This window comes from Pantoea sp. At-9b (assembly GCF_000175935.2).
Lineage (GTDB): Bacteria > Pseudomonadota > Gammaproteobacteria > Enterobacterales > Enterobacteriaceae > Pantoea.
Genome location: NC_014837.1, coordinates 1,557,131 through 1,614,801, shown reverse-complemented (window position 1 = coordinate 1,614,801; position 57,671 = coordinate 1,557,131). Strand labels below are relative to the sequence as shown.

General features: G+C 52.2%; 49 protein-coding genes, 3 tRNA genes and 5 pseudogenes (2 of these 57 running past the window's edge). 23 read left to right on the top strand and 34 right to left on the bottom strand.

Annotation, left to right across the window (positions count from 1 at the left end):
• A protein-coding gene (mdoC, locus tag PAT9B_RS07310) for a glucans biosynthesis protein MdoC (RefSeq protein WP_013508616.1) crosses the window boundary here: on the top strand, positions 1 to 853 show its 3' portion. 272 nt of this gene lie to the left of the window's left edge; the window shows 853 of its 1,125 coding nt (coding positions 273-1,125); its start codon lies off the left edge, out of view; its stop codon occupies positions 851 to 853.
• Positions 854 to 884: 31 nt separating this feature from the next.
• Here mdoC and PAT9B_RS07305 read toward each other — a convergent pair whose 3' ends face one another.
• A complete protein-coding gene (locus PAT9B_RS07305; protein ID WP_013508615.1) occupies positions 885 to 2,345 on the bottom strand; it encodes a phospholipase D family protein in 1,461 nt (486 codons plus the stop codon).
• A gap of 154 nt (positions 2,346 to 2,499) precedes the next feature.
• On the opposite strand from PAT9B_RS07305, the gene PAT9B_RS07300 reads away from it, so the two are divergent.
• The gene (locus tag PAT9B_RS07300; protein WP_013508614.1) at positions 2,500 to 3,660 is read left to right on the top strand and encodes a hypothetical protein; all 1,161 of its coding nucleotides are present in this window, start codon (positions 2,500 to 2,502) and stop codon (positions 3,658 to 3,660) included.
• On the opposite strand, the gene PAT9B_RS30900 is transcribed toward PAT9B_RS07300, so the two are convergent.
• The 7 genes from PAT9B_RS30900 to PAT9B_RS07275 form a co-directional block, all read right to left on the bottom strand.
• A complete protein-coding gene (locus tag PAT9B_RS30900; RefSeq protein WP_013508613.1) occupies positions 3,657 to 3,830 on the bottom strand; it encodes a hypothetical protein in 174 nt (57 codons plus the stop codon). The two genes, PAT9B_RS07300 and PAT9B_RS30900, sit on opposite strands and share 4 nt — an antisense overlap.
• Positions 3,831 to 3,872: 42 nt before the next feature.
• Positions 3,873 to 4,016, bottom strand: coding sequence for a hypothetical protein (locus PAT9B_RS30895; RefSeq protein WP_013508612.1), 144 nt, complete (start codon positions 4,014 to 4,016; stop codon positions 3,873 to 3,875).
• A 106-nt stretch (positions 4,017 to 4,122) separates the two neighbouring features.
• Positions 4,123 to 6,321 (bottom strand): TonB-dependent siderophore receptor, encoded by a 2,199-nt coding sequence (locus PAT9B_RS07295; protein ID WP_013508611.1) that lies wholly within the window; start codon positions 6,319 to 6,321, stop codon positions 4,123 to 4,125.
• Between the two features lie 190 nt (positions 6,322 to 6,511).
• Positions 6,512 to 7,882 carry an efflux transporter outer membrane subunit gene (locus PAT9B_RS07290; protein WP_013508609.1) on the bottom strand — a complete coding sequence of 457 codons (1,371 nt, stop codon included), beginning with the start codon at positions 7,880 to 7,882 and terminating at the stop codon, positions 6,512 to 6,514.
• Positions 7,879 to 8,967: an HlyD family secretion protein gene (locus PAT9B_RS07285; RefSeq protein WP_013508608.1), complete on the bottom strand. Its 1,089-nt coding sequence runs from the start codon at positions 8,965 to 8,967 to the stop codon at positions 7,879 to 7,881. The genes PAT9B_RS07290 and PAT9B_RS07285 overlap by 4 nt, the downstream gene beginning before the upstream one ends.
• Positions 8,964 to 10,649: an MFS transporter gene (locus PAT9B_RS07280; protein ID WP_013508607.1), complete on the bottom strand. Its 1,686-nt coding sequence runs from the start codon at positions 10,647 to 10,649 to the stop codon at positions 8,964 to 8,966. The genes PAT9B_RS07285 and PAT9B_RS07280 overlap by 4 nt, the downstream gene beginning before the upstream one ends.
• A 2-nt stretch (positions 10,650 to 10,651) precedes the next feature.
• A complete protein-coding gene (locus tag PAT9B_RS07275; protein ID WP_013508606.1) occupies positions 10,652 to 11,083 on the bottom strand; it encodes a MarR family winged helix-turn-helix transcriptional regulator in 432 nt (143 codons plus the stop codon).
• Positions 11,084 to 11,516: 433 nt separating this feature from the next.
• On the opposite strand from PAT9B_RS07275, the gene PAT9B_RS07270 reads away from it, so the two are divergent.
• The gene (locus PAT9B_RS07270; protein ID WP_013508605.1) at positions 11,517 to 11,759 is read left to right on the top strand and encodes a biofilm/acid-resistance regulator YmgB/AriR; all 243 of its coding nucleotides are present in this window, start codon (positions 11,517 to 11,519) and stop codon (positions 11,757 to 11,759) included.
• A 155-nt stretch (positions 11,760 to 11,914) separates the two neighbouring features.
• A complete protein-coding gene (locus tag PAT9B_RS07265) occupies positions 11,915 to 13,393 on the top strand; it encodes a SulP family inorganic anion transporter (protein WP_013508604.1) in 1,479 nt (492 codons plus the stop codon).
• A 56-nt stretch (positions 13,394 to 13,449) separates the two neighbouring features.
• Here the strand turns inward: PAT9B_RS07265 and PAT9B_RS07260 are convergent, their stop codons facing one another.
• Positions 13,450 to 20,493: an Ig-like domain-containing protein gene (locus PAT9B_RS07260; protein ID WP_013508603.1), complete on the bottom strand. Its 7,044-nt coding sequence runs from the start codon at positions 20,491 to 20,493 to the stop codon at positions 13,450 to 13,452.
• Between the two features lie 570 nt (positions 20,494 to 21,063).
• On the opposite strand from PAT9B_RS07260, the gene PAT9B_RS07255 reads away from it, so the two are divergent.
• From PAT9B_RS07255 to PAT9B_RS07240, 4 genes are all read left to right on the top strand, one after another.
• A complete protein-coding gene (locus PAT9B_RS07255) occupies positions 21,064 to 23,265 on the top strand; it encodes a type I secretion system permease/ATPase (RefSeq protein WP_013508602.1) in 2,202 nt (733 codons plus the stop codon).
• The gene (locus PAT9B_RS07250; RefSeq protein ID WP_013508601.1) at positions 23,258 to 24,490 is read left to right on the top strand and encodes an HlyD family efflux transporter periplasmic adaptor subunit; all 1,233 of its coding nucleotides are present in this window, start codon (positions 23,258 to 23,260) and stop codon (positions 24,488 to 24,490) included. Before PAT9B_RS07255 ends, PAT9B_RS07250 begins: the two co-directional genes overlap by 8 nt.
• A gap of 4 nt (positions 24,491 to 24,494) precedes the next feature.
• Entirely contained in the window at positions 24,495 to 25,814 is a 1,320-nt protein-coding gene (locus tag PAT9B_RS07245) for a TolC family protein (protein WP_013508600.1), read from the top strand.
• A gap of 274 nt (positions 25,815 to 26,088) precedes the next feature.
• Positions 26,089 to 26,274 (top strand): hypothetical protein, encoded by a 186-nt coding sequence (locus PAT9B_RS07240; protein WP_013508599.1) that lies wholly within the window; start codon positions 26,089 to 26,091, stop codon positions 26,272 to 26,274.
• A 106-nt stretch (positions 26,275 to 26,380) separates the two neighbouring features.
• Here PAT9B_RS07240 and PAT9B_RS07235 read toward each other — a convergent pair whose 3' ends face one another.
• On the bottom strand, positions 26,381 to 26,647 hold the full coding sequence (locus tag PAT9B_RS07235; protein WP_013508598.1) for a hypothetical protein: 267 nt from the start codon (positions 26,645 to 26,647) through the stop codon (positions 26,381 to 26,383).
• A gap of 623 nt (positions 26,648 to 27,270) precedes the next feature.
• Here PAT9B_RS07235 and PAT9B_RS29625 point away from each other — a divergent pair.
• Together PAT9B_RS29625 and PAT9B_RS07230 are read left to right on the top strand one after the other, a co-directional pair.
• Positions 27,271 to 27,429, top strand: a complete 159-nt coding sequence (locus tag PAT9B_RS29625) for a type II toxin-antitoxin system HicA family toxin (protein ID WP_223300464.1) — start codon at positions 27,271 to 27,273, stop codon at positions 27,427 to 27,429.
• 104 nt (positions 27,430 to 27,533) lie between these two features.
• Positions 27,534 to 27,938 carry a type II toxin-antitoxin system HicB family antitoxin gene (locus PAT9B_RS07230; protein WP_013508596.1) on the top strand — a complete coding sequence of 135 codons (405 nt, stop codon included), beginning with the start codon at positions 27,534 to 27,536 and terminating at the stop codon, positions 27,936 to 27,938.
• Positions 27,939 to 28,458: 520 nt separating this feature from the next.
• Here PAT9B_RS07230 and PAT9B_RS07225 read toward each other — a convergent pair.
• The 10 genes and pseudogenes from PAT9B_RS07225 to PAT9B_RS07175 form a co-directional block, all read right to left on the bottom strand.
• Positions 28,459 to 29,281 (bottom strand): annotated as a pseudogene (locus tag PAT9B_RS07225) (terminase large subunit domain-containing protein); the annotation flags it as partial.
• A 3-nt stretch (positions 29,282 to 29,284) separates the two neighbouring features.
• Positions 29,285 to 29,758, bottom strand: a complete 474-nt coding sequence (locus tag PAT9B_RS07220; RefSeq protein WP_013508594.1) for a phage terminase small subunit P27 family — start codon at positions 29,756 to 29,758, stop codon at positions 29,285 to 29,287.
• Between the two features lie 160 nt (positions 29,759 to 29,918).
• Positions 29,919 to 30,270: pseudogene (locus PAT9B_RS07215) on the bottom strand (HNH endonuclease).
• A 648-nt stretch (positions 30,271 to 30,918) separates the two neighbouring features.
• Entirely contained in the window at positions 30,919 to 31,239 is a 321-nt protein-coding gene (locus tag PAT9B_RS07205; protein ID WP_013508593.1) for a GrlR family regulatory protein, read from the bottom strand.
• Between the two features lie 132 nt (positions 31,240 to 31,371).
• Complete coding sequence (locus PAT9B_RS07200) at positions 31,372 to 31,851, bottom strand: hypothetical protein (protein WP_013508592.1); 480 nt, start codon at positions 31,849 to 31,851, stop codon at positions 31,372 to 31,374.
• Positions 31,852 to 32,422: 571 nt separating this feature from the next.
• Complete coding sequence (locus tag PAT9B_RS07195) at positions 32,423 to 34,090, bottom strand: M48 family metalloprotease (protein WP_190274644.1); 1,668 nt, start codon at positions 34,088 to 34,090, stop codon at positions 32,423 to 32,425.
• 45 nt (positions 34,091 to 34,135) lie between these two features.
• Positions 34,136 to 34,585, bottom strand: a complete 450-nt coding sequence (locus tag PAT9B_RS07190) for a hypothetical protein (RefSeq protein WP_013508590.1) — start codon at positions 34,583 to 34,585, stop codon at positions 34,136 to 34,138.
• Positions 34,586 to 34,874: 289 nt separating this feature from the next.
• A pseudogene (locus PAT9B_RS07185) lies at positions 34,875 to 35,488 on the bottom strand (ParB/RepB/Spo0J family partition protein); the annotation flags it as partial.
• A gap of 90 nt (positions 35,489 to 35,578) precedes the next feature.
• Complete coding sequence (locus PAT9B_RS07180) at positions 35,579 to 35,767, bottom strand: hypothetical protein (RefSeq protein WP_013508589.1); 189 nt, start codon at positions 35,765 to 35,767, stop codon at positions 35,579 to 35,581.
• Positions 35,768 to 35,831: 64 nt separating this feature from the next.
• Positions 35,832 to 36,132 (bottom strand): annotated as a pseudogene (locus PAT9B_RS07175) (YmfL family putative regulatory protein); the annotation flags it as partial.
• 19 nt (positions 36,133 to 36,151) lie between these two features.
• On the opposite strand from PAT9B_RS07175, the pseudogene PAT9B_RS07170 reads away from it, so the two are divergent.
• A pseudogene (locus tag PAT9B_RS07170) lies at positions 36,152 to 36,463 on the top strand (integrase); the annotation flags it as partial.
• A 123-nt stretch (positions 36,464 to 36,586) separates the two neighbouring features.
• Here PAT9B_RS07170 and PAT9B_RS07165 read toward each other — a convergent pair.
• The 6 genes from PAT9B_RS07165 to uvrY all read right to left on the bottom strand — a co-directional run bounded on the left by PAT9B_RS07165 (position 36,587) and on the right by uvrY (position 40,127).
• Positions 36,587 to 36,673 (bottom strand) — tRNA-Leu (locus PAT9B_RS07165).
• 11 nt (positions 36,674 to 36,684) lie between these two features.
• Positions 36,685 to 36,758, bottom strand: a tRNA-Cys gene (locus tag PAT9B_RS07160).
• A gap of 44 nt (positions 36,759 to 36,802) precedes the next feature.
• Positions 36,803 to 36,878: transfer RNA gene (locus PAT9B_RS07155), tRNA-Gly, on the bottom strand.
• Between the two features lie 147 nt (positions 36,879 to 37,025).
• Positions 37,026 to 37,574 (bottom strand): CDP-diacylglycerol--glycerol-3-phosphate 3-phosphatidyltransferase, encoded by a 549-nt coding sequence (gene pgsA / locus PAT9B_RS07150; RefSeq protein ID WP_013508588.1) that lies wholly within the window; start codon positions 37,572 to 37,574, stop codon positions 37,026 to 37,028.
• A 68-nt stretch (positions 37,575 to 37,642) separates the two neighbouring features.
• Positions 37,643 to 39,475, bottom strand: coding sequence for an excinuclease ABC subunit UvrC (gene uvrC / locus PAT9B_RS07145; RefSeq protein WP_013508587.1), 1,833 nt, complete (start codon positions 39,473 to 39,475; stop codon positions 37,643 to 37,645).
• Positions 39,468 to 40,127: a UvrY/SirA/GacA family response regulator transcription factor gene (gene uvrY / locus PAT9B_RS07140; protein ID WP_013508586.1), complete on the bottom strand. Its 660-nt coding sequence runs from the start codon at positions 40,125 to 40,127 to the stop codon at positions 39,468 to 39,470. The genes uvrC and uvrY overlap by 8 nt, the downstream gene beginning before the upstream one ends.
• A gap of 428 nt (positions 40,128 to 40,555) precedes the next feature.
• Here uvrY and PAT9B_RS07135 point away from each other — a divergent pair, with 428 nt between their 5' ends.
• Positions 40,556 to 40,780 carry a DUF2594 family protein gene (locus tag PAT9B_RS07135; RefSeq protein ID WP_013508585.1) on the top strand — a complete coding sequence of 75 codons (225 nt, stop codon included), beginning with the start codon at positions 40,556 to 40,558 and terminating at the stop codon, positions 40,778 to 40,780.
• Between the two features lie 33 nt (positions 40,781 to 40,813).
• On the opposite strand, the gene PAT9B_RS07130 is transcribed toward PAT9B_RS07135, so the two are convergent.
• Positions 40,814 to 41,425 (bottom strand): acyl-homoserine-lactone synthase, encoded by a 612-nt coding sequence (locus PAT9B_RS07130; protein ID WP_041525755.1) that lies wholly within the window; start codon positions 41,423 to 41,425, stop codon positions 40,814 to 40,816.
• Positions 41,426 to 41,549: 124 nt separating this feature from the next.
• Positions 41,550 to 42,272 carry a transcriptional regulator SdiA gene (sdiA, locus tag PAT9B_RS07125; protein WP_013508583.1) on the bottom strand — a complete coding sequence of 241 codons (723 nt, stop codon included), beginning with the start codon at positions 42,270 to 42,272 and terminating at the stop codon, positions 41,550 to 41,552.
• Between the two features lie 562 nt (positions 42,273 to 42,834).
• Here sdiA and PAT9B_RS07120 point away from each other — a divergent pair.
• Positions 42,835 to 43,509: a DUF4396 domain-containing protein gene (locus tag PAT9B_RS07120; RefSeq protein WP_013508582.1), complete on the top strand. Its 675-nt coding sequence runs from the start codon at positions 42,835 to 42,837 to the stop codon at positions 43,507 to 43,509.
• A gap of 2 nt (positions 43,510 to 43,511) precedes the next feature.
• On the opposite strand, the gene PAT9B_RS07115 is transcribed toward PAT9B_RS07120, so the two are convergent.
• Positions 43,512 to 44,210 (bottom strand): extensin family protein, encoded by a 699-nt coding sequence (locus PAT9B_RS07115; RefSeq protein WP_013508581.1) that lies wholly within the window; start codon positions 44,208 to 44,210, stop codon positions 43,512 to 43,514.
• Between the two features lie 285 nt (positions 44,211 to 44,495).
• Here PAT9B_RS07115 and cycA point away from each other — a divergent pair, with 285 nt between their 5' ends.
• The gene (cycA, locus tag PAT9B_RS07110) at positions 44,496 to 45,887 is read left to right on the top strand and encodes a D-serine/D-alanine/glycine transporter (RefSeq protein WP_013508580.1); all 1,392 of its coding nucleotides are present in this window, start codon (positions 44,496 to 44,498) and stop codon (positions 45,885 to 45,887) included.
• A gap of 41 nt (positions 45,888 to 45,928) precedes the next feature.
• Here the strand turns inward: cycA and PAT9B_RS07105 are convergent, their stop codons facing one another.
• Positions 45,929 to 46,903 (bottom strand): metal-dependent hydrolase, encoded by a 975-nt coding sequence (locus PAT9B_RS07105; RefSeq protein ID WP_013508579.1) that lies wholly within the window; start codon positions 46,901 to 46,903, stop codon positions 45,929 to 45,931.
• Between the two features lie 12 nt (positions 46,904 to 46,915).
• Entirely contained in the window at positions 46,916 to 47,551 is a 636-nt protein-coding gene (rutR, locus tag PAT9B_RS07100; protein WP_013508578.1) for an HTH-type transcriptional regulator RutR, read from the bottom strand.
• A gap of 306 nt (positions 47,552 to 47,857) precedes the next feature.
• On the opposite strand from rutR, the gene rutA reads away from it, so the two are divergent.
• From rutA to rutG, 6 genes are read left to right on the top strand one after another with little or no spacing between them, the layout of a single operon-like run.
• Positions 47,858 to 48,949, top strand: a complete 1,092-nt coding sequence (rutA, locus tag PAT9B_RS07095) for a pyrimidine utilization protein A (protein ID WP_013508577.1) — start codon at positions 47,858 to 47,860, stop codon at positions 48,947 to 48,949.
• Positions 48,949 to 49,659 carry a pyrimidine utilization protein B gene (gene rutB, locus PAT9B_RS07090; protein WP_013508576.1) on the top strand — a complete coding sequence of 237 codons (711 nt, stop codon included), beginning with the start codon at positions 48,949 to 48,951 and terminating at the stop codon, positions 49,657 to 49,659. Before rutA ends, rutB begins: the two co-directional genes overlap by 1 nt.
• Positions 49,660 to 49,709: 50 nt before the next feature.
• The gene (rutC, locus tag PAT9B_RS07085) at positions 49,710 to 50,105 is read left to right on the top strand and encodes a pyrimidine utilization protein C (RefSeq protein WP_013508575.1); all 396 of its coding nucleotides are present in this window, start codon (positions 49,710 to 49,712) and stop codon (positions 50,103 to 50,105) included.
• Complete coding sequence (rutD, locus tag PAT9B_RS07080) at positions 50,105 to 50,914, top strand: pyrimidine utilization protein D (protein ID WP_013508574.1); 810 nt, start codon at positions 50,105 to 50,107, stop codon at positions 50,912 to 50,914. The genes rutC and rutD overlap by 1 nt, the downstream gene beginning before the upstream one ends.
• Positions 50,901 to 51,425 carry an NADH-dependent FMN reductase RutF gene (rutF, locus tag PAT9B_RS07075; protein ID WP_013508573.1) on the top strand — a complete coding sequence of 175 codons (525 nt, stop codon included), beginning with the start codon at positions 50,901 to 50,903 and terminating at the stop codon, positions 51,423 to 51,425. The genes rutD and rutF overlap by 14 nt, the downstream gene beginning before the upstream one ends.
• Positions 51,426 to 51,470: 45 nt before the next feature.
• Positions 51,471 to 52,799, top strand: a complete 1,329-nt coding sequence (gene rutG, locus PAT9B_RS07070; protein WP_013508572.1) for a pyrimidine utilization transport protein G — start codon at positions 51,471 to 51,473, stop codon at positions 52,797 to 52,799.
• On the opposite strand, the gene PAT9B_RS07065 is transcribed toward rutG, so the two are convergent.
• Positions 52,796 to 53,719 carry a DMT family transporter gene (locus tag PAT9B_RS07065; RefSeq protein ID WP_013508571.1) on the bottom strand — a complete coding sequence of 308 codons (924 nt, stop codon included), beginning with the start codon at positions 53,717 to 53,719 and terminating at the stop codon, positions 52,796 to 52,798. The genes rutG and PAT9B_RS07065 overlap by 4 nt on opposite strands.
• 110 nt (positions 53,720 to 53,829) lie before the next feature.
• Positions 53,830 to 53,994 carry a general stress protein gene (locus PAT9B_RS07060; RefSeq protein WP_013508570.1) on the bottom strand — a complete coding sequence of 55 codons (165 nt, stop codon included), beginning with the start codon at positions 53,992 to 53,994 and terminating at the stop codon, positions 53,830 to 53,832.
• A 313-nt stretch (positions 53,995 to 54,307) separates the two neighbouring features.
• On the opposite strand from PAT9B_RS07060, the gene wrbA reads away from it, so the two are divergent.
• Genes wrbA through PAT9B_RS07045 form a run of 3 tightly spaced genes read left to right on the top strand, consistent with a single transcriptional unit; the run spans position 54,308 to position 56,586 of the window.
• Positions 54,308 to 54,907: an NAD(P)H:quinone oxidoreductase gene (gene wrbA / locus PAT9B_RS07055; protein WP_013508569.1), complete on the top strand. Its 600-nt coding sequence runs from the start codon at positions 54,308 to 54,310 to the stop codon at positions 54,905 to 54,907.
• A gap of 20 nt (positions 54,908 to 54,927) precedes the next feature.
• Positions 54,928 to 55,158: a YccJ family protein gene (locus PAT9B_RS07050; RefSeq protein WP_013508568.1), complete on the top strand. Its 231-nt coding sequence runs from the start codon at positions 54,928 to 54,930 to the stop codon at positions 55,156 to 55,158.
• Positions 55,159 to 55,212: 54 nt separating this feature from the next.
• Complete coding sequence (locus PAT9B_RS07045) at positions 55,213 to 56,586, top strand: NAD-dependent succinate-semialdehyde dehydrogenase (RefSeq protein ID WP_013508567.1); 1,374 nt, start codon at positions 55,213 to 55,215, stop codon at positions 56,584 to 56,586.
• A gap of 70 nt (positions 56,587 to 56,656) precedes the next feature.
• Here the strand turns inward: PAT9B_RS07045 and agp are convergent, their stop codons facing one another.
• Positions 56,657 to 57,671, bottom strand: the 3' portion of a protein-coding gene (agp, locus tag PAT9B_RS07040; RefSeq protein WP_013508566.1) for a bifunctional glucose-1-phosphatase/inositol phosphatase. Its footprint extends 593 nt past the window's final position; the window shows 1,015 of its 1,608 coding nt (coding positions 594-1,608); its start codon lies off the right edge, out of view — the gene reads right to left on this strand; it ends in the stop codon at positions 56,657 to 56,659.

Genomic DNA, 57,671 nt, shown 5'->3' with positions numbered 1-57,671 from the left:
GGGGATACCGCTGCTGACCGCCGTCCCCCTCATCACTCTGCCGCAGTTTTTTCTGCTAAAAAATCTGACGGATAAAGTAGGAGATTGGGACAGCTTCTCCCTGTATCAAAAGTACAACGCGCTGATGTGGGACCTGATTTCCCACCTGTGGTTTTTGGTGGTGCTGGTGATCCTGACATCGCTGGGCATGCTTACCTTCCGTTGGCTACGTACCCAACATCGGCAGATCGATTATACCCGCGTCGGTTGGGGTAAACTGACTCTGGCGCTGCTGGCGTGGTCGCTGATTTGGTGTGTGTTCCGGCGCGCGATCTTTTATTTCCAGCCCGCATGGCTGATGGATGGCCTGTTCAGCACCGCCGTGATGCAAAGCCTGTTCTTCCTGCCCTTCTTTATGCTGGGCGCTCTGAGCTGGAAGCATCAGGCGTTGAAGGCGTTATTTGTGCGTTTTAATCCGGTGATGTGTTTCGGTGCCATTGCGGTGTTTGTGGCCTACAGCCTGAACCAGCGCTTCAGCAGCGGGGATGGCTGGCTGTATGAGATCGACAACGTGATTTCCACCCTGATGGGCCTGTGCATGCTGAATGTCTGCTTCTGCTTCGGGCATAAACTGCTGAACAGCCACTCCCCTCGCATCATGTATCTGGTGAATGCCTCGCTGTTTATTTACCTGGTGCACCATCCACTCACCCTGTTGTACGGCATTTTTATCACCCCGCTGATCAGCAACGATACGTTGGGCTTTTTCGTCGGCCTGATGATGGTGTTTGGTGTGTCATTTACCCTGTATGAAATCCATCTGCGCATTCCATTGCTGCGCTTCCTGTTCTCCGGGAAACCGCAACGCGCATAAACAAGGGGCCAGCTAAGCTGGCCCCTGGCTTTTACAGTAACCACTCCACCGGCAAATGCCACACCAGCCGCACCAGCAGACGTTGGACCCAGCTGCATTGCGGCTCATGGATATGGACCACTTCCTGCGGCTCGTCGGGGTATTCGACCCAATTCACGCGCCCCCAACCATCCAGGCGCAGGGTCCAGGCACGATCGCGCATCCCCTGAATAAAACGCTGGTGCGTGCGCTGCGCCAGGCTGTCGCTCTCAATCACCAGTCCCATTTCCGTGTTCAGCACTGCCGAGCGTGGATCGAAATTGAACGACCCAATAAACACTTTGCGATTATCCACGGTAAAGGTTTTGGCATGCAGGCTGGAACCGGAATTACCGGTCAACCCACGATCGTGCGGGGCTTCGCTGGCGTTGGCCTGCGGTTTCAGTTCGTATAAGGCAATGCCGTGGCGCAGCAATTTCTTGCGCCAGCGCGCATAACCCGCGTGCACCACACTAACGTCATTGGCGGCCAGCGAATTGGTCAGCACCGCGATTTTAACCCCACGTCGTTTCAGCGCCAGCAGCTGCGCCACACCGGCACGTGTCGGGACAAAGTAGGCCGAGATAATATCGAACTGCTGCTGTGGCGTGCCAATCACTTCCAGCATCCGCTGTGGCAATAAGGAAGACCGCTTCGCTTTACCCAGCCCCTTGCGCGGATCATCACTTAACAAACGCGTGCTGGCCCAGGTCATACTCAACGAACCTTCCGCCATTTGGCTAACAAACGAGGAGTGCTCGAGGCGTGCCAGGTAACGTTGTACCGCCTCGCTATCTTGCCAGTCTTCTGGCAGCCGCACGGCAGGATGTGGTTCGCTACTGACCTCCACCACCTTACGTAACGATGACACCGCCTTGCTGTGCCAGTAGCGTTCAAAATCCTGCGCCACTTCCGCCACCACCGGTCCAATAGCCATCACATCGAGGTCGGTAAACAGCGGCTCATCGCCGGTGCCAAAATATTCGTCGCCGATATTGCGCCCTCCTACCAGCGTCGCGGCACCGTCCACCGTCAGGCTTTTGTTATGCATACGACGGTTGAGGCGGGCGAAATCCGTCAGATAACCGAGCATGCGTAAGGTGCGAAACGAGAAAGGGTTAAACAACCGCACGGCGATATTAGGATGACGATCCAGCGCCGCGAGGGTGTCATCCAGGCCGGGCGTGTTGTTGTCATCCAGCAGCAAGCGCACTTTGACGCCCCGCTCTGCCGCCTCCAGCAGCGCGCTGAACAGCAAGCGACCTGACATATCGTTTTGCCAGATGTAGTACTGCACATCGATGGTGTTTTGCGCCATCCCCATCAATAAATACCGTGCCGCGAAAGCATCCAGTCCATCGTTGAGAGCGTGGATGCCGCTCAACCCCGGATGCTGCGCACAGCGCGCATCCACAATCTCATTGAGCCCATTTTGGTGTTTTTCCTCAGAATGGTGTGGTGCGACTTGGCTCATACCGGTTCCCTGTAACTCATCATCTTCTTATTGTTGGTGGTCGTACACGGCGTCGCAATCAGAGCCTTCCGGTTGCGTCTGCTGGCCTGCGCTTAATTTAGTCTAGACTTAGCGGAACGTTCTGCATTCGGCGTTCCCCGTGAGGAGAGGAAAAATGGCGCAGCACCCCCTTGATCCCCCGTCCCCGCGCTATCAGCCCCGGCTGTTTCGCAGTTTTTTCCAGGGCAGCTTCCCCTGCTCCACGTCCCGTCGTGCCGGTGGGCGGCGACTGGATATGGTGATCAGCAGCGGCCATGACATGTTGTTGGAGAAAGATTACGCCGCACTGGCCCAGGAAGGGTTACGCACTGCGCGTGATGGGGCGCGTTGGTATCTGATCGAAGCGACGCCGGGTGAATATGACTGGCGATCGTTTCTGCCGATGGTGCACGCGGCGGCGCGCCACGATCTGCAAATCATCTGGGAACTGGCGCATTTTGGCTATCCCGACCATCTCGATATCTGGAGTGCCGCCTTCGTTCAGCATTTTGAACGCTTTGCCCGTGCGATGGCGCAACTGATGCGTGACGAAGGGGTGGAGCAGCCGTTTTTTACCCCGATTAATCAGATTTCTTTCTGGTCGTGGGCTGGCGCGGATGTTGCCTGGCTCGACCCCTACTCCAGCCAGCGCGGTAAAGAACTGAAACGCCAGCTGGTACGCGCTTCACTGGCGGCAATGCATGCGATTCGTGAAATTTACCCGCAGGCACGTTTTGTGCTGACTGACCCACTGGTGCAGGTTGCCACCAATCCCGACAACCCGGACAGCAAACCCTATGCCGATGCACAACATCAGGCACAATTTGAAGCTTGGGACTGGCTGGCCGGACGCGATGCCCCGGAGTTGGGCGGCAGTGAGGATTTTCTCGATATCCTCGGACTCAATTACTATCCTGACAATCACTGGTTTTTCCCCGGCGAACCTTTACCGGTGGATCATCCCGTGCGCCTGCCGCTGCACCGTTTGTTATTACAATGCTGGCAACGTTACCAGCGTCCTATGTTGCTGGCAGAAACCGGTGCCGAAGGTGATGCCCGGGCTGCATGGCTGCATCAGGTCAGTGAAGAAGCGATGCTGGCGCTGGATGACGGGGTGGCGCTGGAAGGGATTTCGCTCTATCCGGTGGTGGAATATCCGGCATGGGCCGATGATCGGCGTTCGCCCGGGGCGCTCTTTGGTTTGGGTGATCCGAATGGCAATCGCACGTTACATGAAGGGCTGGCGCTGGAACTGCGTAGTCAGCAGATTAAGTGGCATAACCGCCAGCAGGATTAAGATTGCTGAGAATTGGGATGTTTAGGACCGCAGGTTTGTACATCAAGGGATTGATCGGCGGGATGGCGCACATCGGTCAGCCAGGTCATGGTAAACAGGAACACCACACCAATCAGACAGGCAGAAAGCAGGCCAATTATGGCGATCAATTTGTCATCGCGGGATTCCATCGACATCTCCTTACAGGCTTCCGATACCCGTTGCAGCAAGCCTTAGCTCATCCATAACGTCATCATCAGGACAAAGATTATAAGGGTAACCGAGGTCACTGCAAGGACCACAATGGCAAACTGCGCATCGTCGAGCGGCTGCCGCAGAGGTTCGTCATGATCGTCAGGTGGTGCAGGTGAACTCATGTTAACTCAGCAAAGATAAAGGGATCGACCAGCAAGATTACCGCATCGAGTGTAATGCAAAGCCAACAAAATGAAAACGGGGCGCCTATGCGCCCCGTTGATGGGATTAGAAGTCGTAAGTCATGCTGACTTTTAAGGTGCGCGGATCGCCCTGCGTCAGGTAAGTCCCTGAGTAGTCGATATTCGCCCAATACTTCTCGTTGGTGACGTTTTCCACCGCCACACGCCACACCACATCATTCTGATTGATCTTCGTGCGATAGCGCAGGCCCAGATCCAGGGTGGTGTAAGAATCAATGCGTTTGGTGTTCGCCGAATCCGCCCACTGTGAACCCGTATGGTTGAGCAACGCCGTCGCCGTCAGACCATCGATCGGTTTGATGTCATATTCGGCACCCAGCGCATAGTTGTAACGCGGCACACCGATTGCCTGTTTACCGTCGTACTGCCCCTGCGCCGTTTTCACCATCTCCGGGTTGATCCAGGTGGCGCTGGCGTTCAGGCGGAAACCGAGCACGGGTTCACCGAACACGTTAAGCTCAGCACCACGATGGCGCTGCTCGCCATTCATGGCAAAAACGCCATTGCTGTCGAGAATCCCTGACGGTTGCTTAATCTCAAACAACGCCAGCGTACCGCCGACACGGCCAAAATCACCTTTGACACCAACTTCATTCTGCTTCGAGTGCGCAATCCCGGTCACTGCACCATAGTTGGTGGCACTTTTCGGTGCTACCGCACCCGGCTGCAACGCTTCGGTATGGTTGGCATACAGGGAAATTGACTGCCACGGCTTGTACACGATGCCGTATGTCGGCATCCAGCGGCTCTGCGTATAACGCGAGCTGACGTCTTCAGCCTGGGTGTTGTAATCGTAGTTACGCACCCACACTTTCTGATAACGCGCACCGACGGTGAACAACAGCGTATCGTTAAACGCACCCAGCGTATCGCTCAGCAGATAGCCCTGAGTACGGGTACGCGCGGTGGTTTTCGGATCATAGAATTCGCCACCCGCATAAGTTGGCGTTGGACGCGCCACCTGCACCGGATCGTAGATATTGTAATTGTTGCCGGCGAACGACATGCGGTAGGCGTTTTTCGCATTGGTGGTCAACGCGGAATAGCCGACATTAACTTTGTGCGAAATCGGTCCGGTAGCGAAGTCGCCACGCACGCCCACCATGCCGCTCATGTTGTCCTGGCGACGGTTGGTGTCGAAGGTATTGATGGACACGTCACCGTTAGTATTCAACAGTTTTGGCGTGGCGTAGTTACCAATTTCATGGGCATGCTGCGCACCCAGTGCGGCATACGCGGTCCAGCTGTCGGTGAGGTCATACTCGGCTTTTGCCATGCCCCATTCATTTTCAATGTTGCTGAATACCCAAGGCTGGCTGTAATTGGTGGAGTTGGACGGCACCGCCGGCAGCTTATCCACGCCGCTGATGTTGACGCCCATACGACCATCATGGAAGGTCTTTTTCTGGTAGCCAATATCCAAAGAAGTACGCAGACGTTCACCACGGTAGTCAAGACCGATAGACGCCGCAGTGGTGCGTTTCTTCTCGCCATTCACACCGGTTTCGCCTTCGCGGTTAACGGCATTGAAGCGCACGCCAAACTGATTGTTATCACCAAACCGGCGGCCAATGTCGAGACTCCCACCTACCTGCGAGGAGGAGGTGTAATCGACGCCCACACGGGTTAATGGCGCGTCGTCAGCATGTTTCGGTTCCAGGTTGATCAGGCCACCCACACCGGTGCTGGCAGCACCGTTAAGCAGGCCATTCGCCCCTTTGAAAATTTCGACGCGATCGATCAGCGACGCATCCATCACCTGGCGCGGCACAACGCCAGGCAGGCCACTAAACGTCATGTCATCGCCATCAAGGCGGAAACCACGAATACGGTAGCTTTCGGCGAAGTTACCGTAACCCTTGACGTTTTGCACGGTGGCATCATTGCGAATCACATCGGCAATGGTTTTTGCCTGCTGATCCTGAATCGCTTTGGCGGTGAAGCCAATCACGTTGAATGGCACATCCATGGCATTCTGTTCGCCCAGCATGCCGAGGCGGCCGCCGTGCGCCACCTGACCGTCCAGATAGGCTGGCACCAAATCGTTACCACCAGGCTTGAAGTCAGCCTGCGGTGTTGCTGTCACAGTCAGCGTCTGTTGTTCTTTTTTTACCGCATCTGCGGTGGTGGTGTTGGTAGCAGCCATCACTGGCAAACAACCGGCGCTGACCATTACGGCCAACAGCGTCGGTTTCAGTCCGGGATTGAAAGGCGTAGTGCGCATGGATATCCCCTAATGCAAATTCAATTGATAATCATTTTTATTGCGGTTTGCGATTATGCTGAGGACGGCGCTGAATGCAAGAGAAATCCAGGCATTTTCTTAACGAATTCCAGACAGGTATGACAAAAATCGAGGGATACGTTGACGTTAGCGTGGATCAGCGCGACCTGGCGCGCTGATGTTGCGTAGTTTAACCCTGCCAGCCACCTCCCAGTGCCCGATAGAGTTCGATTTGCGCCAGCAATAGGGTGTTTTTCACACTCACCACGCTGAGTTGGGTGCTGAACAGGGTGCGCTGGGCATCCAGCTCATCCAGGTAGGAAGCATAACCATTTTGATAGCGGTTACGCGCGATACGCAGCGCTTCGCTAACATCGCTCTGCTGCTTTTCCAGTTCGACCAGTTGTTCCTGATTGCGCTGTATCGCATCCAGTGCCGTGTCCACTTCAGCAAAGGCATTTCTCACCACTTTTTCATAGCCATACAATGCCTGATTGCGTGTCGCCATCGCCACATCAACCTGGGCCGTCAGGGCTTCGCGGTTGAGAATCGGTGCCAGCACGCTGCCGCCAATGCTCCACAGGCGGAACGGATTCGCCAGCAATTCATGCAGATGATAGCTTTCGAAGCCACCGCTGGCGGTGAGGTTCAGGGTGGGCAGCAGCTGTGCTTGTGCGGCAGCCAGCGACGCGTCAGAGGCCAGCAACTGGCGCTGTGCCTGGACAATATCCGGACGACGATTAAGTAACTGCGATGGCAACAGGTTCGGCAAGGTCTGCGGCATCACCTGGTTGAAATCGTCAGCGCGGGCGATCTCGCGTGGGTTCATCCCTACCAGCACGCTCAGGGCGTTTTCCTGCTGGGTAATCTGATGCTGCAATTGTGGCACCTGCGCTTTGGCCGTCTGATACTCCGACGATGCCTGCATCCATTCCAGCCGGGATGAATAGCCGGTCTCAAACTGACGTTGTGCCAGTTTGAGTGAATTGGCACGCGACGCCAGGGTGGCTTCGGTGACGCGCAACTGTTCATCCAGCGCACACAGGCTGAAATAACCCGACGCCACCGAGCTGGCTACGGTCAGCTCCGCTGCTGACGCCGCCGCGCGTTGTGCCGCCAAAGAAGCCTCAGCCGCGCTGATGCTGTTGCTGCGGCTGCCCCACAAATCGACCTCGTAATTGGCCTGCAACGATGCCTGAAACACCGCATTCTCGTAGGGCAAACCGGTAGCGGCGGAGATGGCGCGCTGATGCGTCGCACCCGCGCCCGCCGTCAGACTGGGATAATTATCCCCCTCAGTCGCACGCAGTTGCGCGCGATATTGATCGACCCGGGCACGGGCGCTGAGAATATCACTGTTATGCTGCAACGCCTGGTTCACCAGGCGGTTCAGATGTTCATCGCCAAAGGTATGCCACCATTGTGCCTCTGGCGCAGCCGCCGGCCCCACCTGCTGACGCCAGCTTTCCGGGATTGGCAATGACGCAGGCGCTTTGGTGACCTCAGTGGCACAGCCGCTCAGCCATAATGCCGCGAGCGTAGCTAACAACACACGGCTCATAGCTTGTCCTCACGCGGCTCAGCGGCGGTGTCGATATCCACCTCAACTGACATCCCCGGGCGCAGTGCCTGCAAATCCCCATGCACCTTAATGCGCACCGGAATACGCTGTGCAATTTTGACAAAGTTACCCGTGGCGTTATCCGGTGAAATAGCGCTGAACTCCGAACCCGCCGCCGGTGAGATGAACTCCACCGTGCCGTCATAACGTTTACCATCCAGCGCATCCACGCGAATGGTGACCGGTAAACCCGGCCGGATACGCGCCAACTGGGTTTCTTTCAGGTTGGCAATCACCCATTTATTGTCCGGCACGACCGACGTCAGGCGCGTGCCCGCCGTGACAAAGGTGCCTTTACGTACCGATAATTGCCCGAGTTGGCCGTTATCCGGGGCGATGATACGCGTATTGGCGAGGTCAATTTCTGCCAATTCCAGGGCCGCCTGCGCATTGGCCACATCACCCTCCAGTGAGGCGCGATTCACAATCACCGTTTGCAGATTCTGCTGTGCGACGGCCAACTGCGCTTCGGCCTGACGCACCTGCGCCTGGGCCTGGGCATCAGCGGCGCGGGTGGCATCACGTTCGCGCACCGACAAGGAACCATCTGCCGTAAGATTTTCCACCCGCTTTAAGTCGAAGCCACTTTTCAGCGCCTGCGCTTTGGCATTGTCCAGCGATGCCTGGTTGCTGACGATGGTGGCCTGGGCGCTTTTACGCTGCTGCTGATTGTTATTCAGGGCGGCTTGTTTCATCGCCAGTTGTGCCTGTGCCTGATGCACGCGCTGGCGATAAATACGATCATCGATGGTCATCAGCAGTTGCCCTTTCTCCACCGGCTGTAAATCCACCACATTGACGGAGGTGAGATAACCGCTGACCTGCGGGCTGATAAACGTGACCTGCCCGCGCACATAGGCGTTCTCAGTGGACTGAATGGTGCTGGTAAAAGGCCACAACTGCCAGGCATACAGGATCACCAACACTCCGACCAGTACGATGCCGCTGCCAGCGGCAATCGAGAGGATACGTCGACGGTTGATGCGCTCGCGTTCCGCGGCCTGAAGATCGTCCTGTTGACTCATGGGGTCTCCGTTCGATTAACTGATAATGCCTGCTGGCGCTGTTCCGCCAGGTTTCGTCGCGCCTGACGCCAGTTGAGATAACGCAGGCGCGTCAAACGCCATAGCACCCACATTAGCGTCACCAGCGCCAGACCGGCGGTGAGATAATAGGTATCGTTATAAGCCAGGATATTGGCCTGCAGGGTGGACACCGTTTGCAGCTGACTGCCACTCTGGGCGCTGAGTAGTGCACCATCCGGGAGTTGACTGCTGAATAGCGCGTTGTACTGGCTCAAACGCTCAGTCACGTTGGGATTGAGTTGCGACAGCTGGTCGCCAAGCAGGCTGGAGTGATATTTTTCACGCCACGTCTGGAAAGTACCAAGGATCGCCGCCCCAATCAGGCCGCCGAGGTTCTGACTCATGCCAAACAGCACCACAAAACTCACCAGGTTTTTCGGTTGCGTCACTACGCTGCCGATGCCAAACAGCATGGCAGGCGTCATAAAGAAAACGCTGCTAAAGCCCAATAAAAATTGGCTGAAATACATGTTATCGCCGCGCGTCAGCGGGCTGGATTGCGCATCCATCAGCGAGGCGATGATCATCACCACCAGCGAGAAAACGATCGGCCAGCTGAGATGGCTGGGACGAATAGTTAGCGCGCTCAGCACCATACCGGCCATCACCCCAAAGATGATCGCCAGTGCCATACCGCGCATCTGGTCGTTAAGCAGCCCCAACTGCTGTAAAAACCCGACCGCTCCGGTGTTCTGCTCCGCCAACACAATACGCATCATGATCATCACAATCCCCAGTCGGACCATCATGCCGTTGCTGAGCCAGCGCGTGTTAATCAGTGGATTCTGTCGGTTATGCTCCAGCACCACCGCGGCCACAATCAACACCAGCGCAATCGCCAGCGCGATGCCCAGCCACGGCGTAGTAAACCACCATTCAATGCGCCCCAACGACAACACGGCGCAAATCAACGCCATACCCGGTGCCAGCAGAATAAAGGTGAGGAAATCAAGTTTTTCAAAGGCTTTGATGCGGTCACCGGGGGGCAGTTTCACCACCAGAACCGCACCCAGCGCAATCATCGCCAGCCCCAGTTCGAACAGATAAAGCCCACGCCACTCATCCAGTTGCAACAGCTCCGTGGAGAACAAACGCGCCAGCGGGATTGCCAGCTGTGAGGCGGTCAGGCCAATCACCAACGCTTTGAGACGATGTTTCGCCGGCCAGGCCTGGACCTGGTAATAGATCCCCAGCGAACTGAGCGCCGCGCCGACCATACCATGTGCAGTACGGACGATAATCGCCGAGCTGAGGTCATTGGCCAGTAAATGGAAAAACGCCACCAACACGTACAACACCAGAAAAGCTTCGGTGAACAGGCGGAGACCGAACTGCTGGCGAAACTTCACCAGCAGTAAATTGATGGAGATATTGCCCATCACATACACCGCCGGGAGCCAGGCGATCTCATTGGAATACGCGCCGAAAGTGCCTTGCAGATTGGTGAGATTGGCGGTGACCAGCGCGTTGCTGAGCGCGCCGGTGATGGAGATCAGCATACCAATCAAGCCGAAGGCGATACGCCTGCCGGGAGAATGGAGAGGCGTAGAAGGCGAACCTGGCAGCATCGGCTTTTCATGCGGCAACCATTCTCGCTGGGCGTAGGGATTACGCTTCGCCATGGCTAGAGGGTTCCCAGCCGCGTCAGCAGTTGCTGCAATACCTGTTCGGTGATTGCCAGCGCTGCGGGATCGATATCCGCCAGCAATTGCGCGCGCAACGCATCCGCCTGGGTTTTTACTTCAGCATACGCGATGCTGCCCTGCTCCGTCAGGACCAACAGCCGTTTACGGCGATCTTCTGGCGGCTGCACCCGCGCCAGCAGTTGTTGTTTCACCAGCCGATCAACCAGCGGCACGACGCTGGCTTCTTCCAGGCCAAGCAGCTGTGCCAGTGCTTTTTGTGTCGGTGGTTCGCTGGCCGTCGCCACCGTAGCAATCGCCATCCAGCTACTCATACTCATGCCGCTCTCTTTCAGACGACGATCGACAGCCAGTCGCCACGCATGGGCAGTGAGATGTAATAAGCGGGAGAAGGGTTGGGGATAATCGCTCAAAGAGTAGCAGCCTAATGGTTAGATATCTAACTAAATAATCCGCTATTATACGCAGACCCTGTTGCGAATGAAAAGCGTCCATCGCTCGTCTCCATACGCCCCGATAATTGTAGTGCAAATCCATCATCAGCAATGAAGCTGTACAGCTTCCGTGTATAGGTTCTGTCACAAAAATTTCGCTATATCTGGCTGTAAGCTAATTGGTAGCACAAAATGATCATGATTTTACTTGTACAGATTGCGTTGCGTTGTATAAGTTTATTTCCCACAGGGCCGCTAATGGTCTCGTAACGAATGATGCATCTTGCGTCGCCTCTGAAGGTGTCCGTGGATTTCCACCTTCAGAGGTGCTTTTTTGGTGAATTGGGGTCTTTCACGCCTGTCCGCGTGAAAGTTTTATTATCAGCGGATGTAAAATCTCAGGGCTACACACATGCAAAACGCCGCCATCAGCCACGACATTGAGGAAGATTTCAAACCTGCGAGTTATAACGCGGAAGTCTTCGCTCAGGTTATTGGTGAAATCCTGCAAACCGGTATGCCAGTGACGAATAAAGCCATTATTTCGGTGCTTATCTCCCGCCTGGAGTTGGAAAATGATGTGACGCAACTGGATATCTATCGTCAGTTGCTGGAAAAGGTAGTGAATAAAACGCCTGATGACCTGGCGTTTTAACCCCTGTGACGGCGCAATTTATCGCGCCGTATCCCTTTTCTGGTCTGGCATCGCACCACATTCACCGGTAACATCCCTCCTCTTGTCTGTTTCTCATCTGGTTACTGCCTTGCCCTTGCGGTAAGCGCAACATAATAAAAGAGCCTGCGAAATTTATGAGTCAACCCACTGAAGACCTCACGGTGCGCCGCGTCTTGCGCTCGCCAGCTTTACTCACCCGGGAATGTCTGGCTGGTGTGATTACCGCATTGGCGCTGATCCCAGAAGTGATCTCCTTTTCGGTCATTGCAGGTGTTGACCCCAAAGTCAGCCTGGTGGCGTCCGTGGTGCTGTGCCTGACCCTTTCCCTGTTGGGCGGCCGTCCGGCAATGGTGACAGCGGCGGCAGGATCGGTAGCGTTGGTGATCGGTCCGATGGTCCATGCCCATGGCGTGGCCTATATTCTTCCCGCCGTGATAATGGGTGGCGTCATCCAGATTTTGTTCGGCCTCGCCGGAATGGCACGCATGATGCGCTATATCCCGCGCTCGGTGATGATTGGCTTTGTCAACGCTCTGGGGATTTTGATCTTTTTTGCGCAGGTACCGCATGTCTGGGGACAATCCGGCCTGGTATGGCTGCTGTTCGCGGTAACGCTGGCGATCGTGCTATTGCTGCCCAAGGTGCTGAAAAGCGTGCCTTCTCCGCTGGTGGCGATTGTGGTGGTGACAGCGATTGCACTGTTGATGGGCTATCGAGTACCGAACGTCGGGGATGAAGGCCCGATGAGCAGCGGATTACCGGGTTTCACCACGCTGCTGGTGCCGCTTGACCTGCAAACCCTGCAAATTATCTGGCCGACTGCGTTAAGTATCGCCTTTGTTGGTCTGATGGAATCGCTGCTGACTGCCAAACTGGTGGATGATATCACCGACACCCCGTCCAGCAAGCGGCGCGAGTCGTGGGGACTGGGCATCGCCAATATTCTCGCCGGGTTTTATGGTGGCATCGCCGGTTGCGCAATGATCGGTCAAACCATTGTTAACGTGGAGTTGGGCAAAGCGCGTACCCGTGTTTCGACGGTGGCTGCTGGCGTGGTGTTATTGCTGCTGGTAACCGGGCTGAGCAAGCTGATGGCGCAGATCCCAATGGTGGTGCTGGCGGGCATTATGATGGTGGTGGCAGTGAAAACCCTGAACTGGCATAGCCTGCACCCCGCCACGCTGAAACGCATGCCGTGGTCGGAGACGCTGGTGATGGTACTGACAGTGGCGGTAACCGTCTGGACCGGTAACCTGGCACTGGGGGTGTTAGTTGGCGTGATCCTCGCCATGATGCTGTTCGCGCGCCGTGTTGCGCACGTGATCCATGCCGAGCGCCAGCTGAGTGACGATGGCGAACAGGTACATTACCGCGTGCGTGGACCGCTTTTTTTTGCCAGCAGTAATGATTTGTTTGAGCATTTTGACTACGCCCACGATCCTGCATTGGTGACCATTGATTTGACCCATGCGCAGATTTGGGATGCTTCCAGCGTCGCCGCGTTGGACGCGATTGAGTACCGCTATCAACGTCATGGTGCGCAGGTGACCTTTATCGGGTTGGATAACCGTAGCAGTGATTTCCATCGTCGCCTGACCGGGACGCTGGGTTAAAATGTAAAAAAGCCAGGCGCGTTACCGCGCCTGGCCGTTTCTCCGTTCTTTAATGATTACAGGATATTAACGTGAATCCTGTCGTCAATCAGTACCTCCGCCATACCGCTGCTCTGGTACTCCGTATAGACCTTACCATCGACGGTCACGGTGCCGTTGCTGTGCCAGTTATCAATACCACCGGTCAACTGCACCAACCCATTCTCGCCGCTGACGATCAACGCGTCACCGTCTGCCCCTTCCCAGCTATCCAGCGTCTGGTTATTCACCTTCAGCGTGTTGTCGCCGTTGGACATATCGATACTGTGCGTGTCCTTCAGCGCGTCGGTCAGGGTAGCCAGATCGACGTTCTGGTGATCGCCGTCGAGTAACAACGGAATCCCGGTATCATGATGCTCTGGTTCATCAGTAGGCAGGCTGAAGCCGCGCGCCGCTGGTGAGGTGTCCTGAGCCGATTCCTGGTGGGTGTTGTAAATCACATACACCTGGCCGTTGTACTGTGGGTTAGTCAGTTCACCCGTTGTCTGATCCGTGGTGTACCCCCCTATCTGTGAAGGTGCACCCACCAGCAGATCCGGGTGACCATCGTTGTTCATATCCAGCACATCAACTGACCAACCAAACATCTGGTTTGGTACATTCCCGTAATGCACTTCACCCCAACCGTTGTTCAGTATGTCCTGAATATCGATCTGACCGTGATTTGCCTTCAAGTAATCCTGATAATCCGCTTCATGACCACCGTAGATCACATAAATCGCACCCACTACCTGGCCTTTGGCATTGACTGCCAGTGGATCAGAGACAATCAGGTCCTGCGTACCATCACCATTGAAATCATAACCACCGACGACATTCAGGCCAAAACCCTGGCCTGACGAGGCATGGTTGGTACTGATGATGCCGTACCCATAGTTGGTATCGAAGTCTTTGACATCATTGTTGATACCGATATTAAAGTTTGGCGGCAATTTGTTGCTATGCAGTACCCAAACTTTACCGTTGGCACCACCGAAGTTATCCGTAGACGAAGCGATCGCAATGTCGGTGTCCTGATCATTACTAAAGCTACCCAGGGTGGCAATGTTATGGTTGTGCGGCTGAAATTCCCTGCTGCCATCGTCCACATTTGGCTTGGCATCAAGTTCGTTCAGAAAACCAGCACCAATGTTTTGAATACGGAACAACTCTCTGGGATCAACATCCTGGATGCTGAAATCCTTCGGCAGACCATCTTCCGGAATCCGGTAGAAGTACCAGGTTCCGCGATAGCCCTGGCCATTAGTCGTTGATTCCGGGTCAGCAATTGCGAGGTACTGACCACCATCACCAAAGATATCGCCCACATTGACGATGTCAGCGCCGAAGTTATAGTTTTGGATTGATCCCTGCGCACCGGTATTGTCCTGGTGGCTGATATGACCCACTTCCATCCCTGCAGGCAGGTCTCCTCTCGGTACCCAACCACTTTGACCTCTTTCGGCTCCGGGGACACTCGTATCCTGCGTCAGGGTAATATTTCCCCAACCTGCTGTCGGATCAAAGGTGACGGTGGTGATGACGCCCGCCTCGGTGTAAGGCCCGGAGATGTCACTCATCATGAACGTCAGCGTGCCGTCGGCATTCTTAATCGACTCTACGTTAAAACCGTTATAGCGGTTCCAATAATCAGAATACAGGTGGACCAAAAAGCCCTGATCACTGTGCCCACCGGGTGCACTGGCAATGTCGTTCAGATCAAAACTGGCGGATAACGGTTCTTTAACGAAGTAAACGGCATCTTTGTAGTGTGAGGAAATGACTACCCAGCCATCATCCAGCACCCGCATGGTGTAACCCTGGAATGAATCAGATTCTGGCGTACCATTCCCGTCCAGGTCACTATTATTGGTGATAATCGTACCCATATCAGTATGTTGTGCAAATAACTTCTCGATACTGGTACTGCCATCCAATAAATAGGCAAACTCTTTCTTGATGGCGTAGATGATGCCCTGCTGTGAAGCGTTATTACTCGCATTCAGCCCCCCTTGTGGCGCACCGATGTACAGGTACTGGTCACTGACCATCATGGTATAGCCGAACATATCTCCTTCACCCTGCAGGGCTTCAGAGTAGAGTACCGCCGGTACAGTCCAGCCGCCATCTTCAGTACCGTTCAAATAACCCGGTGCTGATTCGTTATGCGCCTGATCGACCACCACGGCGCTGATGTTGTGCGCACCGGCAGCCAGCGGGTCTGTTGGCGTATAAGTCCAGGTACCGTCGGCATTGACCGGGATATTCTCGGCAATCACCACACCATTTTTGTCTTTAATAGTGACAGTGACGTTGTCCTTCGAATCGCCCTCCTGGAATGTCACCTTACCGCTAAAGGTGGGCTGTGGATCGGATGCCTGTGCGTCAGTGTTGATGGTTGTGGTGTTGGTGTTGGTGGTATCAACGGTAAAGTCAGGTACCGCGGCCTTGTCGGACGCATTACCGGCTTTATCCACCACCTCGACCTGCATCTCGTTGTAATCGCCATCCGCCAGTGCCGGCACCGGGGTACGCCAGTTACCGTCTGCATCTGCGGTGGTGCTGGCAATAACATTACCGTCTTTGTCGAGAATATTAACGGTGCAACCCGCTTCCGCCTTACCACTGATGGTTGGCGTATTGTCGTTGGTCGAACCTCCGGCAGGGACCGTAACATCGGTATTATCATTGGTAACAATGATATCCGTGGCGGCCGCAGGCGGGGTGTTATCCTGGGTATAGTTTATCGGATCGCTGGTGTTACCCACATTGCCCGCCGCATCGCTGACGGTAGCGGTAATCGAGTGATCTTTTTCACCCAGCGGTGCTTCCGGCGTGAACGTCCAGTTACCATCATCGTCAACAATAGTGGAACCCAGCACGGTATCACCGTCTTTGATCGTGATGATTTCGCCTTTCTCTGACGGTGTCACCTTGCCACTGAAGGTTGGCGTGGTGTCCTTGGTCGGATGATTTGCGTCAATCACATTGTTGTCGCTGTCTTTCGCTTCGATGGTGGTAATGCCAGTCGGCGCAGTATTATCCTGGGTGTACTCAATCGGATTACTGGTGCTACCCACGTTGCCCGCCGCATCGGTGACAGTGGCAGTGATGGAGTGATCTTTTTCCTCCAGCGGGTGCTCCGGCTTGAACGTCCAGTTACCATCGTCGTCTGCGATGGTGGAACCCAGTACCGTATCGCCATCTTTGATGATGATGATTTCCCCCTTCTCTGACGGCGTCACCTTGCCGCTGAAGGTCGGTGTGGTGTCCTTGGTCGGATTTTGCGCGTCAATCACATTGTCGTTGCTGTCTTTCGCTTCGATGGTGGTGATGCCGGTTGGCGCAGTATTATCCTGGGTATACTCAATCGGATCACTGGTGTTGCCCACGTTACCCGCGGCATCAGTGACCGTCGCGGTAATCGAGTGCGGAGCTTCCTCTAACGGATTGGTTGGGGTGAATGTCCAGTTACCATCATCGTCAGCAATCGTTGAACCCAGCACGGTATCACCATCTTTGATAATGATGATTTCGCCCTTCTCTGACGGTGTCACCTTACCGCTGAAGGTTGGTGTGGTGTCCTTGGTCGGATGATCCGCGTCAATCACGTTGCTGTCGCTGTCTTTGGCCTCGATGGTGGTGTTACCTGTCGGTGGCACGGTGTCGACAATACACGTCACACTGTTAGACGGCGGCCCTTCGGTGCCCTGGGCATCTTTCAAATTGGCCGTGAATTGGTAAGTATCATCGCCCAGCGCTTCATTATCCGGGACGGTATAGGTCCATGTACCATCGGCGCCAACGGTCGCGGAACCAATCACCGTACCGTTCTGGTCTTTGATCAGCACCGTTTCACCGGCATGATCGCCATTCACCTGGCCGCTAAAGGTCGGCGTAGTGTCTTTGGTCGGATGGCTGGCATCAATCACCTTGCTATCATCATCGGTGATCTTCAGCGTGGTGGTGCCTTCCGGCGCAACGCTGATCGGCAGACCCGAAGAGGTACTGTTACCGGCCGGATCGGTAACTGTCACACCCAGATTGTTACTACCGTCAGCCAGCGGATCGGTCGGCGTGATTTCCCAGTGACCGTCTTGGTCAGCAACGGCAGAACCAATCACATTACCCGCACCATCGGTGATGGTCACGGTACAATCAGGCTCAGCATTGCCACTAATGGTTGGTGTGCTGTCATGGGTACTGTTGGTGCCATCTTCTGGCTGACCATTCACCTGAATATTACTGGCCGCATCCGGTGGCGTGGTATCGACGGTCACATCAACCTGATGTGAGTCACCGACATTGCCGGCACGGTCCTGCAGTTCAATCGTCAGTGAATGCTGATTATCATCCAGGGGTTCGGTCGGTGTGAAGGTCCAGTCGCCATTGGCATCAATGTCGGCATATCCCAGCAGCGTGTCACCGTCTTTAATCGCCACACGATCGCCCGCTTCGGCACCGTCTACGTGGCCTTTGATCACCGGAGTTGAGTCGTTGGTGAGACCATTAGTGATGTTAGACGGGTTAGCCGGATCATTGTCGTTAATCAGTTGAATATCCGACAGTGTACCGGTTGGCGGCGTGGTATCGATAGTGATCGGCAGCTGCGACGACGTGCCATTACCCGCAGGGTCGGTGACGGTTACGCCCAGATCGTGGACATTCTCATCCAACGGCACCTCCGGGGTGATTTCCCAGTGACCGTCAGCATCGGTGACCGCAGAGCCAATCACATTCCCCGCGCCGTCGGTGATGGTTACGGTGCTGCCTGGCTCGGCATCGCCGCCAATCACCGGTTTGGTGTTATTGGTGGGGACGTTGTCCTCCGCCGGGTGACCATCTACGGTGATATTGCTGGCAGCGTCGGGTGGCGTGGTATCGATGTTCACCGCAACCTGCTGTGAATGACCCGCATTTCCGGCAGCATCCTGCAATTCAGCGGTGATCTGATGCGGACCGTCGCCCAGAGATTCAGTTGGCGTGTAGGTCCAGTCGCCATTGGCATCAATGTCGGCATAACCCAGCAGTGTGTCACCGTCTTTAATGGCTACACGATCGCCCGCTTCGGCACCGTCTACGTGGCCTTTAATCACCGGGGTGGGATCGTTGGTGAGGCCATTGGTGATGCTGGTTGGATTAGCCGGATCATTGTCGTTAATCAGTTCAATCTCAGACAGTGTACCGGTTGGCGGTGTGGTATCGATAGTGATCGGCAGCTGCGACGACGTGCCGTTACCCGCAGGGTCAGTGACGGTTACGCCCAGATCGTGGACATTCTCATCCAACGGCACCTCCGGGGTGATTTCCCAGTGACCGTCAGCATCGGTGACCGCAGAGCCAATCACATTCCCCGCGCCGTCGGTGATGGTAACGGTGCTGCCTGGCTCGGCATCGCCGCCAATCACCGGTTTGGTGTTATTGGTGGGGACGTTGTCCTCCGCCGGGTGACCATCTACGGTGATATTGCTGGCAGCATCGGGTGGTGTGGTATCGACGTTCACCGCAACCTGCTGTGAATGACCCGCATTTCCGGCAGCATCCTGCAATTCAGCGGTGATCTGATGCGGACCGTCGCCCAGAGATTCAGTTGGCGTGTAGGTCCAGTCGCCATTGGCATCAATGTCGGCATAACCCAGCAGTGTGTCACCGTCTTTAATGGCTACACGATCGCCCGCTTCGGCACCGTCTACGTGGCCTTTAATCACCGGGGTGGGATCGTTAGTAATACCATTGGTAATGGTGGTCGGGTTGGCTGGATCATTATCGTTAATCAGCTCGAGTTCTGAAATCGTACCCGTTGGTGCCGTGGTGTCGCCATTCGATGGCGTGGTATCGATGTTGATGGGTGGAATAGTTGATGACGTACTGTTACCGGCCGGATCGGTGACCGTCACACCCAGATTATTATCACCCTCATCCAGAGGTACCTCCGGGGTGACTTCCCAATGACCATCGCCATCAGTGACCGCCGACCCGATAACATTACCGTTGCCATCGGTGATGGTAATGGTGCTGCCTGGTTCAGCATCACCGCCAATCACCGGTTTGTTGTTATTGATTGGCGTGTTATCTCCCGCCGGATGACCATCTACGGTGATGTTGCCTGCGGCATCCGGTGCGGTAGTATCAATGACCAAGCCAATATGCTGTGAATCGCCAACATTACCGTTGGCATCCTGCAATTCCGCGCTGATCTGGTGCGCGCCATCACTCAGATCCTGGATCGGGGTAAATGACCAATTGCCATCTTTATCAATAAATGAATAACCCAAGACCTTGTCACCGTCCTTAATCACGACGCGATCGCCTTCATGCGCACCCGTGACTTTACCGGTAATGGTGGGTGTGCTGTCGTTAGTCATCCCATTGGTGATAACTGTCGGGTTAGCCGGATCGTTATCATTGATAAACTGGATATTGCTCAGCGTACCCGTGGGTCCAGTTGTGCCGCCGCCATTGCCGCCATCGCCTTCAGTGCCATTACCGCCGTTGTCGTCGCTTCCGCTATTGCTATTGTGATTATCAGAACCACCACCGTGGGTCGCAGCAATCACTCCGCCAGCAACCGCTGCCGCCGCAAGACCTGCGGCAGCAGCTGCCCAACCTGGCGACAAACCAAACAGGCCTGCAGCCCCTTTGTGATCGTCATCATCCTGCTTTTCAGCCGCAGCATCCGCGGTGCTCTCTGCTGCAGGTGCGGCTTCCTGTACGCTGCTTTCACCGTCGGTCAAGGCACCCACCAGTGAGGTGGCGCCGATTGAGGACCAGGTGTAACGGTGGCCTTGCTCATCGATGCCGTAAATATCCGGATGGGTTTCCTGTGCATAGTAACCCTCAATGATTACCGCAGGGCGAGTGCCATCGACAGTAAAAATTTCCAGGTTATCGCCGTGGCGCACAAACTTCAGGCTTTTAATTGAGGCGATATCTGCACCTGCCTGGATCTCAATCTGACCTTGCGGTGGCGATTGAATTGTTAATTGCGTCAAGGGCTCAACCTTGATCACAACATTATTTTCATTGGCGACGACTTTCGCTGCATTGTGCAGCGCACCGCCGGTTGACGTTGAGGATGTCATAATAATTTCCTGGTGTCGTAATTCAATAATCCATTTCAACGCGCGATATCACACGTTGAATAGAAACTCTCTCATGCGTTACCTCCTCCTGGAAGCAACCGCGGAAATAATAAATAGAAAACTAATATAAAGGTATATTTATAATCAGCTTTATCCATGAAATAATTCTGAGTAAATTATTTTTAGTAAGGTAAATATCAGCAAGAAAAATAACAACAACATGTTGATTATAATCATAATATAACATGACAAAGCCTCGTCACTCAGATGTCACGAATTAATCACGGGCATCAGAGTTCCTTCCTAATTATCATTCTACGCCTCTCTTTATGATGCGCAGGCAAACGTTATTTACATGTCAATGGCAGTAAATTTAAAGCCAAGAACAAAATTATAAAATTGAGGGAATTCTTATTCCAGAAAAGAGAATTCGCGTAACAGGAATAATACATTACTGCTAGGGTTTATTTATTCGCGCCTGACACCAGACCGATAAAAACCCCTGACATACAGCCTAATAAAACCAGGAACAAAAGAATTACCACTATCCAGGATTGGAACAACCCAATTATGAAAGAAAATATAAATCCACCTCCTTCTCAACAGTCGGAGAGAGATACTTTACTCAATGCCGTTACCTGGCTTGTTAAACACCACGGAATCTCTGCCAGTGAAGATGTACTCTATGCCGGTCTTCCACGAGGCGAACGCTTAACACCCGACATTGCCGTGCGAATGTTGGAACAGGCGGGTTTACAGGCAGGATGGATGGAACGCGACATCCTGACGCTGTCGGAGTCGCTTTACCCGCTCATTATTGCCAGCAAAACGGGCGAGTACTTTATCCTGCAAGAAAAGTGTGACGGTCAGTATGTCCTGCTGTCGCCTGCCGACGGCAATCTGCGCCATTTGTCAGCTGAGGAATTGGCGGGCACGGCTGCCGGGTTTGCGTTGCTCTCCAAAGTGAAGGTTCAGCCTGAGGCTCGCGGCGAAAAAGATATTCTGCCGGAGATTAATCAATCCGGCCATTGGCTGTTTTCGAATCTGTGGCGCTATCGTCAGTACTTCTACAGTGCCGCCCTGGCTGCGCTGCTCGCCAACATCCTGACCTTGTCGACCACCTTTTTCACCATGAACGTCTATGACCGGGTGGTGCCAACCGGTGCCTATGCCACCCTCTGGTCACTGGCTATCGGCGTATTGATCGCCATTACTTTTGAATTCACGGCGAAACAAATTCGCACCTGGCTGGTGGATTCTGCCGGTAAAAAAGCTGACCTGGTGGTGGGTTCACTGCTGTTTCGCAAAACGCTGGCCATCCGTATGGAGTGCAAACCGCGTTCGGCTGGCTCCTTTGCTAACCAGCTGCGTGAATTTGAGTCGGTGCGGGATTTCCTCTCCTCCGCGACACTGGCTACGCTGTCTGACCTTCCCTTCTGCTTGCTGTTCATCGCGATTATGTTTGCGATTGGTGGCCCGCTGGCGTTTATTCCGATGATGGCGATCCCGGTGATTATCATCGCTGGTGTGGCGATTCAGTGGCCGCTTTCGCGCTATATGAAAGAGAACATCAGCGAGATCTCGCAGAAGCAGGGACTGGTGATCGAGACCATCGTCGGCCTGGAAACCCTGAAAGCGGCGAAAGGCGAAGGCGTGATGCAAAAGCGCTGGAATGACTTTAGCGCGCTGGCGGCGGCATCTTCCATGAAAACCCGCTATCTCTCCACGCTGACCAGCAATTTTGTCAGCTATGTACAACAAATTTGTACCGTATTGATTGTGCTGTGGGGGGTGTATCTGATTCATTCCGGTGAACTGACAATGGGTTCGCTGGTCGGGATGGTCATCCTTTCAGGTCGTTCACTGTCGCCGCTGGCGGCGGTGGTTGGTTTAGCGATTCGTTATCAGCAAGCCAAAACCGCCCTGCACTCCCTCAACCAATTGATGGCGATGCCAACGGAACGTGACCAGCAGGCGAATTTTTTACCGTCACCGCCGCTGAAAGGCGCCATTGCGCTGCGCCATGTCGGCTTCCATTACCCGAAAACAGGTTTGCAGGATGCTCAAACCATTTTACATCCGCTGACACTGACTATTCGACCGGGAGAACGCGTCGCGATTTTAGGCACCATTGGCAGTGGAAAGTCGACCCTGCTCAAACTCCTCGCTCGTCTGTATCTGCCCACCCAGGGGAAGATGACGATGGACGGTCTCGACGTCAATCAGATCGATCCCGCCGACTGGCGCTCCGCCTGCGGCTATGTCTGCCAGGACAATCGACTGTTCCAGGGCACGCTACGGCAAAACATCATTATTGGTAATCCCGCGGTGAGCACTGAACGCTTTTTACAGGTGGCCGCGCTCACCGGTATTGATGCCATTGCTCGCCGCCACCCGGCAGGCTACGACATGCCCATTGGCGAAATGGGGCAAGGGCTATCGGGCGGGCAACGGCAGCAGGTTTCGTTGGCCCGCTGCTTGCTGCTTGATCCGTCGATCGTGCTGATGGACGAACCCACCAGTTCGATGGATAGCAACTCGGAAGCGCAGTTTATTGCACGCCTTAAGGACGTTATCGAGCAGAAAACCTTGGTCGTTGTGACCCATCGCATCCCGGTACTGAGCCTTGTTAACCGCATTATTGTGCTGGAAGACGGGAAAATTCTGGCCGACGGGCCGAAAGCACAAATCATGGCCAAACTTGCTCAGGCTTCTGTGGCTAAGACTCCATCACGCACCGCAGCGCCGGGTAAGGAAACAACCAATGCGTAACAATAAAGAGCCGAAGTCTCGTCTGCAGGCAGCAGATATGCCCTTTCTGGATGATTTGCAAAGCGCCATCATTTTACAGAAAACCCCTAAAAGCATGCTGGTCTTGTGGCTGCTGATCATCGTGGTGATTAGCGCACTGGTGTGGGCACATTTTGCCGTGGTTGAAGAAGTGACCAAAGGCGAGGCCAAGGTAATCCCCGCCAGCCATGAACAGACCATTGAAAGTTTCGAAGATGGCACATTGCAGGAACTGTACGTCAAAGAAGGCCAGTTGGTCGAAAAAGGGCAGCCACTGCTGCGGCTCGACTCCACCCGCTCAGAAGCCAACTACCAGGAAGAGTTATCCAAATCCTATGGTCTGCAAGGTGCCATCGCCCGCGCCCGTGCCGAAGCTTATGATTTGCCACTGGACTTCCCGGATGTGATCAAAGACTTCCACACCATCGTGCAGGATGAAACCAAAGCGTATCAAACGCGACGTAAATTGCTGGACGAGAGCATCAGCTCCCTCACGCACAACCTGCAGCTGGCAGAGAAAGAGGTAAATCTGTCGGAACCGCTGGCGAAACGCGGATTGATCTCCGATATGGAAATCCTCCGCCTGCGTCGTCAGGCGAACGATTTGCGAGTACAAATCGCTGACCGTACCAACAAGTACCGCTCCGATGCCAACAGCGAGTTAACCCGACTGGAGTCCGAATTTGCCCAAGTGGAAGCACGTCTGGTGGGACGTAAGGATGTGATCAACCACGCGCTGATTACAGCTCCGGTCAAAGGAACCATCAACAGCATCAAAAACACCACCATCGATAGCGTAATCTCACGAGGGGAGCAGATCATGTCACTGATTCCGTCGGAAGATAACCTGTTGCTGGAAACACGTATCAAACCAGCCGAAGTCGCGTTTTTACGCCCGGGCTTGCCTGCAACGGTAAAAATTTCAGCATATGACTTCGCCATTTATGGTGGGTTACACGGGGTTATCGAGAGCATCAGCCCCGATACCATTATTGATGAAACCAAAATGCGATCCGGTCGCGAGGATGCGACTTACTACCGTGTCTATGTCCGCACCCACGGCACGGATTTACATGTAAAAGATAAAAGTTTCCCCATTATTCCAGGGATGACGGCCAGCGTAGAGATTAAAACAGGTGAAAAAACCATTCTGTCTTACCTGCTCAAGCCAGTTTTAAAAGCGCGCGAAGCTTTCAGGGAGAGATAATAGTATGCGCAAGACATTGATTACGTTGGCACTGTTTGCCAGCAGCCCGGCGGTTTTCGCCGCGCAGGATGCCGCTCAGTCCGGCACCTCTGATACGATGATGCACAAAGACACCCGCTCTTTGCTGACGAAGGTGGTCAATCAGGCGCTGAATTACAGCCCGGAAATTCAAACCGCCGGGGCAGATAAGGAAGCAGCCAATTACGAGATCGATCAGGTAAAAGGCGCACGCTGGCCGCAGATTCAACTGGGCAGCACCGCGCCAATGGCTTCGTTTGGCAGCGGCAGCGAGTCGACCAATAATCGGCTCAAAGACAGTAGCTTTTCCGTTAACGTCACCACCACGATATTTGACTGGGGCAAAAATCGCGAAAATATTGGCAGCGCAACACAGCAATCACATGCTGCCACTCATCAATACGAGTTTGAAAAACAGCAAATTGCATTTAACACGCTTTGGCAGTTGATCGAGTTGAGCCGTTATCAGCAGAATCAGAAGATTACGCAGGACTACGTAAAACGTATGCGTGAATTGGTCAATATGCTGGGCGAAATTACACAAATGGATGCCGGGCGATACAGCGAGCTGGTGCAGGCGCGGGCGAAACTGCTTTCTGCAGAAACGTCCCTACAACGCATCAACGATCAGCGCAGGCAATCGGAAATCACGCTGCAACGTCTGACTGGTGAGCCGATTTCACTGCCCGAGAAGCTCGACTGGACCATGAAGCCCATTTCTACCTCGCTGGTCATGAGTCGGGTGAGTAAACATCCTTCCCTGTTGAAGGCCGAGGCGGAAGCGCAATCGGCACAGCATATGACTGCTGCGACCAAGGCGAGTGGCCTGCCACAACTCAACTGGGTGGTCTCTAAAAGTACGGCTAAAGACAACAATGGCAAAGCCGGACAGTGGTACACCGGCCTGAATGTGCAGTGGAACGCCTTCACCGGCGGCTCAGAAAAAGCAGCTATTCAGGCTTCTGCCGCACGCGCTTCAGCCAAAAAATCGCAATATGCCCAAACGCGCATGGATATGGAGTATCAGGTTCATAATCTGACGCAAAGCCGCGATGCCGCAGAAGCACAAAGCCGTGAATACCTGAAATTGAGTAAAGAGACCGAACAGGTGAGTAAAATTTACTACGAACAATGGCTACGTCTGGGGAAAAGAACACTGCTGGATGTACTGACAGCAGAAAATGATCGCTACAACAACCAGATTGCAACGGTAAATGCTCAGCATGACGTGTACAGCAATAACGTTAAGTTGGTCGCCACCGCCAGCATGATCTTTGACTGGTTTAATCTGCGTCCGCAGGCATAAACGATGGGGATTTAGGGCATACCGAGGGGGGAACGTCCCCCCCTCAACGCCATTTTCCAGGCACGGGGATGTGCCATAGTCGGTATATCTTTGCAATTTTACGCAGCACACATAATCGAAAAAATCCCTGCTAAACAAAGAGTAAAACAAGGAATCAACTACACTTACCTTGATCATCCAGGTGACTTTACGATGGTTACCGTTTCGCTGACTCGGATGTCAGGATGAGAGGGGAATTTTCAGCAGTTATCTCCCTGATACTAAGGGTTTAATCATGATTCAATCAGCCAGTGATATTCAAAAACGTAGTGATGAAAAACGTGGCATTAAACCCAAAACCTATAAGCTTCCTTTAGCCACTATCGCGCGAATTGAAATGCTTGCCAGCCAGAGGGGCATGTCGCAAGGGGCTATTATCACGGCAGCTATTGATATTTATGAGCGTTCGCTTAATCAATAACGATGTAACAGCCATGTTTTTAGTGGTGGCATGATTTATCACGCCACCACTAATGATCGAGTGTATTAGGCTAACATCGTGTGAGTTTATAACGTCCCAGTCGGCGTCATGACGGCAATTCTTTGACCAGCCGCTCACCCGCTTCGGTCAGTCTGACTTCGTAATAGCGCGTGATATCCGTAGGCATAAAGGCAAACTCAACCAGCCCCTCGCGTAGCAGCGGTGCCAGGCTGCGGCAGTTCACCTCTTTTAGTTTGCATGTTTTGTTGTCACGTCTGACTTCCAACCCTATTGCTTTATCGCCGCGCAATAAGTATTTCGTTCCTTTTCGCATGCGACGTAAGGCAATACTTTTCTCCTGCGAAATAATCATTAAGTTCTCCCGGCAAAAGTTGCTAACGGTAGTCACTCATGTTTTCCCAGCACTTCCCGCATCGGCAACGAATCATGGTTTTATGGTGATTTGTAAAGAGATTGTTGCGGTACTTTTAACAATATAGCGGGATATATCTCCATAAATAAGCCGAAAAATCATTAGGCATACTCCTGGATCTGGGGGGCGCAAGCTGCTGGCAACCACTACCGCTGCCACGCTGGCAACTGGCCGGAAGACAAAAACAAAAAAACCGCCCTTGGGCGGTCACGACATCACTGCTTATTGCTTTGATTTTATTCGGTTTGAATCGGTATTCAATATGGTGCCCGGGGCGGGACTTGAACCCGCACGACCTTACGATCGAGGGATTTTAAATCAGGTTTTCTTTTCTTATTTTTCATTCTCTTATACTGATTTTTCATAAAATTGCGCGTCATTACTACTCAATGAAATCAATCGGTTGCGTCACAAACCTTACCTTTATTATGAAGCGTTGCTCTTTGTTCCAAGGCCTACCCATACCCACCATACCCACTAAGTTACTTGCGCTTGGTGGGTATGGTGGGTATACTTCTTTCCAGTTGTTGGCATAGGAGGTGTTATTGAGTAGTAGAGACTTTATGAAGCTCCTGAAGGAGCGAGGGTGGATTTTAGACCGTATTAAAGGTAGTCATCATGTTTTTGTGAAGGATGGTAAAGACTATCACATTTCGGTTCCCCACCCTGAGAAAGACTTAGCGACTGGCACGCTAAATAAGTTGTTGAAGTTGATAGACTAATAATAAAGGAAGGGCTGGTTACCCTTCCTTGCATAACAAAATGTCATCAATTTCCAAGATGTATGTTTAATACTCACAGAGTGATTGGATGAAAGAGGTCGAAAATGAAATTTGCAGTCTATTTACACAAGGCTGATTCAGGCGGGTATTCTGGCTTCGTCCCAGATATCATTGGCTGCATCTTTGCCGGTGATACGATAGACAATGCTATCGTTGATGCTACTGAAGCAATTGATGCCCATCTTGAGTCTTTAGCCGATAGAGGAAAAACGCTTCCCGAAGCGAAAGATATATCAGCTCATCTTGATGATGAAGATTGCCAGAACGGCATCTGGGCTTATGTTGATATAGACGTAAGCAAATATGATGGCAAGGCTGTAAAGTTAAATATCACATTGCCGCAAAATCTTCTTGTACGCATTGACACATTTGTTGAAACACACAAAGAATTTAATTCAAGAAGCGGTTTTTTGGCTGATTTAGCTCGACGCGAGTTAGCTAAAGCATAATAAATAACACAACCTTGTCATCAACTATTTAAGCCCGTTGCCAGCGGGCTTTTTTTACGGAATTAATATTGCTCACTATCATGGGGTGTCAGGGGGCGGAGGTTCAAATCCTCTCGTGCCGACCAAAACTCCCAAAGAAAGTAGCCATTTACGGCTGCTTTTTTGTTGCCTGAATTTCGCAATGGTAAAACGATGGCAAAATGATGGTAAAACTCGCCTGTTTTCTGGTTCAGATTGTCGGCCTGTTATCGTCATGCACCGATACAACTCCCCCACGTCTGCACACCGACAATCGTCACCTCTTCCAGTGCTTCACCCTCAAGCGCATCACCGTCCTGGCAGATGATGTATTGGCTGCCGAATAGCCCCAATTGATATTGACCGAATGCCTCAAAGTAAATCGTGTCCCCTTCTTTCGGCCAGATGGATTTGTCGACCAGCGCGAAACCGTCAGCCGTGGAGACCAGCATTGTTGCAGCCGGGCGCGGCACCATCAGTTCGTTCCAGTCGAGCCGGTCATCCACCACGCCGCGCAGCACTTTGATAGCGTAATCGCGCTGCTCAAAGCAAATGCCCTCTTTGTTGGTTCCCGCTGTAGTGATGGCAAACAGCAGTGACTGAAGACGGGCACCGGTCGCCGTTTCAAGCACGTCCCATACGTCACGGATGCGGTGAGCATGCAGCTCATCGACTATCCCACAGTGAATGTTAAGACCATCCAAGTTATTTGCATCGCTGGAAAGCGGCTCAAACTTTGATGCCGTTCTTTCCTGGTGAATATTCAGCTTTACGTGACCAAAGAGACGTCCCAGTGTCCAGGGCGCTTTCTTAATCATTTTTTTGGCATCATCAAACACGATGCGCGCCTGGTTTCGGGTTGTTGCTGCGGAATAGACTTCCGCTCCACCCTCACCATCAGCGCCAGTCATATAGAGACCGATACCCGATGAAACCGTTGATTTGGCGTTTTTACGCGCCACTTCGTTATAAGCGGTACGAAAACGGCGAACGATGACAGGATCGCCGTCATCGTCTGGCACCTGCTCACCTGTGACCTCATCAATCAGAGGAATGATGAAACCAAACAGATTTATCAGGATGAAGATGTGCCAGGGCATAAGCTCTATTGGCTTACCTGCCAGCGCACCTTTGACGCGAGGAACAAAGTTATAAAAGTCGAGAATATGCTGGGCGCGGTCCTCACTGAAGTAGATACCGCGTTCCGGCCCATGCTCTAAATCATTGAGAAACCGCTGGCACACCAGGCGCACCAGTTCGCCAGCAACAATCTTGCCAGACAGCACGTGCTCTGCGTACTGAATACCAGCCTGAACAGTTGCCATTCATCATTTGCGCTTTTTAAGAAACTCTTCCAGAGGATCGACCTCAGCCGGGCCTTTAGCTCCAACTTTAGAGCGGCTGGCCGGGGTCATGCCGAATTCAGTGAGCATTGCCCGTATGCGTTTCCACGCATCGGACTTCATGACTGCTGCCGGGTGAGCCTTCACGATATCTTCCCCCGTGGCAGAAACAGTTTTGTAGGTGTAACCCTCTTCGGCCAAAATTTCGCAATGCTGGCGATACTCGGTATAGGCTTCGATCAATAGCTCCAGCGCTTTACCGTCCAGCGTGGTCATCACACCAACAGCTGAAAGTTCATCGCCAATGCGCTTAAACCAGTATTTCCCCATCTTGTCGAAATGCTTCAGCGTTAGGGGCACCCCAAAAGGCGGTTTTGGCTCATTTTTGTTGATGGGCCTTTTCGATGGGTTCCCTTTCACTAAAGCCAGGCGTGTCGGGGTCTTCGGCGGTCCTGACATAATCGAAAACTCCTATTAATCACTCATTGGGGAACCCCAAAAAAAGTTTTCTAACCTGCGGCGGTGCGAAAAAAACCTAGGCGGCGGTCCTGAGCGCGAAAGGCTCCAGAGATTTGACCCGCCCCTCCCCCCTCACCTCAGATGAAATTGAGAATCGATATCATTTGAGCCATTCGCGTGACGTTTTACCGCAATGGCAGGGCCAGCACAGGCTTTCGAGGTTCGAATCATCATCGGTTCCCCCATGTGCTTTGGCTAAGATGTGATCGACGATCTTCGCTTCAACAGCGCGGCCATTCCACAGGCAGCTCTGACATAGTTGATTATCCCGCCTCAGAATGCGGGTACGTCTGATATCCCACTGACTGCCATAGGCCACGCTCATGGAGGCTCTTGCCCTGCTGATGCAGCTGCCATCCTTCATGTCGATGCGCTTCACAATAACCAGAACGGTTAGTTGTTGTGCCGGGACCGCCGCACTTACGACAAGCGCGAGGAATTAAACCTGGCACTAATCACCCCTTAATGATCTTTCATGTTTTCTTCATATAAAATGTCTGAAAACAGCGTGAGAAGTATGATTTGTTAATTAGATCGCTAGGAATTATCCTAGAATGCTTCTTGCACTCAAAAATGAACGTTTACTATAAAAGGACAATTCAATACCAAAAATAACTATTGGTGCAGACAGTAAATCTACCCTACATAACAACGTAAGTGGTTTTATCTTTGATCAAGAAGGTTTGATTTTTGACCAGCAAAAGGTTGTAGATGGTGTGGTCTATCGTGTGGTTACGTATGATAATAATGCGTCTGTGTGTATGAGTTACACTCAAGAAGGTAAAAACCTTAGCTACAAAACAAGTGGTGTTACCAGCACATTTAATAATGATCATGACCAAGAAAATTCAGTAAAAATCCATTTTTCGAAGCAAATTGATTGATTTTTATAAGTAAAAATAGCCGTCCATCGGGGCGGCTATTTTATCTTTTAACGTTTGCTGTTTTTTCTCTTTCAACAAACATCCCTGTAGTATGTGAATGCACAGCAATCCGAAAGTCACTGTGCGTGATGATTTCGACGTTCACAGCGTGGCTAACTGTTATCCCTTGTCGGAGGATTCAAAAAAACCGCCCTTAAGGCGGTTTGTGCATTGTTTTTAGACCAAATCAGATAGTAATCGCGTGTGTATCTGAATTTGCATATCAGGTCTGCCCTGAATATGCCCATCCAAAATGTGATAGCCCATTACAGGTTTCACTTTCAAATCAAGCATGAACTCTTTGACCGGACCAAACACTGAGGTCACCTGGTCATTAAATCTTGTAACCTTTAACAGGGCTGCATCTTCTGAGATATCACCCTGATAAAAATATCCAAAATCTCCACCATTAACCTTACCCTGCCTTACGGTGACGACTCCGGCCCCAAAGTCCTGTTGATTACTTTTAAAATGTACGTGATACAGGCCATCTTTCATAACAACCTCCTTTTCGACAAGAGAGTTCACAAATTAGCTCTAAGAATCTTCCGAGTGAACATCTTTCTTAACGAATCGGGATGTTAATTAAATAACCATGATCAGGCGCACTATCAGCACGCCTTTTTATGATTACTTCTGACTGTCTTCTGTCGCTTTGTCCCAATCCTCACGGAACTGGGATGGATTTTGACTACCCTGCAATGACATGTTTTTACCGTACATGTAGCCTTTGGCAGTGAGTGACCAGAAGTTTTTAACGCCACTAGGCGCTGATCGGCTCACTCTCACCTTTTGCTCAACAACACCGACCTTTTCCAGCAGCTTGTATGCCTGGCTTGCCGTTAACTTAATGCCATGAGTTTTCAGCGATGAGGTAAGTGAGAAACTTGCGCGGCTTGATCCATCTGCTGCATCGGCTGGAGCGTCAATGGCATATACAGGCATCATATTGGGGATACCGTAATGCTGTTGGATCTTTTGGTAAGCGCCCAGTTTTGATGAGCTTGAGAAATTCAGCAGCTTTGAAGCTGACTCAAGCACGAGAAGGCAGTAACGCCCCACTTTATCCTGACGTACAGAAACACCATCAATCACTAAAAGTTGATTCATACTAACTACTCAATGCCGTTTCGTTGTTATCCGGTCCAGTCCCATCATCTGCAAATGAACGGGACCAACCTTTGCCAATGGTATCTGCAAATAATCATCAACAATTCATAATAGCGTAATAAAAAGGGAAAAACATCTCTTGCTAAAATCGCCCCAAAAGTGCCTGTACTTTCCTTTCATAACTGCAATGTTTAGCTTGCAGGCCAATCCGACAGGCACCTAATGAAATGTTAAATCCAAGTTCATGCGGTAAATCACCAAAACTAAAATATTCAATCATAATTAACTTGATTCCAAACACCCATAGTCAGTTGAAAATAAAATCACACATCGGGGCGCCTTACATTACACAGTATGAATAATTGGCAGCAATTCAATACATTAAACAAAAAACCTCGCTAAGAAAATCGAAAAAAAAGCAAACCCCGAGGTGCATTTCTATCAGGGTAAGAGAAAAAACCAAAAAAGAGAAAGTTTCATTTCTAAATTGACACTCTACAGACACTTAATTAACGACATCGCCAACACTGTTAATTGAGAAACATCTTCACATAAGAATTAATAACATCCATCATTTCACCCTTGACGAACTACTAATATAATGATCATTCAATCCATAAGGCATAATCCGATTGCTAGCCCTTGCAGGCTTCGCAATTAAAATAAAAACCAATAAAATAAAAATAAAAATCGGAGCAAAAACCAATAGAGGTGGAGAATTTCTTAAAAACTCACTCTTAGGGATTTCCAATGCCTCAGGAAATATTAACCTAGTTACTTCCTCGTAAAATGACGGTGCATAAGGTATATTATACCCCACCCATACATACAACGAATTCAACATCGTTGCCACCAACCAAAACAATACCCACCACAAAACAAAAAGATATCCAAACCTCAACACTGAAGATCTTATTTCCACCATCATATAGAAATATGAAGAAACGAAAGCTGTAACGATTATCAGTGAAGAATAATAAAAAAAGAATAAATAACCAACCCTCATCATGCTAAAAACATTATCACCACCCTCATGTTTTGATGATAAAAATAGTTCCACAACCACATTACCATTGAACACAATAGATAAGGTGCATCCTAACAACGCATAAATAAAACACAATATCATCTGCCGAGAGTTCTCTTGCAGGTTATTTTTTTTATAAACTAACGTAGATGAAAACCTATTGATATGATTCAAAATCAGCATGGTGGAAAAAACAAACACTAGAGTCGTTAAGATTACTAAAGGAAAAAAAGAAAGAGACCTTCCACTAAAGAAATCAAAAAAATCCTCATCATTAACCTCTGGAATATATACTTCCAACTTACTATAAAGCAAATTAATAATAATCAAAAAACAAAATGTAGAAGAAAAAATAAATCCATAGTCGGCTTTCTCCCAAAGAGAACCATCAGACAATGCATCTTTTCTTGCTTTTGCGCTAGGATGAAAAGATAATATGCTATTAGATGATTTAATATTTTGTGAAAGCCGATTAATTATACTCTCTCTAAATCCTCTCTGAGCAGCGAATTCATCGGTGAGAAATTCCCTTAGGCGGATAAAGTGCCGTGCAAGCAATGAAAACACGACAATTAACATTGCGCTGTTAAAGTTATAATAAAGAAAATCAGGGATAGAGCGAAAGAGATAATGTGCCTTCCCGATATAACTGTCAAGTATTGCTGCTTTGTCAAACCACAACACCCAATAATGAATCCCTACAATTACAATTTTCATTAGATTTAAAAACACAAACGCATAAGTCATACTAAGTAAGAATGTGATATACCAATAATCCTTCCTTTCGATATGTGCGCTTTCATGAGCTACAATTCCTGAAATGTCCTCCCCCCTTTTAAACCTCAATAAAAGACCCTTTTCAACAACCATGCTGGATTTTAGTGATGTCAGGTGGTAAAAAGCGTTGAGTCCAATAGTTGAAGTTGTAAGTATTTTTATTCTCTTGCTTGTTATTGCCTTACATGCACTTTCACAATACTTTAAAAAAGACCTTTCATCTAAAGGAAAAGATTGAATCTTATATTTAACACCTCGACTCAGTTGCATATAGACAACTATTATTATCGTTATGATGAACAGAAAAAGCAGGTCAAAAAGACCCAATAGTGAGAATGAAACCCGAAAACCAACAAAATAAAATAAAATCGTCAAAGGTCCATTATTAGAGAACGTAATAAAAGACATTGCAAAAATAAGGTAGTTCACACCCATTTTCGATTCATCATAAAATGAAAACTGATTTATTCTATCCATAAATCACCTTCGTTTAGTAAGGAACAAACTAACCAACACAGCATTTGCAATACTTTCAGCCACCTCCTTTGTTATTTTATTCTTCACACAGTATGAAAGAATAATTTCTTCGACTTCTTTTGGAGTATGATTCACATTATATTTACTCTCCTCCGGTTTAGGATTGCGCCGCTTATATCTTTCCTTTAAATCCTCTAAACTCAAAGAAATAAACCCATCTAGGTAAATAGGAATAACGATCCCTAAAACATACTTGACAGCCAAGAATAAATTTTGCGATGTATATTGAATCACCTCAGAAGTATCGAATGCACCAGGAATATCACTAACACGCTTTTCATTAATACTACTATAAATCACATCACTAAGATATTTCCTCTCCATGGGATCAACCGTATCAAGAACAACCGACACTATATCCCAAGCAAGTAAATCTTTAGGTTTTATTTTCATAAGATACCTCAGAAACATGAATTAATTGACATGGTTAATTTCCATTTAAGATTAGTATAGCCGGATAAATATTCCTCACCCCTTCGGTAAGGGTTATTCTTTAATCCGCCAGTAACACTATAAAAATCATGTATCTACTACGACTCTGATGCTAATGAAATCCTATGCCCACCTCAGTCACAGTGCGAAAAACCAACACAATATTATTAATTAGCATCCTAATAGATAAACATTAATGCATTAGCGCGAATTACTGGATTAGAAGGTAGAGCTTTCCGCCACACCCACTTTACAATATTACTCCACGATAATCTGCGAGGAGTGTCATTATTTCCTGAGTGTATTTATCATCATGATGCAACACAGCTTTCCCATCTTTGATCCCAATATATTCAGCTTCACAAAGCAATTCTGCCAAGCGCCTTGCTTTTACTGCGCTGAACTGCGGCATAGCAGCGGAACGGGTCAGTTTCTTCTTGCCACTGGCTTTGGCTTTCTCCAGCTGGGTTTTGGCTACCGTCTCGGCTTTGGCTCAATGCTCCCGGACCAGCGCTACAGCGGTCGTCACCGCAACTTCGCCAGTTTTAACCATTGCAAGCAGGCCATCACCCACGGTCAGTAACTGGAGGTGGTGATCCACATCAGCGGGTGAACGCTTCACTTTCCTGGCAATTTCTGCCGGTTCCCAACCCTGATTGATCATGCGCTGATACGCGGCGGCACGTTCCAAGGTTCTAATGCCCTGCCCTGGCTGCTTGTTACCATGAAGGCAATGCGATCGGCTTCACCGCCTACAAAGTCTTTGCACTCCAAGCGGATTTCATGACCTGCTGCCTGTGCCAGCTTCGCGCCATGCCAGCGGTGATGGCCGTCGATAATCTTCACGCCCTGCTCTGTCAACTCCCTTACGTGCACCGCGCTGGGCAACGCCTTCAGGGTATCCCTCACCCACTAATACCTTAACGATATGTTTGTGAATAAAATCAGAGGGATTCATGCTCCCCCCTGATTCTCCGGCTGCTGGTAATAATCATTCCATGCAGCCTTAACTACCTTGTCGCTGACTTTCTGGTAGTTGTTAGCTCCACCAGCAGCGTTTATTCTTTGCTCATAGACCAATACGCCAGCCAGTATCCGGCAGAGGAATTGCTCTGAAGGTTTTTTCTGGCTTACAATGACCATGTGATTACTTCTCCATGCCGGTGATTTATTCGCAAATCGACGCCCGGGACTGCAATCTTGGGCGTCAACCTTTCTGGGGTTTCCTTCGGCTGAATGCCGTGACAATCGACCGCACTTCCTCATCTCGTGCAGCAAGATGTCTGCGGTGGTGTTCCATAATTTCTGCTGCTTCATCTGCATCAATCACCCCGTCTTCCACCGCCAGTTCAATAATTTGGTCTACATGGCCGCGCTGTGCCGCCGTCCTGACCGATTTGTTAAACAGCTCGACCCTGTCCAGTTCTTCGAATTTCCGTATGTCCACCAGCAAGGGCACCGCGTCGGGCTGCAAAGTATTCAACCAGCAGATTCGTGCCCGACAGGTCTCCGCGTATTGAGAAAATTATCAGGGATGCATCAACCCTGCCGTTAAAATCAGGGATGAGTAGCATTTATGTGATCCACCAGCCATCAGGTGCGAAATATACCCGTGATGGCTTTAACAGCCACTGGCTAAAAGCGAAGAAGGAAGCAAAAGAAAAATTTCCAGAGATGACCTTCGATTTCACTTTCCACGATCTTAAGGCAAAAGGCATTTCTGATTTGGATGGGAATTTATATGAGAAACAGGCGATATCGGGGCATAAAAATGTGGAGCAAACAGCTCGCTACAATCGCAAGATTGCAGTTGTCCCTGTCGTCGGTGGTCAAAAATAGAACTACGGATATTAGGAAGGGATATTAGGAAGCACGGGGATAAAACAAAAAAACCGCCCTTGGGCGGTCACGACATCACTGCTTATTGCTTTGATTTTATTCGGTTTGAATCGGTATTCAATATGGTGCCCGGGGCGGGACTTGAACCCGCACGACCTTACGATCGAGGGATTTTAAATCCCTTGTGTCTACCGATTTCACCACCCGGGCAGGGTGTAAAGTGGAGGCGCGTCCCGGAGTCGAACCGAGGTGGACGGATTTGCAATCCGCTGCATGGCCACTCTGCCAACGCGCCTTTCAATCTGATGTGCATTCCGTTACTGAACAGAGTGCTAAATCTGGAGCGGGAAACGAGACTCGAACTCGCGACCCCGACCTTGGCAAGGTCGTGCTCTACCAACTGAGCTATTCCCGCATTATATTATTATCGAACTTACTGATTTCATTCAGCTTTTAGCAAACTCGCTGCCGTTCGATGCGATGCATTCTACTTAACTGGCGCAATGAGTCAATAAAATTATCCACACAGTGCGTCCGTTTGCTGCTTTTTAAATCGCATCGATCACCGTTCGAACAAATCGCCACGCGCAGCGTTCAAATATTGGTACATCGACCAGAATGTCAGCACCGCCGCGATGTACAACGCGACCACACCAACGCCGACGACGGTAGCATCATGACGCCACAGCAACGCCACCAGCGACAGCATCTGAGCGGTGGTTTTGACTTTACCAATCCAGGAGACTGCCACACTGCTACGCTTGCCAATTTCCGCCATCCACTCACGCAGGGCAGAAATAATGATCTCACGTGCGATCATGGTGGCGGCTGGTAGGGTGATCCACCAGGAGTGGAAATACTCCGCCACCAACACCAGCGCTATCGCGACCATCACTTTATCCGCCACCGGATCGAGGAACGCACCAAACCGCGTGGTTTGCTTCCAACGACGTGCCAGAAAACCATCAAACCAGTCAGTGACTGCGGCTACCACAAAAATCAGCGCGGTGACGAAAGGCGCCCAGTGAAATGGCAGATAGAACGCCAGCACAAAGAAAGGAATCAGGACGACTCGAAACAGGGTAAGACATGTCGGAATGTTAAATTGCATATGCCAGTAACTGTCTGGTATGGGTAGAATTTAACGTATGTTCCTACATTGCCCCCCCTGTTTCAATGTTAGTGTTTAAGGGAATAGTAGATTTTTTCTGCCAGCGCGAAAGAAATGCCCGGCACTTTGGCAATCTCTTCGACACTGGCATTCATCAGCGGCTGCAGGCCGCCCATATACTTAAGCAGCTGTTGGCGTCGTTTTGGCCCTACGCCTTCGATAGTTTCCAGGGCGCTGGTGTTCTTCACTTTAGCCCTTTTTTTACGATGGCCCGAGATTGCATGATTGTGAGCATCATCACGAATATGTTGGATCACATGCAGCGCAGGCGAATCCGGCGGTAACGATGTCCCCTCTCCTTCCGCCTCGAAAAACAGCGTTTCTAACCCTGCTTTACGATCGCTGCCTTTCGCCACACCGAGCAGAATCGGACGATCTTTATCCCAGGGCACATCCAGCTCGGCAAACACCTGTTTCGCCTGCGCCAGTTGCCCCTTGCCGCCATCAATCAGGATCACATCCGGTATTTTCTCTTCATCCAGCGCTTTACCATAGCGCCGAAGTAATACCTGATTCATCGCCGCGTAATCATCGCCCGGCGTAATGCCTTCGATGTTGTAGCGTCGATAATCACTCCGTAACGGACCGTTGCGATCGAACACCACGCAGGAAGCGATGGTTTGCTCACCCATGGTATGGCTGATGTCAAAGCATTCCATCCGATTGATCTGGTCCAGTTCAAGGAACGTCGCCAGTGCCGCCAGACGCTGCTGAATGGTCGAATGCTGTGACAAGCGCGTCGTCAGTGCCGTCGCCGCATTGGTGCGCGCCAGTTTAAGATAACGGGCGCGATCACCACGTGGCTTGCTTTGGATATTCACTTTACGCCCGGCCATCTCGCTGAGCGATTCCGCCAGTAATTCGCGCTCCGGCAAGCTGAAATCCAGCAAAATATCTGTCGGCAAGGTGCGCGCTTCACTGCCTTGCAAATAGAACTGGCCGAGGAACGTTTGTACCACTTCGGCCAGCTCAGTGTCCGCCGGGACTTTGGGAAAGTAACTGCGGCTACCCAGGACTTTGCCCTGACGAATAAACAAGACATGCAGACACGCCATACCCGCATCGTAGGCCACGCCCATCACATCCAGATCGTCCCCCTGATTGGACACAAACTGTTTTTCCGTGATACGACGCACCGCCAGAATTTGATCACGTAAGCGCGCGGCTTCTTCAAACCGCAACGCCTGGCTGGCGGCTTCCATGCGTTTGACCAGTTGATTCAGCACCTGATCGTCTTTGCCCGCCAGGAACAGCCGCACGTAGTCGGTTTGTTGTGCATACTCTTCTTCAGTCACCAGCCCGGCAACACAGGGACCGAGACAACGGCCAATTTGATATTGCAGACAGGGACGCGAGCGATTGCGATACACACTGTTTTCACACTGGCGAATCGGGAACACTTTCTGCAACAGCGCCAGCGTTTCACGCACCGCATAACCATTGGGAAATGGGCCGAAGTATTCACCTTTGGCATGCTTCGCCCCACGATGCATGGCCAATCGTGGATGGCTATCGCCACTGAGAAAGATATAGGGATAAGATTTATCATCACGCAACAGCACGTTGTAACGCGGCTGATACAGCTTGATGTAGTTATGCTCCAGCAACAGCGCTTCCGTCTCGGTGTGCGTCACCGTGACATCGATTTGTTGAATGTTGCTGACCAGCGCTTCGGTTTTGCGACTTCCCACCTGCGAGCGAAAATAGCTGCTCAGGCGCTTTTTGAGGTCTTTGGCTTTACCAACATAGATCACCGTGCCTGTCGCGTCATACATTCGATAGACGCCGGGCTGACTGGTCACGGTGCTGAGAAAGGCTTTAGCGTTGAAAACGTCACTCACTACTGATTAACGGCTCCGCATTAAACAGACCATGTCGTATGGCCAGATGCGTTAACTCCACATCGCCACTGATGTTCAACTTGCTGAACATACGATAACGGTAGCTGTTAACGGTTTTCGGGCTGAGGCTAAGTTGTTCGGAAATCTCCGTCACTTTCTGCCCGCGCGTGATCATCAGCATAATCTGCAATTCCCTTTCCGACAAACAGCTAAAGGGGGATTCGGCTTTCTGCGGCTCAATCTGGCTGAGTGCCATCTGCTGGGCGATATCAGAAGCGATATAGCGTTGCCCTGCGTGCACTGAGCGGATAGCGCTGACCACTTCTTGCGGTGCAGCACCCTTACTCAGATAACCCGCCGCGCCAGCTTGCATCACCTTTGCGGGTAACGGATTTTCCGTATGAATAGTCAGCATGATGATGCGGATATCCGGGTTGTAGCGCATGATTTTACGCGTGGCTTCAAGGCCACCAATGCCAGGCATGTTCATGTCCATCAGCACCACGTCCACCGGATTGTTGCGGCACCATTTAACCGCATCCTCACCACAAGCCACTTCCCCGGCAATTACCAATCCCTTCATATCTTCCAGTATGCGACGAATGCCAACGCGTACCAGTTCATGGTCATCAACAAGAAGCAGGCTGATCAACGGGACGTACTCCGCAGGTTAGTGATGGGGAATATATTTCAAGAGGCTTATCTTACCGGGTTTCTCGGGGAAAAAACATCGCTCACGCAGATAAATCCAGGCGTAAATGACGCACATCAAATAGAGGTTAAGGACCATCCATTTTAAGTCATCCGCGATATCACGCAAGAATAAGAAAGTAAAATAATGATTAATATCATTACGTTATAATTTATGCAGCGTTTCGCTTTTCTTGTGCCTTGCTTAAAATAAATAATCGTCTCCGTCATTATTTATTGACGATAAATACAGCAATTTCTCATTCCACTTCTGGCATGAATTCCTGATTTCAGCGCTAATAAATTCTTTTGACAACCCTATGATATACTCTGTTTTTCGTACACGGGAAGAATGTGTCAAGACCATGCAACACAACCAGGGAGTCAATTATGAGTGATGAAGACTTTGCAACTTCGCAGGAAACTCAAAAGCTGGCAGATGAAGTCGCCTGTCTGAAAATGATGGTGACACTGATTCTGAAAGGTATGGGCCAGGCGGATGCCGGAAAAGTGATTATCAATATGGAACGTTATGTGCAAACGTTAGGGGAAAAACCGCAGGCTGAAGTGTTCAGCAACACCATTCGTCAAATCAAAACCGCCTACCGTCAGTAAGCGGCCTGCCCCGCGCCGCCCGCGCGGGGAGAATTAACTGTGCGACTGCCAGTTGACAGAAACCCCCAATGACGGCAAAACCTCTTCGGGGCTAAACCGACGCGTACCGCGATACTTTTCTGCCAGTGCCGGTTGCTGAACCGGGATGCGAATGGCAAACAGATTATCCTCAGATTGAATCAACCCGGGCGATAACGGCTCATAAATCACCTGATGCCGTTCAAACATCTTTTCCAGCATCGGCGTGGCGGAACTGATCAGAAATTCTATCCCACTTAATTCCGCTAACTGTACAGAATGCCAGAGGATGTTAAGCGGCAATTCCGCATCCAGTTCCAGTCGGGCGGAAAAACGCGACATCTCCCACACTTTTTCATGACTGAAAGGCAATACCACCCCTTCCGCCATTTCTGGCTCCTGCCATGGCATTAAACGCGCACAACCACAAATGCCCTGTCGTGCATTCCAGGCAATCATCCAGGTTACATCGGAACGATCAAAACGATCATATTCCTGACCCGGGGTGCTCAATCGGGGTGGAATTGACCAGCCTTCGCCACGCGCAAACACGCTGTAGCGATAGGTTCCCAATTCGGCCAGCAGAGAGGACGGCATATCCTTTAACTGGGTTTGAATTATTTTCATCATGCGCCCCTGACATCCCCATGTTTGCAATGATTTTTATGTGCGCCAGCCTGGCAAAGTTCCGGCGCAGGGTAGACAACTGGCTTGAGGCTGGGAACTACTAAAACTAGTAGTTGCCTTTTTGCTATATCAGTCCAATTGCTGCGGCATAACAGGCAATCTGCGTTTTATTGGAAACATTAAAGCGCTTTTGCATATTCTTTTGGTGGAAGTTCACCGTGTGTTCTGAAATCGCTAAAATAAGTGAAATTTCCGCAGAAGTTTTCCCCTCCGCAGTCCATTTCAAAATTTCCAGCTCTCTCTGGCTGAAATCATTAGATAAAACCACCATGGCGTTATCGTTAAGGCGCTCCAGCACACGCAAGCTCAGTTCCGCCAGAAAGTGTAGTTTTACTTCCAGCTCAACACGTAAATGCTGGGTCTTACTCTGTTGCCCGGATGCAATAGATAATATACCAATGGCACGATTTGATGCCATTGCCGAACAGGAAAATCCACTCATCAGGCCATAAGCGTTCGCTTCTGCCCATAAATTGCCCGCTCCGGTAAAAAGATCGCGTGTCCACTCGACACCATGCCCTGGCCGCTGACAAAGTAGCAGCACGGGGTCCACAGCATAATAGTTCTCACTTTCGTAGTGTTTAACCCAGTCTTCCGGGTAAGTACTGAACAAAAAAATGCGTGGCCGGGTAAAGGGCACCGGATGCTGGATCAGAAAAGCAAAGTAATCAAAACCCAAGGTTTCAATGTGTTTCTGTAAAAGCGCTTTCAATTGCAGCACGGCCGTCACCGCCTGGAATTGAATTTCGGTCTCGCCTCGCCAGACGAAATAATTATCGGTCGTCATTATTGCCTCAGCGTCTTGCAACGCTCTTGCGCCTTGTTATTCGGTCCGGTTAACACAAAAAATTAAATTAACTAGAGAAAAAATATTGATTGAAAGAGCCAGATTGCTCAAACGAGCATAATCATACTGCGGTCAATGCATTACCCCAATGGGATGGATTGAGCTTTCGCGTCTTTGTTAACACCATCACAACTTTTAAAGTGACGGAGGATTAGAATAGGATTTTTCTGATGTTGTTTCAATCTTTCCATCCATTGAAAATTTTCAATACTGTGATAAACATTGAGCATCGTCATTAACTGAAATCGATTGTTTACAGTGTTTTAACCTAAAACACGTGGTTATTTTATGCCACATATCCCTCTCACCTGATTCTTAATCCCAGTTATTTCTGCCATGTGGTCGCTTTTTCACCCTTTGCAGTGATTCCCGTCACGCACGTTTCCGGCTACTCTTAGCTATGAGCGGCGTAACACGTAATGGTGATTTGCAGGGGAAGACAATGCCGCAGCCGGGCTGAGCGCATTGTCACGCGTATTCGAGAAGCTAAGCGGGACTGACCATGTTGAACCAGTTGGCATTACCTTTCCTTGTTCTGGGCGGCTGTACAGCCCTGATGATTTTAAAAGACCTCTTCCGTCATCCTCACCCGGTCGCGGTGATGAATATCATTTGGCCATTAACCGGACTATATATGCCTTTTGTTGGCTGGCTGGCCTGGTGGTATCTGGGAAGAAAACCTTCCCGTCAGGTTAAACTTGCCCTGCTGGTTCCGCAAAAATTACATCGTAACGCTGGCTGGCAAACCATCTTTATTTCTACTTCATTATCAGCCGCCGCCTGTATATTTGGCGATATAATGACAATCCCGATAATCACCTTACTAAATCAGTTCGCGATTAATCCGGCATTATGGATGGAAGCAATTATTTGCGTTGGCATTTCGTTATTGATGGGGCTATTTTTTCAATTCTTGGCAATTCGACAACGTGAAAAGCGTTCATTTGGCCGTGCGTTATTATTAGCCTTGAAAACTGAAACCTTTCCCTTGCTGATTTATCAATTAGGTATCTTTCTCTTTATGGGTTTGGCACTAAAATTTGTGCTAAATCAGCAAATCAATCCGCTGCTGACCGGTTTTTGGTTTATGCTGCAGCTCGCCATGATGATCGGCTTTCTTTTCTCATGGCCAGCTAATCATTTCCTGATCAAACGGGGACTGAATCCAGCGGTATAACCTCAGCGACAATAACCGCTGCCGCGCATGCCAAAATGAAAATGGCTGGCATGTGCGGCGTTGTAATCAGGGCCAAGCGCATTGCCAAAATTGGCGCAACCGTTTCGCCATAACGCATGTAATGCAACTGAAGCATCCTGAGGTTGTTGCCAGTTATTTTCCACCCGTAACCAACGTCCGTTTGTCAGTTGATAGCCGGTAATATCCCAGGCATCTGCCGTCGCATGTTCACTTAAACGCCCCTGCTGGCGATGATAAATATTACGGCAGGCATAGCTACCGACATGCGTAATGCGTTGCAATGGGCTGCGCATACCTGCCTGCTGTAATTGTGCCTGGCTTTGCCATACATACATCGTACTGACCACTGCCAGCGAGCAACTGGCTAAAAAGCTGCTGCTCAGCGTCACATCACCAAAACCGGTAATCCGCAATGGCTGTGCGACCGGACATGCCCCCTGTATCCCAGCCACCTCAGTAAACTGTACCTTGCCACTCTGCTGCGCCTGGCGCATGACCGCCAGACAGGCCACTGGATCATCTGCCAGCCGTTTAACTTTGTAACGCGTCAGCCACCCCGGAGGATCGGTCACGGCCAGCGGAGTAAACGGATTCCAGCCCGGCGGCAAATGTTGCTGTAGCCATGGCAGACTCAACCACCCGGCGAGCATCAGCAGAAAAATCAGGAGCAATATGCGCACAACACCTCTCTTCGATGTCCGGGAATAGCATTAAGGTAGTTGTTAACGACAGGAAGAACAGAGGATAAGGATGGGTGCTGCTGACTTTTCACCCACAATGACGAAATAATGTACCGTGTAAATATTTACTGACAGAGCAAAGCACGTAAAAGGTCACAGTTGTTAAAAAACAATTACCGAAAGTTGCCGCTGTTCCACTATCTTATGCCATCTTCCACCGTGCAACAGCACGTTATCTAACAGCCAGCAGAGCTGACACGACATCAAGACAGGAAAGAAATCTTTATGGTTGACCAATCTAAAGAGGCGCTACTCAACGCTGAGCAGCCCGATAAACTGCAACGAAATCTGCATAATCGTCATATCCAGCTGATTGCTATTGGCGGAGCCATCGGCACCGGCCTGTTTATGGGTTCCGGTAAAACCATCAGCCTTGCCGGCCCTTCGATCATTTTCGTCTATATGATCATCGGTTTTATGCTGTTCTTTGTGATGCGCGCAATGGGTGAGCTGCTGCTCTCCAATCTGGAATATAAATCGTTCAGTGATTTTGCGGCTGACCTGCTGGGCCCCTGGGCCGGATATTTCACCGGCTGGACCTACTGGTTCTGTTGGGTGGTCACCGGCATCGCCGATGTGGTGGCGATCAGTGCCTATTTTCAGCTCTGGTTCCCGGACTTTTCAATCTGGATGAGCGCCCTGCTTTGTGTCGTCGTGTTCCTGACGCTGAATATCGCCACCGTAAAACTGTTCGGTGAGATGGAGTTTTGGTTCGCGATTATCAAAATTGTCGCCATCGTCGCATTGATCATCACTGGTGTGGTGCTGGTCGCCATGCACTACCCCTCTCCGGGGGGCGGCACCGCTTCGCTGAGCAATATCTGGGATCATGGCGGCATGTTCCCGAAAGGATTGAGCGGCTTTTTTGCGGGTTTCCAGATCGCCGTTTTCGCGTTTGTTGGTATTGAACTGGTGGGCACGGCGGCGGCTGAAACGCATGATCCCCATAAAGTGTTGCCACGTGCCATCAATGCCATTCCATTGCGCGTGATTATGTTTTACGTGCTGGCGCTGATGGTCATTATGGCGGTGACACCGTGGAACCAGGTACTGGCCGATCGCAGTCCGTTCGTCGAGATGTTTGTGATGATTGGCCTGCCGGCTGCCGCCAGTATCGTTAACTTTGTGGTGCTGACCTCTGCCGCATCCTCTGCTAACAGTGGCATTTTCTCCACCAGCCGTATGCTGTTCGGCCTGGCTGAACAGGGCGTGGCGCATAAGGCGTTTGGCCGTTTGTCCGCTCGCGCCGTACCGACTACCGGTCTGTTCTTCTCCTGCCTGTGCCTGTTGGGTGGCGTGGCACTGATTTATCTGATCCCGGATGTCATGACGGTCTTCACACTGGTGACCACGGTGTCGGCGATTCTGTTTATGTTCGTCTGGACCATCATCCTGTGCAGCTATCTGGCGTACCGCAAACAGCATCCACAGCGCCATGCCGAGTCGGCGTTTAAGATGCCGCTAGGCAAATTGATGTGCTGGGTATGTATGGCGTTCTTCGCCTTTGTGCTGGTGCTGCTGACGCTCCAGGAAGATACCCGCCAGGCGCTGATGGTGACACCGCTGTGGTTTGCCATTCTCACCATGGGCTGGCTGCTGCGTCGCCGTAAAGCCTGATCCCCTTGCCATCACCAGGCCCGATCATCGGGCCTGGTGATTTATAATCTTTCCCGCAGCTTCCGCCACGCCTCCACCAACGATGGTCTTAACGACGGCACCCGCCAAGGCGCAGCATTTGGCGCATCCGGCGCGCCCAGATTGAAGGTGAAGGTATAATTCGGCTCTTCGCCCATCCGTAAATCGGCAATCAGCGTATCGTTCCCCTGCTGACGCATGGCATAGAAACCATGGCTAAACCAGGCGACTCGTTCAGCCAGCCATTGACCTTGAAACGGAACGAACAGTGCGTTCTGGCGATCGTGCCAGCGAATTGTCAAGGGACGCTCCGGAGACAGCAGCGACCAATACCCCTCGCCGTAGCGATCCGGTGTCATGATCACCGTTCGCCACACCAGCGTGTTGAACGCGGTAGGTGTCACCAGCAGTTGCTGGGGCTGTACGGCCTGACGCGTCAGTTCCTGACCAATATGCTGGGTGGCTATACTTTGCACCACCATGCTCCAGCCAAGATACAGGCTACTGACCAGTAAACCCGCCTGATTCCAGCGCAGCCCTCTCGTATCTCGCCGCCATAACGCGACACCCAGCGCGACCAGTAATGGCAGGGTATACAGCGGATCGATAATGTAGATACTGCCGATGGCATAGGGGAAATCGGTCAGCGGCAATCCCAGTTGGGTGCCATAGACCGTCATTAAATCGAGCAACGGATGGGTAATGAGCGCCAGCCAAATCGCCAGCCACCAGCGTCGCCCGAACTGCCGCTGGCGTAACGCGCCAGCCAGTAGCCAGCCCAACAGCGGAGCCACCAGAGTCAGCCACAGTAGCGCATGGCTTTCGGTGCGATGCAGCGTCATATTGCGGATCGCATCGCCATGATCAATAAACACATCGAGGTCAGGTAACGTGCCCGCCACCGCCCCCACCAGCACGGACTGCCAGATCGGCACCCGTTTGCCCATCACCGCGACGGTGACCGATGCGCCTAACGCCAGTTGTGAAAGCGAATCCATGCAGTCTCCTGTTTAACGCACGCGGATACCTTCAATGATCATGCGTTGCACATTATCAACGGTCTGTTCAAAGAATGCAGGATCACTCAGCGTCTGTCCGGTGATGGCCTCCACCTGTGAGGCAAAATCGGCGTAATGCTGCGTGGTTGCCCACAACAGAAAAAACAGATGTTGTGGTCGCACACCGGCCAGCCGTCCTTCATCGATCCACTGTTCAATGATCGCCGCTTTTTCGTCCACCAGCATCTTCAGGTCGCCTGCCAGTTCGCCCTTCAGCAAGGGAGCCCCCTGCAACATCTCCAGACAGAACAGACGCGACGCCTGGGGATGGTCACGTGAGACTTCCAGTTTCAGACGGATATAACGTCGGATCGCGGTCAGTGGTTCTTGATCGTGGCGCAGGGCGCGCAGCGGGGCCAGCCAGACATCCAGAATCTCCTTCAGTACCGCAATATACAGGGCTTCTTTTGAGGGATAGTAATAAAGCAGATTGGTTTTTGACACATCAGCGCGCTCGGCCACTTTATCGAGGCTGGTGCCATGAATACCGTATTGCGAAAAGAAGGTCAGCGCCGCTTCAAGTATTGCCGCCCGTTTTGCCGCGACCGCCCGCGATCGGCGTGTCGGCTTTTTTTCATCGCTTTTCACACTGTTACCTCATCCATCCTGCGTAAAAGCATCATAACAAAGGCCTCCGCTCCTGCCTAATCATGCCACTGCACCTTTTTTGACCACTGACGCATGAAAAATGTGCAGATTATTTTGACCATATGGTCCAAAACGGACCATCCAATCCAATTTATCTTACGTCTTATTTTTAACACATTGTTATCTATGGCATTTGAAAATGTGGCACAGGCTTTGCAATTTTGTGAACGAGCGCCGCCAGCAGGGAGCGAGCAGGACGCAGCGCAGCGCGTGAAACAAACCCCATTCTTTACTGAGAGGTTTCACATGAAAATTGGCGTCTTTATCCCGATTGGTAACAATGGCTGGTTGATCTCCACCCATGCCCCCCAGTACAAGCCGACATTTGAGCTGAATAAAGCGATTGTGCAGAAAGCGGAGCACTACCATTTCGACTTCGCACTGTCGATGATCAAACTGCGCGGCTTCGGTGGTAAAACCGAGTTCTGGGACCATAACCTCGAATCCTTCACCCTGATGGCCGGGCTGGCCGCGGTCACTTCGCGGATTGAGATCTACGCCACCGCCGCGACCCTGACGCTGCCACCCGCGATTGTGGCGCGCATGGCATCGACCATCGACTCCATCTCCAATGGCCGTTTTGGCGTCAATCTGGTAACCGGCTGGCAGAAGCCAGAATATGAGCAGATGGGCCTGTGGCCGGGGGATGACTACTTCGCCAGCCGTTATCAATATCTCACCGAGTACGTCACCGTGTTACGTGATTTGTGGGGCAGCGGTCAGAGCGATTTTAAAGGTGAATTTTTCACCATGAATGACTGCCGCCTGAGCCCGCAACCGCAGAAACCGATGAAGGTCATTTGCGCCGGACAAAGCGATGCCGGTATGGCGTTTTCCGCCCAGCACGCGGATTACAATTTCTGTTTCGGTAAAGGGGTCAACACCCCCACCGCCTTTGCCCCGACGGCAACACGTATGAAGCAGGCAGCCGACAAAGCGGGCCGTGAAGTCGGTTCCTACGTGCTGTTTATGATCATTGCAGCGGAAAGCGATGAAGCCGCACGCGCCAAATGGGAGCACTACAAAGCCGGAGCCGATGAAGAAGCACTGGCGTGGCTGACCACGCAAAGCCAACAGGATACGAAGTCCGGCAGTGATACCAACGTGCGTCAGATGGCCGATCCTACCTCCGCCGTCAATATCAATATGGGTACGCTGGTCGGTTCTTATGCCAACGTGGCACGAATGTTGGATGACGTTGCAGGGGTAGAAGGAACCCAGGGTGTCTTGCTGACCTTTGACGATTTCCTGCAAGGCATCGAAGAGTTTGGTCAATTTATCCAGCCGCTGATGCAGTGCCGTCATGCTTTGATTGAATCGCAGAAGGAGGTTGCCTGATGAATACCGTTGTTTGCGCCCATACCTCGACCTTACCCCAGGTGACCCTGCCTGCCCGCCCGGAAGCCATCGCCTTGCCGCCCGCGCAGAGTGCGTTAATTGTGGTGGATATGCAGAACGCTTACGCCACTGAAGGCGGCTATCTCGACCTGGCGGGTTTTGATGTTTCTGCCACCAAACCGGTGATTGCCAAAATTCACCAGGCAGTGACCGCAGCGCGTGCGGCAGGCATCCAGATCATCTGGTTCCAGAACGGCTGGGACCATCAATACGTCGAAGCGGGCGATGCCGGATCACCCAACTTTCACAAATCCAATGCGTTAAAAACCATGCGTAAGCGCCCGGAATTGCAGGGCACATTGCTGGCGAAAGGCAGCTGGGATTATGCGCTGGTGGATGAACTGGTGCCACAACCCGGCGACATCGTGTTGCCGAAACCGCGCTACAGCGGCTTTTTTAACACCCCGCTCGACAGCATGCTGCGCAGTCGCGGCATTCGCCATCTGGTGTTCACCGGCATCGCCACCAACGTCTGCGTGGAGTCAACGCTGCGCGATGGCTTCTTCCTGGAATATTTTGGCGTGGTGTTGGAAGACGCCACCTATCAGGCTGGCCCGCCCTTCGCCCAGCAGGCGGCCATCTTTAATATCGAAACGTTTTTCGGCTGGGTCAGCGATACCGAAACGTTCTGTGAAGCATTAAAAGCCTGATATCTCAATCCGTTTCACCTGCAAACAACAACGATAAGGAAGACTTCGCCATGCCTAAAAGTGTCATTATTCCGCCTGGAACCACCACGCCAATTGCCCCGTTTGTACCCGGTACCCTCGCCGATGGCGTGGTCTATGTCTCCGGCACGCTGCCGTTTGATGCGCAAAATAACGTCGTCCATGTCGGTGATGCGGCAGCTCAGGCACGTCACGTGCTGGAGACCATCAAAAAGGTGATTGAAACCGCTGGCGGTACCATGGATGACGTCACCTTCAACTCGATCTTCCTCACTGACTGGAGCAACTACGCCGCGATTAATCAGGTGTATGCCGAATATTTCCCTGGCGATAAACCGGCACGCTACTGCATTCAATGCGGCCTGGTAAAACCTGACGCGTTGGTCGAGATCGCCACCGTGGCGCATATCGGGAAACAGGAGGCGTGATGCATCTGGAGATTCAGGGATTACAGACCGAAGATGCCCCCACACTGGTGCTCTCTTCGGGTCTCGGCGGCGTGACCGGTTTCTGGCAACCGCAACTGGCGGCGCTGGGGCAACATTATCGTGTTGTCACCTACGACCAACGCGGCACCGGTCGCAGCGCCGATACGCTGCCGGAAGGCTACAGCATGGCGATGATGGCAGCCGAGCTGGCAGCCGCACTGACAGAACACGGTATCGAACATTTTGACCTGATCGGCCACGCGCTCGGCGGTTTGATTGGCCTGCAACTGGCACTGGATTATCCACAGCGCGTGGGACGCGTGGTGGTAATTAACGGCTGGTTGTCGTTGAACGCGCACACCCGTCGCTGCTTCCAGGTACGCCAGGATCTGCTGCTGAATGTCGGGGTAGAAGCCTTTGTGCGCGCTCAGCCATTGTTTCTCTACCCGGCGGAGTGGATGGCACGCAACCAGACGCGTCTGGAGCAGGAAGACACGCATCATGTGCAACATTTTCAGGGCATGGAAAACCTACTGCGCCGCCTGCACGCGCTGCAAAGCGCCGATTTTCGCCCTGATGCGGGCAAAATCACGCAACCGGTGCTGGCCATCTACAGCCAGGACGACCTGCTGGTGCCGTGGAGCTGTTCACCTGAATTGGCTGCCGCCCTGCCCAATGCCAGCCTGATTGAAATGGCCTGGGGTGGACATGCGATGAGCGTGACTGATGCAGAAAACTTCAATGCGTTGTTGTTGCAATGGCTGAGTCGCAGCCACGCGCCACAGGAGGCCAGCGATGAATACGCATGAACTCACCCCTGATTTGCCACGAGTGGAACGTCAGGCGTTTCGTGATGCCATGTCACGCCTCGGTGCCGCCGTCAATATCATTACCACCGATGGCCCCGCCGGACGGGCCGGGTTTACCGCCTCGGCGGTATGCAGCGTGACCGATACGCCGCCCACGCTGCTGGTTTGCCTCAACCGTTCCGCCTCGGTCTGGCCGGTGTTCCGTGATAACGGTTATCTGTGCGTCAACACGCTGGCCGCCGGGCATGAAGATCTCTCCACGCTGTTTGGCGGTAAAACGCCCATGGCAGACCGCTTTCTCGCCGCCCGCTGGCATACCCTTAGCAGCGGTTCACCGCTGCTGGATGGCGCACTGGTGTCGTTCGATTGCAAAGTCGCCCAAGTGGTCAGCGTCGGCACGCACGACATTCTGTTTTGTGCAGTCATGGCATTGGCGCGCAATGATGAGCCACACGGCCTGGCTTGGTTTGATCGGGGATATCAGCACCTTTTACGGCAGGAAGCCCGCTAACGCCGCCCTGCGCGGCCCGGTTCCACAGACACTCTGGAGAAGACGATGGCGAGTTCCTGGTTTCCCCGCTGGCAGAAAAAGTCAGCCTTGACTGAAAATGGGTTGATTGCACCGGACGAAACGCTGCCGCTCGGGCAGACGTTTATTCTGGGCCTGCAACATGCGGTGGCGATGTTTGGTGCAACGGTACTGATGCCGTTGTTAATGGGGCTGGACCCAAACCTGGCTATTCTGGTCTCGGGCATCGGTACCCTGCTGTTCTTTGTGGTCACCGGCGGGCGTGTACCCAGCTATCTTGGTTCCAGCGCGGCCTTTGTTGGTGTGATTATCGCTATCACCGGTTTCAACGGCCAGGGGCTTAACCCCAACCTGGCGTTGGCGCTGGGTGGCGTGATCGCCTGTGGCGCGCTGTACACGCTGATTGGTTTTGTGGTGATGAAAGCCGGCACCGGTTGGATTGAACGGCTGATGCCACCCGTAGTGACTGGAGCGGTGGTGATGGCTATCGGCCTGAACCTCGCACCCATTGCGGTACACAGCGTATCGTCATCGATGTTCGATAGCTGGATGGCGGTGATGACGGTCCTGTGCATCGGTCTGGTGGCGGTGTTTACCCGTGGCATGGTGCAACGCTTGCTGATTCTGGTCGGGCTGATTGTGGCCTGGGCAATCTACGCCTTGCTGACCAACGGTCTCGGGCTGGGCAAACCGGTCGATTTCAGCGGCGTGGCCAATGCTGCCTGGTTTGGTTTGCCACAAACCACCGCCCCGGTATTTGATATGCAGGCGATCGTGATGATTACCCCGGTAGCGATCATTCTGGTGGCGGAAAATCTCGGGCATATAAAGGCAGTGGCGGGCATGACCGGGCGCAATCTCGATCCCTGGATGGGGCGTGCTTTTGTCGGTGATGGCCTCGCCACCATGCTCTCCGGTTCACTGGGCGGCAGTGGGGTCACTACCTACGCGGAAAATATCGGCGTGATGGCCGTCACCAAAGTCTATTCAACGCTGGCGTTTGTCGCGGCGGCGCTGATTGCGCTGGTGCTGGGCTTCTCACCGAAATTTGGCGCGCTGATCCACACGATTCCCGGCCCGGTGATTGGTGGCGCGTCGATTGTGGTGTTTGGTTTGATTGCGGTGGCTGGCGCGCGCATCTGGGTGCAAAACCATGTGGATTTCAGCCAGAACAGCAACCTGATTATGGTCGCAACTACCCTGGTGTTAGGGGCCGGGGATTTCGCGCTGAAGATTGGTAGTTTTACCCTCGGCGGCATTGGCACTGCCACCTTTGGGGCCATCATTCTCAACGCGATTCTGCGCCGTCGTGGATCGGGTGTGGGTGAAAACCAGACGGCACGGCAAAACAGTTAAGGTTCCTGTAGCTCCTGCGGTGCCGCTTCTGGCACCGCCCTTTTACGTCGGATACGTAATTCACTCACGATCACCCCGCAAACAATCAACGCGCCGCCGAGCAACGCTGCCGCTGGCAGGCGTTCACCGGCAATACGACCCACCACACCGGCCCATACCGGTTCACCGGCGTAGATCACCGTAGCGCGTGTCGGAGACACGCTGCGCTGTGCCCAGTTCATGGTGACCTGAATCAAAGCGCTTGCCGCCCCCAGCCCCAGTGCACTCAACAGCAGCGGAACGCTGAGGCCAGGCAGCGATTCACCATTCGGAATCATAAAGATAAAGGCACAAGCCGAGGCGACAGCCAGCTGGATCAGGGTGACACGGCGCACATCAACCCGCCCGGCAAAGCGGCTGATCAGGATAATTTCAGCCGCAATCGCCAGCGTGCTGAGCAAGGTCGCCGTTTCTCCGGCGTTGAGCGCTAATTGCCCATCCTGCGGACCCGCGACCAGCAGCAAACCGATAAACGCCAGCAGGATACCCAGCCAGGCCATTAACCCCGGCGGGCGACGTAAAAACAGCCACTGCAACAACGGAACCACCGGCACATATAACGCCGTCAGGAATGCCGACTGGCTACTGGAGATGGTTTGCATGCCCCAGGTTTGTAAGCCGTAGCCGCCCGCAATGGCGAGGCCAATCAATGCACCAGCTTTGCATTCCAGCCAAGTGGTGTGTCGCAGGTAGCGGCGGAAGAAGAAAGCCAGCAGCAATGCCGCAGTGGCAAAGCGCAGGCCGACGAAGAAAAACGGGCCAGAGTGCGCCATCGCCCGGTGCACCACCAAAAAGGTGCCACCCCAGACCATTGTTATGAAGATCAGGACAAGTTCCTGACGCGTCAGGCGCAGGAAAAGGCGAGAAGTTGGAACAGACATAAAGCACCACCATGAGGATTCGGGCGCCATTTTCGCAGAGTCAGAGGGAATTGCAATGTCTGTCACCGCCGGGCGCACCCGGCGGCGGAGGGAGTTATGTCACAGCCGGATTATTTTTTATTGCGGCTGCGTCCCCCTTTTTCACCTGCTTCGGAAGCGCGCTGCGGGTCATTTCTGAAATTCCCACCGCTATTTTTGCCGCCTTTACGGCCTGCTTCCGCGGCTCTTTCGCGATCTTCCGCGAAATTACCTGATCCTCCACGATGTTGTGCCATCATTTCCTCCGATAGAGTTTCTCATCAGTGGTCAGGACTTTTCACATGCACGGGGTGAAAAGCAGGGTGGCACCTCTTCCGTACCACCCGTACAAAGAATAGCCCGGCACGTTACGTTTATGGCGAATATTTATACTTTGAAACACATATTCCCCTTATTTTTTAACTTAACCCGGCATTTTTCGCTATCCAACAAACGCTTAGCGGAGGATTAAGCGAAGCCGTGCTGCACGCTGTTTGATCACTGAGCGGCAGGTCACGCAGGCTCTTCTATACTTCAGATTACGTGTTCATACCCACAGGAAGGAAGAAGATGGCGAAAATTTTGGTGCTTTATTATTCCATGTACGGACATATCGAAACCATGGCGCAGGCAGTAGCGGAAGGGGCGCGTCGGGTTAGCGGGGCCGAAGTGACGATCCTGCGGGTCCCGGAAACCATGGACGCCGAGCGCTTTGCGCAAGTCGGCGGCAAAGTACAACAGGCAGCGCCGGAAGCGACGCCCGAAGATCTCCCGCAATATGATGCCATTATTCTCGGCACACCCACCCGCTTCGGTAATATGGCCGGTCAAATGCGAAACTTCCTCGATCGCACCGGCGGGTTGTGGGCATCCGGGGCGCTCTACGGCAAGATCGCCAGCGTGTTTGCCTCCACGGGCACCGGCGGCGGTCAGGAGCAAACCATCACCTCGGTCTGGACCACCCTCGCCCATCACGGCATGGTGATTGTCCCCATCGGTTACGGCACCAAAGAACTTTTCGATATCTCCCATGTGCGCGGCGGCACCCCTTATGGCGCTACCACCATTGCAGGGGGCGATGGATCGCGCCAGCCTTCTGCGGAGGAACTCGATATCGCCCGTTTCCAGGGCGAGCATGTCGCCGGCCTGGCGGTAAAACTGAAAGGATAAATCCACAACAGGAGACCTTTATGGCAACAGAACAGTCTAAAGCTCACCACGTGGGCGAATGGGCCACCCTGCGCCACACCTCGACCGAAATCGCGGAAGCGATATTTGAGGTCGCTAACTACGACGAGCGTCTGGCAGAAGAAATCTGGCGTCAGCAGGGCAGCGATGAAGTGTTATTTCGCGCCTTTGACAAGACCGATCAGGACGTCCTGACGTGGGACGACAAGACGGTCGAGCGTAAAAATATTTGAATCTCAGGCGGGCCAGTCCCGCCTTTGTCATTTTAATTGACCAAGGAGCGTTGTATGTCTTCCTATCAAAGTATCAATCCAGCCAATAACCAATTGCTGAAAACCTGGCCATCGCATGATGACGCCTCGATGCAGCAGGCGCTGGACATCGCCGATCGTCTTTACCATTCCGACTGGTGCAAAGGAGATATCCAACCGCGACTGCAGGTGCTGCAACGTCTGGCGGCGCTGATTGATGCCAACGTGGAGCAGTTGGCGACCATTGCCAGTCAGGAAATGGGTAAACTCATTGGTCAAAGCCGGGGTGAGGTAAAAATTTGTGCGCAAATCGCGCGTTATTACGCGGAGCACGCCGCTACCCTGCTCCAGCCACAAGCCTATCCGAGTGACGTCGGTGATGCCTGGCTGGAATATCATCCGATTGGGGTGATCATGGCGGTAGAGCCGTGGAACTTCCCTTATTATCAGCTAATGCGCGTGCTGGCACCTAATCTGGCGCTCGGCAACCCGGTGCTGGCGAAACACGCGCCCATTGTGCCGCACTGCGCAGATGCCTTCGAAAAACTGGTACTGGAAGCCGGTGCCCCGCAGGGTGCATGGACCAATTTATTTATCTCCAATGATCAGGTGGCCGCGTTGATCGCTGACCATCGGGTACAAGGCGTCGCGCTCACCGGTTCCGAACGGGCAGGTAGCGCAGTTGCGCAACAGGCCGGAAAACACCTGAAAAAATCGACGCTCGAGCTGGGTGGTAATGATGTGTTTGTGGTGCTGGATGATGCCGATCTCGATGAAGCCGTGCGTCAGGGAGCGCAGGCACGGCTTAGCAATTGTGGTCAGGTGTGTACTGCCGCGAAACGTTTTATTATCCATGAACGCATTGCCGAACAGTTTATGACCCGGTTCAGCGCCACGCTGCAATCGGCGGTAGCGGGCGATCCGTTGGATGAGAAAACCACCCTTGGTCCGTTATCCTCGCGCGAGGCACGCGAACGGCTGATTAAACAGGTCGATGAAGCGGTACAGCATGGCGCGCGTCTGGAGTGCGGAGGACGCCCCATCGACGGCGTGGGCTGTTATTTCCAGCCCACCATCCTCACCGGGCTGACGCCCGACAATCCGGCGTTTTATCAGGAATTTTTTGGTCCGGTGGCGCAGGTTTACGTGGTGGCCAGCGACAGTGCGGCCGTCGCGCTGGCGAACGACTCGCACTATGGTCTGGGCGGGTCGGTGTGGACGCGAGATATTGCACGCGGACGCAAAATCGCCTCACAAATTGAAACCGGGATGGTGTTTATCAATTCGCAGAGCGATACCGCCGCAGAGTTACCGTTCGGTGGGGTAAAACGTTCCGGCTATGGGCGCGAGCTGTCGGATCTCGGTCTGAAAGAGTTTGCCAATCAGAAATTGGTGGTGGTGGCAGGTTAAGCGGCATAAAAAAACCCCGCAGTCAGAGCGGGGTTTTTTATCTGCGCGTTAACACGCGCCACGATGGACCTTAATTACTGGCAGGTGCCGCGCTGGCGTCACTCTTATCTGCTTTCGCCGGGGCATCCGCTTTCGCCTTTTCCGCCGCAGCGGCATCAGCTTTCGCTTTCTCTTCCGCCGCTTTTTGCGCCGTCGCCGCCTTCTCGGCTTTCGCTTTGGCTTCAGCCGCGGCTTTATCGGCTTTCACCTTCTCGTCTGCCGCTTTGGCATCCGCGGCTTTCTGCGCAGCGGCTTTGTCGGCTGCGGCCTTATCCGCCGCAGCTTGATCGGCAGCCGCCTGATCCGCTTTTACCTGCGCATCGTCAGTGGTCGTCGCCGGTGCTGGCTGTGCGGGTTGCACCGCCGGTTCCGGTGCTGCCGGCTGTAACGGTGTGCCCTGCAAGGCGCTATTCAGCACGCTGGCGAACTGATCCCAGCTACAATAACCGTTAGCATCCGCGTCACAGCCCGCCAGTTGCAGCGTCACGCGTTTCGGTGGGTTCTTCAGGCTCAGGACATCCGCATTGCGCAGCTGATCGCTGGTCTGATAAACATATTCTACTTTCAACAAATCTTTGTTGTTCTTCGCGTCATGCCAACGCTCAAACACCACCTGGCCACCGATAGGGGTTTTCTCGTCGTTACCCGGCAGTTCATAAGGCTTCACTTGCAGCGCGCTGAGCAGCGAGGCGATGTTGGAATCATGGCCCACCATCAGCGTCACCTTCGGTGCGTTGGCTTTGTCCTGATCAATCAACTGGCTGCGGATGTAGTCCACCAACGGAGCCGCCACTTCACGTGCCACTTCCGGCGAGGCGAAAAGCGCATCCTGATAGCCGTTTTTGATCGCCGCCAGTGCTTTCCACTGTTCCGGCGTCTTGATTTGGCCCCATGCCACCTGATCCAGCGGGAAACCTTCGTAGTATTGCAGGGTAAAGGCGTCGATCAACGAGTTACCCACTTTCAGTGGGCCATTAACGTTCGGTTCTTTACCGTTGTCAGCACTGAAGGTGTTCTGCCCGCTGCTTAAATCGCACTGCTTCTTG

Coding starts and splice junctions, on each gene's coding strand:
- PAT9B_RS07190 (WP_013508590.1), bottom strand. CDS start 34,585: ATGAAAATAAAACCTAAAGATTTACTTGCTTGGGATATAGTGTCGGTT.
- PAT9B_RS07195 (WP_190274644.1), bottom strand. CDS start 34,090: ATGGGTGTGAACTACCTTATTTTTGCAATGTCTTTTATTACGTTCTCT.
- rutF (WP_013508573.1), top strand. CDS start 50,901: ATGAATACGCATGAACTCACCCCTGATTTGCCACGAGTGGAACGTCAG.
- PAT9B_RS07250 (WP_013508601.1), top strand. CDS start 23,258: ATGCGTAACAATAAAGAGCCGAAGTCTCGTCTGCAGGCAGCAGATATG.
- PAT9B_RS30895 (WP_013508612.1), bottom strand. CDS start 4,016: ATGAGTTCACCTGCACCACCTGACGATCATGACGAACCTCTGCGGCAG.
- PAT9B_RS07050 (WP_013508568.1), top strand. CDS start 54,928: ATGGCAACAGAACAGTCTAAAGCTCACCACGTGGGCGAATGGGCCACC.
- cycA (WP_013508580.1), top strand. CDS start 44,496: ATGGTTGACCAATCTAAAGAGGCGCTACTCAACGCTGAGCAGCCCGAT.
- PAT9B_RS07245 (WP_013508600.1), top strand. CDS start 24,495: ATGCGCAAGACATTGATTACGTTGGCACTGTTTGCCAGCAGCCCGGCG.
- PAT9B_RS07300 (WP_013508614.1), top strand. CDS start 2,500: ATGGCGCAGCACCCCCTTGATCCCCCGTCCCCGCGCTATCAGCCCCGG.
- PAT9B_RS07105 (WP_013508579.1), bottom strand. CDS start 46,903: ATGGATTCGCTTTCACAACTGGCGTTAGGCGCATCGGTCACCGTCGCG.
- rutB (WP_013508576.1), top strand. CDS start 48,949: ATGAATACCGTTGTTTGCGCCCATACCTCGACCTTACCCCAGGTGACC.
- PAT9B_RS07205 (WP_013508593.1), bottom strand. CDS start 31,239: ATGAAAGATGGCCTGTATCACGTACATTTTAAAAGTAATCAACAGGAC.
- rutG (WP_013508572.1), top strand. CDS start 51,471: ATGGCGAGTTCCTGGTTTCCCCGCTGGCAGAAAAAGTCAGCCTTGACT.
- PAT9B_RS07255 (WP_013508602.1), top strand. CDS start 21,064: ATGAAAGAAAATATAAATCCACCTCCTTCTCAACAGTCGGAGAGAGAT.
- PAT9B_RS07285 (WP_013508608.1), bottom strand. CDS start 8,967: ATGAGTCAACAGGACGATCTTCAGGCCGCGGAACGCGAGCGCATCAAC.
- PAT9B_RS07120 (WP_013508582.1), top strand. CDS start 42,835: ATGTTGAACCAGTTGGCATTACCTTTCCTTGTTCTGGGCGGCTGTACA.
- PAT9B_RS30900 (WP_013508613.1), bottom strand. CDS start 3,830: ATGGAATCCCGCGATGACAAATTGATCGCCATAATTGGCCTGCTTTCT.
- PAT9B_RS07060 (WP_013508570.1), bottom strand. CDS start 53,994: ATGGCACAACATCGTGGAGGATCAGGTAATTTCGCGGAAGATCGCGAA.
- PAT9B_RS07235 (WP_013508598.1), bottom strand. CDS start 26,647: ATGATTATTTCGCAGGAGAAAAGTATTGCCTTACGTCGCATGCGAAAA.
- pgsA (WP_013508588.1), bottom strand. CDS start 37,574: ATGCAATTTAACATTCCGACATGTCTTACCCTGTTTCGAGTCGTCCTG.
- PAT9B_RS07200 (WP_013508592.1), bottom strand. CDS start 31,851: ATGAATCAACTTTTAGTGATTGATGGTGTTTCTGTACGTCAGGATAAA.
- PAT9B_RS07180 (WP_013508589.1), bottom strand. CDS start 35,767: ATGGTCATTGTAAGCCAGAAAAAACCTTCAGAGCAATTCCTCTGCCGG.
- PAT9B_RS07295 (WP_013508611.1), bottom strand. CDS start 6,321: ATGCGCACTACGCCTTTCAATCCCGGACTGAAACCGACGCTGTTGGCC.
- sdiA (WP_013508583.1), bottom strand. CDS start 42,272: ATGACGACCGATAATTATTTCGTCTGGCGAGGCGAGACCGAAATTCAA.
- PAT9B_RS07045 (WP_013508567.1), top strand. CDS start 55,213: ATGTCTTCCTATCAAAGTATCAATCCAGCCAATAACCAATTGCTGAAA.
- PAT9B_RS07280 (WP_013508607.1), bottom strand. CDS start 10,649: ATGGCGAAGCGTAATCCCTACGCCCAGCGAGAATGGTTGCCGCATGAA.
- PAT9B_RS29625 (WP_223300464.1), top strand. CDS start 27,271: ATGAAGCTCCTGAAGGAGCGAGGGTGGATTTTAGACCGTATTAAAGGT.
- PAT9B_RS07065 (WP_013508571.1), bottom strand. CDS start 53,719: ATGTCTGTTCCAACTTCTCGCCTTTTCCTGCGCCTGACGCGTCAGGAA.
- rutD (WP_013508574.1), top strand. CDS start 50,105: ATGCATCTGGAGATTCAGGGATTACAGACCGAAGATGCCCCCACACTG.
- PAT9B_RS07240 (WP_013508599.1), top strand. CDS start 26,089: ATGATTCAATCAGCCAGTGATATTCAAAAACGTAGTGATGAAAAACGT.
- PAT9B_RS07135 (WP_013508585.1), top strand. CDS start 40,556: ATGAGTGATGAAGACTTTGCAACTTCGCAGGAAACTCAAAAGCTGGCA.
- PAT9B_RS07260 (WP_013508603.1), bottom strand. CDS start 20,493: ATGACATCCTCAACGTCAACCGGCGGTGCGCTGCACAATGCAGCGAAA.
- PAT9B_RS07220 (WP_013508594.1), bottom strand. CDS start 29,758: ATGTCAGGACCGCCGAAGACCCCGACACGCCTGGCTTTAGTGAAAGGG.
- wrbA (WP_013508569.1), top strand. CDS start 54,308: ATGGCGAAAATTTTGGTGCTTTATTATTCCATGTACGGACATATCGAA.
- PAT9B_RS07230 (WP_013508596.1), top strand. CDS start 27,534: ATGAAATTTGCAGTCTATTTACACAAGGCTGATTCAGGCGGGTATTCT.
- rutC (WP_013508575.1), top strand. CDS start 49,710: ATGCCTAAAAGTGTCATTATTCCGCCTGGAACCACCACGCCAATTGCC.
- PAT9B_RS07130 (WP_041525755.1), bottom strand. CDS start 41,425: ATGAAAATAATTCAAACCCAGTTAAAGGATATGCCGTCCTCTCTGCTG.
- PAT9B_RS07305 (WP_013508615.1), bottom strand. CDS start 2,345: ATGAGCCAAGTCGCACCACACCATTCTGAGGAAAAACACCAAAATGGG.
- rutA (WP_013508577.1), top strand. CDS start 47,858: ATGAAAATTGGCGTCTTTATCCCGATTGGTAACAATGGCTGGTTGATC.
- PAT9B_RS07290 (WP_013508609.1), bottom strand. CDS start 7,882: ATGAGCCGTGTGTTGTTAGCTACGCTCGCGGCATTATGGCTGAGCGGC.
- PAT9B_RS07270 (WP_013508605.1), top strand. CDS start 11,517: ATGCAAAACGCCGCCATCAGCCACGACATTGAGGAAGATTTCAAACCT.
- PAT9B_RS07265 (WP_013508604.1), top strand. CDS start 11,915: ATGAGTCAACCCACTGAAGACCTCACGGTGCGCCGCGTCTTGCGCTCG.